We start from the raw sequence: 57,671 nt of genomic DNA on the forward strand, positions 1-57,671 counted from the left end.
GACCGCGGCGGGTCGTCGGGCGGGGGCCACCACCTCGACGGTGCTGCAGGCGGTGTGGGCGGTCCTGGTCGCCCGGATGACCGGTCGCGACACCGTCGTGTTCGGCGAGACCGTCTCGGGTCGCCCTCCGGAGATCGACGGTGTCGAGTCGATGATCGGGCTCTTCATCAACACACTGCCCGTCCCGGTGACCGTGCGTCCCGACGACACCGTCGCCGATCTGCTCGGTGCGGTGCAGCAGTCGAAGGCGCGACTGCTCGACCACCAGCATGTCGGACTGGCCGAGATCGCCTCGGCGACCGGGGATGCCGCGGTGTTCGACACCCTCGTCGTCTACGAGTCGTTCCCGGTGGACCGCGCCGCGGTCGGTGCGGCCGGGGTGACCGACGCGGGCGGAACCGATGCACCCACAGCGGGACTCGACATCCGCGGCGTGACGTCGGCCGACGCGACGCACTATCCGCTGACCCTCGTGGCCGTCCCCGACGGCGACGAGATGCTCGTGCGGGTGAAGTACCTGCCCTCGGTGTTCGACGACGCCCGCATCGCGCAGATCGTCGACGCGGTGGGGACGCTCGTCGACGCGGTCGCGCACCGCCCCACCGCGATGATCGCCGACCTCGACCTCATGACCCCCGACACCGCCGCCCGCGTCGACGCCTGGTCGACCGGGCCGGTCACCCCGGCGCCGTCGATGCCGACCGACTCGGTGATCGCCGGTGTGCGCAGGCAGACGCTCGCCATCCCGCACGCCGTCGCGTTGCGTGCCGGTGCGCGTGCAGTGACCTACGCCGAGTTCGGTGAGCGTGTCGCCGTGCTCGCCGCCACCCTGCGTTCCCGCGGTGTCGGGCCGGGAGATGCGGTGGCCGTGGCGATCCCGCGGTCGGTCGAGATGGTGGTCGCCATCCATGCGGTGGTCGCCGCCGGCGGTCAGTACGTCCCCCTCGACACCGAGGCGCCGCAGGATCGCGTCACCTTCGTGCTCGACACCGCCGGCGCCACGATCGTCCTGGTCGGCCCCGACGGCGCCCCGGCCGCGATGCCGGCGATCGCCGGTGATGTGCTCGCCGTCGACACGACGACACCGGTCGCGACATCCACCGACACCGACCCGTGGGACGAGGTCGACCCCGATGGCGATGCGGCCGCGTACACCCTGTTCACCTCCGGATCGACCGGTCGACCCAAGGGCGTCACGGTGTCGCACGCCGCCATCGCCCACCGGCTGGCGTGGATGCAGGATCGCTTCCCGATCGACGGCGACGACGCAGTCCTCCTCAAGACCCCGGTCACCTTCGACGTGTCGGTATGGGAACTGTTCTGGCCGCTCATCAGCGGGGCGACGATGGTGATCGCCGAACCCGACGGTCACCGCGACCCGCGGTATCTCGCCGAGCTCATCGACCGGACACACGTCACCACCGCGCATTTCGTGCCGTCGATGATGGCGGCCTTCGTCGACGCCCACCGTCACACGAGCTCGCTGCGATCGGTGCGGCAGGTGTTCGCCTCCGGCGAGGCGTTGACCCCGGCCACCGCCCACGCGATGCGGGTCGTCACGCCGACCGCTCGTCTGCACAACCTCTACGGCCCGACCGAGGCCGCGGTCGACGTCACCCACCACGAGGTGTCGGCGCACGACACCACCGTCCCGATCGGGCGGCCGGTCGACAACACCGTCACCCGGGTGCTCGACACCCGGCTGCGACCGGTCGCGCCGGGCATCGTCGGCGAGCTCTACCTCGGCGGCCCCCAGCTGGCACGCGGGTACTCCTCGCGACCCGACCTCACCGCCGACCGCTTCGTCGCCGACCCGATCGGCCCACCCGGCGAACGGCTCTATCGCACCGGTGATCTCGTGCGCTGGACCCCGGACGGTGAGCTCGAGTACCTCGGACGCAGCGATTTCCAGGTGAAGATCCGGGGACAGCGTGTGGAACTCGGCGAGGTCGACGCCGTACTGACCGCGGCGCCGGGTGTGGTGGTCGCCGCCGCAGCGGTCGTCGGGACCGGTGGCGACGCCCGGCTCGTCGGATACGTCTCCGGCGACATCGATCTCGATGCGGTCGAACGACACGCGCGCGAGCACCTCCCGGCGTACATGTGCCCGGACACCTACGTCGTGGTCATCGACATGCCCCGCACCGCGGCGGGCAAGGTCGACCGGCGGGCGCTCCCGGCACCCGATCTCGCACCCGGTCCGGACGGCTCGACCGACGTCGCGCCCGCCACACCCACCGAGACGGTGGTCGCCGGGATCGTGGCCGACGTCCTCGGACTCGACGGTGTGTCGGTGACCGCGAGTTTCTTCGACGTCGGCGGCAACTCGCTGTCGGCGACCCGGGTGGCGGCACGGGTGTCCGACGCCGTCGCGGTGCGCGTCGGCGTCCGGGATGTCTTCGACCATCCGTCGGTCCGTGCGCTCGCCGCGCGCATCGACGACAACGGCCCGGCCGGAACGGATCCCGCTGCGCTGCCGCTGGTCGCGCGGGTCCGTCCGGATCGGATCCCGCTGTCGCCCGCGCAGCAGCGGATGTGGTTCATCAACGTCTTCGACCCGACGTCGCCGGCCTACAACATCCCGTTCGCGCTGCGCCTGCGCGGCGACCTCGACGTCGACGCCCTGCACAAAGCGTTGTTCGATGTGATCGCCCGCCACGAGACGCTGCGCACCGTCTTCCCGGCCGACGCCGACGGCGTCGCGTATCAGCGGATCATCGACCCCGACGACGTCGGCGCCGACGTCGTCTGGCGCACCGACGGTGTGGGGGACCTGCCGTCGGAGCCGTTCGACGTCACACGCGAGACACCGATCCGGGCCGGCGTCGTCGAGGCGGGGCCGGGCGAGCACCTGCTGGTGGTGGTGGCCCACCACATCGCCTCCGACGGCGAGTCGATCACCCCGCTCGTCACCGACCTCCTCGCCGCCTACGCCGCGCGCGTCACGGGCACGGCCCCGGCCCGGGATCCGCTCCCCGTGCAGTACGCCGACGTCACGCTCTGGCAGCAGGAGGTGCTCGGCGCGGCCGACGACCCGACGTCGACGCTCGGTGCGCAGACCGAACACTGGCGCGAACGGCTCGCGGGCCTGCCCGACGTGCTCGACCTGCCGACCGACCGCCGCCGACCCGCGGTCGCGTCACTGCGGGGTGCCGGCGTCGCGATCACCGTCGACGGCGATCTCGCCGCCGCGCTCGACCGTCTCGCCCGCGCCCACGATGCGACGCTGTTCATGGTCGCCCATGCCGCACTCGCGGCGGTGCTGGCGACGTTGAGTGGATCCGACGACATCGCCGTCGCGACACCGGTCGCCGGGCGCGGTCGCGCCGAGCTCGACGGGCTCATCGGCATGTTCGTCAACACGCTGATCCTGCGTACCGCGGTCGCGCCCACCGACGATCTCGGCAGCCTGATCGTGCGCGCCCGCGAGGTCGATCTCGACGCGTTCGCCGCGGCCGACGTCCCGTTCGAGCACCTCGTCGACGTCCTGTCGCCGGTGCGCTCGGAGTCGTTCGCACCGCTCGCGCAGGTGATGCTGACCCTCGCCCAGCGTGGTGACGACACCATCGAGGTCCCCGGTCTCACCGTGACGCCGGACGACCCGGGTGTGCTGCCCGCACGGTTCGACCTCACCGCCGCGTTGTCGACCACCCGCGCCGCCGACGGGACCCTCACCGCCCTCGACGGTCGGCTGGTCTACGCCACCGACCTCTTCGACGCCGACACCGCGACCTCGATCGCCGGTGCCTACGTCGAGGTGCTGCGGGCGATGGTCACCGACCCCGGGATCGCGGTCGGTGACATCGATCTGGTGTCGCCGACACAGCGCGCCGCGGTGGACGTCTGGTCGCGGGGCACACGGGTGCCGATGCCGCCCGAGACGCTCGCCGACATCGTCGCCCGACCCGTGGCCACTCCCGACCGCAGGGCGCTCGTCGTCGGCGATCGACACCTCACCCGTCGCGAACTCGCCGCGCACGTCGCCACGACCGCCCGCAGGTTGATCGCCCATGGTGTGGGACCCGATGTGGGCGTGGCGATCTGCATCGACCGGTCGGTGGAGTCGATCGTCGCCGTGCACGCGGTCGTCGCGGCCGGTGGGCGTTTCGTCCCCGTCGACACCGACGCCCCGCCGCAGCGGGTCGCCGACATGACCGACACCGCGGCGGTCTCGCTGGTGCTCGTCGGACCCGCCGCCGAGCCGGCGGCGTTGCGCGCCATCGCCGTCCCTCGGCTGATCGTCGACTGCACCGAACCGGCCGCCGACACCGAACCGCTCGCACCCTCGGAACGTCCCGGCGTCGTCACCCCCGACTCGGGCGCGTACACCTTGTTCACCTCCGGCTCCACCGGACGGCCGAAGGGGGTGACGGTGTCGCAGGCGGCCATCGTCAACCGGCTGGCGTGGATGCAGGCGATGTTCGTGCTGACCGGATCCGACGTGGTGCTGCACAAGACGCCCACCACGTTCGACGTGTCAGTGTGGGAACTGTTCTGGCCCCTCATGTCCGGCGCGACACTGGTCGTCGCCGAGCCCGGCGGCCACCGCGACCCGCGGTACCTCGCCGATCTCATGGCCCGCGAACGGGTGTCGGTCACGCACTTCGTCCCGTCGATGCTCGCCGCCTTCTGCGAGTCGGTCGGTGGCACCGACGGAGTCGAGCTGTCCGGTGTGCGTGCGGTGTTCGCCTCGGGCATCCGCTTGATTTTCGCCTCCGGCGAGGCCCTGTCGCCGACGACCGCGGCGGCCGCGATCGCGTTGATGCCGCGAGCGCTGCTGCACAACCTCTACGGGCCGACCGAGGCCGCCGTCGACGTCACCTGGCACGAGGTCCGTGACGGCGCCGCGATCGTCCCGATCGGGCGCCCGGTGTGGAACACCGACACCCGTGTCCTCGACGCGAGGCTGCAGCCGGTCGGCCCCGGCGTCGTCGGCGAGCTCTATCTCGGCGGCGTACAGCTCGCCCGCGGATACGCCGGACGTCCCGATCTCACCGCCGAACGGTTCGTCGCCGACCCGTTCGGCGCCCCCGGCACGCGCCTCTACCGCACCGGCGACCGCGTGCGCTGGACCCGGGACGGTGACCTCGACTACCTCGGCCGCAACGACTCGCAGACCAAGATCCGCGGTCAGCGCATCGAGCTCGGTGAGGTGGAGGCCGTGCTCTCGGCGATGCCGGGGGTCACCGGTGCGGTCGCGTCGGTCCGCGACGACCGGCTCGTCGCCCATGTCGCCGGTGCCGGCGTCGACCTCGACGAGCTGCGGGCGGAGGTCGCCCGGCTGTTGCCCGCGGTGATGCGCCCCGTCGACTGGGTGCGCCTCGACGCGTTGCCGCTGACCGGCTCGGGCAAGGTCGACCGACGACGGCTGCCCGCTCCGGGCCCGGCGACGGCAGACGACGTCACCGCGCCGGCCGACGAGACCGAGGCCGTGGTGGCGCAGATCGTCGCCGACGTGCTCGGTATCGACGGGAAGGGGGTCGAGTCGGTGTCGGTGACGACGGGGTTCTTCGACCTCGGCGGCAACTCACTGTCGGCGACGCGCGTCGCGGCCCGTGTCGCCGACGCGCTACGCGCCGACATCGGGGTGCGCGACGTGTTCGAGGCACCCACGGTCCGCGAACTCGCACGCCGCGCGCGGGCGACGACGGGATCAAAGACCGTCGAACCGCTGGTGGCCGGCCCACGCCCCGAACACATCCCGCTGTCGGACGCCCAGCGCCGCATGTGGTTCATCAACACCTTCGATCCGTCGTCGCCGGTGTATCTGATCCCGTTCGCGCTGCGGCTGCGCGGAGCGCTCGACGTCGATTCGCTGCACGCCGCGGTCGGCGACCTCGTGTCGCGGCACGAGACCCTGCGCACCACCTACCCGCAGACCCCCGACGGTGCGGTGCGACAGGAGATCTGGCCGGTCGAACGCGCGGTGTCGGCGATCGACTGGGCCGTGGTCGCCGACGACGTCGACGCGCTCGCCATCACCGGTCAGGGTGTCGACACACGGACCGAGTTGCCGCTGCGCGCCCGTCTGGCGAGGACGCCGGACCCTGCGGGGGGAGCGGGGGAGGCGTTGCTCGTCGTCACCGTCCACCACATCGCCGCCGACGGTGAGTCGACCCCGATCCTCGCGCGAGATCTGTTCGCGGCGTATGCGTCCCGACGCAGGGGACTTCCACCGCGGTGGCCATCACTGCCGGTTCACTATGCCGATCACGCCATCTGGCAGAACCGCGCGCTCGGCCACGACGGCGGTCCTGCCGCGGAGTCGATCGCGGCACAGCTCGACTACTGGGATGCCCAGCTGGCCGGGATCCCGCCGCTGCTGGAATTGCCGACCGATCGTCCGCGCCCGGTGACGGCGTCGATGCGCGGTGGCGCCGTGGATGTCGTGATCCCGTCCGAGGTGGCGGGTGCCGCCCGTGTGGTCGCACGACGGTACGGACTCACCCCCTTCATGCTGCTGCACACCGCGCTGGCCGTGCTGCTCGCGAAGATGACCGGCACCGCCGACGTCGTCGTGGGCACCGCCGTCGCGGGCCGCGGACGCCGCGAACTCGACGACATCGTCGGCATGTTCGTCAACACGCTGGTGTTACGCACCCCGGTGAGCGGTACCGCACGGATCGAGGACCTCCTCGCCGACGTCCGCCGCACCGACCTCGACGCGATCGCCCACGCCGACATCCCCTTCGAGGATCTGCTCGACCGTCTCGACACCGACCGTGCCGGCGCGATGCGTTCGGGCGCGTTCGCCCCACTCGCGCAGGTGCTGCTCACCGTTGCCGCTGATGACCACACCGCCGCCCCCGCGCATCTCGCGGAGGCCACCGGTCTCGAGATCGAGGTCGTCACCACCGAGACCACCACCGCCAAGGTCGATCTCACCGTCGGCATCACCACCGGCGACACCGGTCCGTGGCGGGGGACCATCGCGTATGCGACCGACCTCTTCGACGAATCGAGCGTGGTCACCTTCGCCGAACGCCTCGTACGGGTGGTGGCGGGCATCGTCGCCGACCCCACGGCTCGGGTCGGTGACGTCGACATCCTCGGCCCCGCAGAGACGATGCGCCTCGTCGCGCCGCCCGTACCGGCCCTCCGGCCGCTGCTGCTGCCCGATCTGCTGGCGTCGGCCGCCGCGCAGTGCCCCGCGGCGGTCGCCGTCGTCGACGCACACAGGTCGATGACCTACGCCGACCTCGACGCCGTCAGCTCGGTCCTCGCCCGCGATCTCGTCGCGCGGGGGATCGGACCCGAGGACGTCGTGGCGAGCGTGCTGCCCCGCACCGCCCTCGTACAGGTGTCGCTGTGGGCCATCGCGAAAACCGGTGCGGTGTACTGCCCGATCGATCCGCGGTACCCGGCCGCGCGGATCCGACGCACCCTCGCCGACAGTGGCGCCACGCTCGCACTGTGTGCCGAGCCGATCGAGGCGGACTCGACCCCCGTCGAGTGGCTCACCCTCGACGACACCACAGTCGAGCGTCTGCGGGCGCGTGCCGCGCGGGACCGGTCGATCGCGGCGCCGGTGACCGACGCCGACCGCCGCGCCCCGGTGCGCGAGCACAGCGCCGCCTACCTCGTCTTCACCTCCGGATCGACCGGCGTACCGAAGGGTGTGAGCGTCACCCACACCGGCATCGCCGGGATGGCGGCGACGTTGCGCGATCGACACCACAGCGACGCCGACGCGCGGTGGCTCGGCATCAGCTCACCGAGCTTCGACGTCGCGATGCTGGAGGTGCTCGGCGCCTTCGGCGGTGCCGGCACGCTGGTGGTCACCCCGCCGGACATCATCGGCGGAACCGAGCTCGCACAGTGGATCACCGAGCACGACGTCACCCACACCGCGATCGTCACCAGTGTCCTCGCGTCGATGCCCGACCCCGCGCGGGTGTCGTTGCGGCACATCCTCGCCGGCGGTGAGGGCGTACCCGATGCAGAGATGCGGCGGTGGGCGTCGACCCGCGCGTTCTACGACTCCTACGGGCCGACCGAGACGACGATGGCGTGTCTCACCTCGTCCCCGATCGAGCCGGAAGACACCGTGCCCCTCGGTCATCCGATGCCGGGATCGGCGGTCGTGGTGCTCGACGAGTTCCTGCGCCCGGTCCCCGTCGGCGTCGTCGGCGAACTGTACGTCCGCGGGGCGGCGTTGGCCCGCGGCTACGCCGGACGCCCGGATCTCACCGCCGAACGTTTCGTACCCGACCCGTTCGATGCCGACCGGTCGGGGTCGCGCATGTACCGCACGGGCGACCTGGTGCGCCGCACACGGGCGGGTGAGCTGATCTACGCGGGCCGCTCGGACTCCCAGATCGCGATGCGCGGTCTACGGATCGAACTCGGCGAGATCGAGGAGGCACTGCGGACACATCCCGACGTGCGGTCCGCGGGTGTCGTCGGGGTGGGGGACCCGGTGACCGCGCTGGCCGGGTTCGTCGAGACGACCGATGCCGGCGTGACCGCGCAGACGCTACGCGCGCACCTCGCCGAGCGGCTCCCGAGCCACCTCGTGCCGGCGTCGCTGACGGTCCTCGACGCGCTGCCCCGCACCCCGGTCGGCAAACTCGACCGATCGGCGCTGTCAGATCTCGGCGTCGGCCCCTCGGCCGACCTCCCCGTCGAGCCCGCCGCCGACGACGACGAGCGCCTGCTCGCCGGCATCGTCGCCGACGTGCTCGGTCGACCGGTCGCCGATATCGGTGTCACCACCGGGTTCTTCGACCTCGGCGGCAACTCGCTGTCGGCCACCCGTGTCACCGCGCGCGCCGCCGACGCGTTCGGGACCGATGTCGGCGTCCGCGACCTGTTCGACCACCCCGACGTCCGGGGGCTGCTCGGTGCCATCCGGGCCCGGCACCACGACGGTGCGACCGCGGTGCCGTTGGTCGCCGGGCCGCGACCCGACCACATCCCGCTGTCGAATGCGCAGCAGAGGATCTGGTTCCTCAACCGGTTCGATCCCGAGTCGACCGCCTACACGATCCCGGTGGTGCTGCGGCTGCGCGGCGCACTCGACACCGACGGCCTGCACGCCGCACTGCTCGACGTCATCGACCGCCACGAGGTGCTACGCACGATCCACCCGGCGAGCGGAGGGTCACCCCGCCAACTGATCCTCGACATCGACACCGCCGCAGACCGTCTCGACTGGCAGGTCACCGACGACGAGACCGCCGTCGCCGCACTCGTCGCGCGCGGGTTCGACGTCACGACCGACCTGCCCCTGCGCGCCCGCGTGGTGGCCACGCCGGTGGCCGGCGAGCACCTCGTCGCGCTGTCGATGCACCACATCGCGGTCGACGGCGAATCGGTCCGCCCGTTGGTGGCCGACCTCGTGACCGCCTATACCGCGCGCTCCGCGGGCGTCGCGCCGGTGTGGGAACAACTGCCGATCCAGTTCGCCGACCACGCGGTGTGGCAGCAGCGGGTCCTCGGCGCGGTTGACGACGCGCACTCGACCCTGGCACGCCAGATCGACTGGTGGACCGCGCGGCTCGCGGGGATCGCCGACAGCATCGACCTCCCGACCGACCGGTCGCGGCCGTCGATCGCGTCGCTGCGCGGACGCCGGGCTGCCTTCACCGTGCCGGCCTCGCTGGTCGACGCGATCCGGCGCACCGCTCGCGCGCATCGGGCCACGGAGTTCATGGTCGTGCATGCCGCTCTGTCGGTCCTGCTCGCCCGCCTCGCCGCCACCGACGACGTCGTGATCGCCACCCCCGTCGCGGGTCGCGGGCGCGCCGAACTCGATGCTCTGGTCGGCATGTTCGTCAACACCCTGGTGCTGCGTGCCCACGTCGACCCGGCGGCCACCCCGACCGAGATCCTGGAGTCACTGCGCGACCGCGACGTCGATGCGTTCGCCCACGCCGATGTCCCGTTCGAGCTCCTCGTCGACCGACTCGCCCCCACCCGGTCGGAGGCGTTCGCCCCGCTGGCGCAGGTGATGCTGTCGGTCGACCACCGCGACGCCGCAGTGGACCCCCACTCGGGCGAGATCCCCGGGGCGGGTGCGCTCACGATCGAGGAGATCGACCCTGGCGACCCCGCCGCGCGCCTCGACTTGACCGTGTCGGTGGCCACATCACCCGCCGGCGGAGCGTGGACCGGCGAGATCCTCTACGCCACCGATCTGTTCGACCACGAGACGGTGTCGGCGATGACCGACCGTCTCCTCGCCGTCCTCGCGGTGATGACCGCGCCGTCGCACACGCACACCCCGGTCGGGGACATCGACCTGCTCGACGCCGACGAGCAGGCCCGCATCGCGGAGTTCTCCACCGGCTCCGCGGCCCCGGACGCGGCTTCCCACGACACGTTGATCGACCTGCTCGCCGCGCAGCGGAGGGCCACCCCGGATGCCCCCGCCGTCACCATGGGTGACCGGACCCTCACCTACGCCGAGTTCGCCACACATGTCGACGCACTGCGTGCGCGACTGTGGTCGCACGGTGTGCGCGCAGGCGACGCGGTCGCGGTGTGCATCGACCGGTCGGTGGAGATGATGGTCGCGATCCACGCTGTGGTGACCGCGGGCGGCCACTACGTGCCGGTCGACGTGGCGGCCCCCGCGCAGCGTGTCCGGTCGATGTTCGAGACGGCGGCGGTGACCACCCTGCTGGTCGCCGAGGGCACCACCCCGGTCGCCGCCGCGACCACCGGCGCGGTGACGACGCTCGAGATCGACTGCGGCGCGACGATTCCGGTTGCGCCCGCGCACACCCCGCACGGTCGCGTCGCCGCCGACAGCAGCGCGTACACGCTGTTCACCTCCGGCTCGACCGGTCGCCCCAAGGGCGTGACGGTGTCGCACCGGGCGATCGTGAACCGGCTGCGGTGGATGCAGTCCGATCATCCGATCGACGGTGCCGATGTGGTGTTGCAGAAGACGCCGATCACGTTCGACGTGTCGGTGTGGGAGCTGTTCTGGCCGTTGACCACCGGCGCACATCTCGTGCTCGCCGAGCCGGGCCGGCACGGCGACCCGGCGTACATCGCCGAGCTGGTGGCACGACACCGCGTGACCACGCTGCATTTCGTGCCGTCGATGATGGCGGTGTTCGTCGATGTGCTGCCCGCTGCGCGCGACGACCGGAACACCCCGGCGCAGCTGGCCTCGCTGCGCCGGGTGTTCGTCTCGGGCGAGGCACTGCCGTCGGCGACTGCGCACGCGATGGCCGCGGCGGCCCCGCAGGCGCATGTCCACAACCTGTACGGCCCCACCGAGGCCGCCGTCGACGTCACCCGCCACACCGTGCTCGCCGGCGAGACCACCACGCCCATCGGCACCCCTGTCGCCGGGACGACCACCTGGGTACTCGACCCGGGGCTGCGTCCGGTTCCGATCGGTGTCACCGGCGAGCTCTACCTCGGTGGCGTGCAGCTCGCCCGCGGATACGCCGGCCGTCCCGATCTCACCGCCGATCGGTTCGTCGCGAACCCTCTCGGCGCACCCGGTGAACGGCTCTACCGCACGGGTGATCTCGTCCGATGGAACCGCGGCGGTGAGCTGGAATATTTGGGCCGCAGTGATTTCCAGGTCAAACTGCGTGGACAACGGCTCGAGCTGGGAGAGATCGACTCTGTGCTCGCGGGGGTCGCCGGCGTCACCCACGCCGCCGCCGCGGTGACCGCCACCGCGGCGGGGGACATGCTGGTGGGCTACATCTCCGGATCCGCCGACCTCGCCACGATCACCGACGAGGTGGCCCGGTTGCTGCCCGGGTACATGCGTCCCACGCGGTGGGTCCGCCTCGACGAGTTCCCCCTGACCGCGTCGGGCAAGGTCGATCGCCGCGCGCTACCGCCACCGGGTGCCGTCGACACCGCACCCGTACCGCCCGCCGACGCCGTCGAGCACGCCGTCGCCACGATCATCGGTGACGTCCTCGGTCTGACCTCGGTGTCGGTGACCGCCGGCTTCTTCGACCTCGGCGGGAACTCTCTGGCCGCCATGCGGGTGATCGCCCGCCTCGACGAGATGTTCGGCACCGACCTCGGTGTGCGTGAGATCTTCGACCACCCCTCGGTGCGTGAGCTGGCGCCGCGCCTGCAGACCTCGCGTCCCGCGGCCGCCGACCTCCGCCGCCGCCCCCGCCCCGCCGACATCCCGCTCTCGTTCGCCCAGCGACGCATCTGGTTCATCAACCAGTTCGACGTCACCTCCGACGTCTACACCATGCCGATCGTCCTCGACATCCACGGCGCACTCGATCCTGAGACACTGCACCGCGCGGTCATCGACGTCCTCGATCGACACGAGGCCCTCCGCACCACCCACCCGCTCACCGACGACGGGCGACCGGTCCAACGGATCGCGTCCATCGAGCAGACGCGGCGGGAATTCGAGTGGATCGCGCTCGATCCCGCACCGGGAGAAACCGATCTCGCCTTCGCCCGCGCGATGGCGCTGTGCCACCGCGGTTTCGACGTGACCACCGACCTCCCGATCCGCGCGGCGGTGGTCCGCACCGACACCGACACACATCGACTGGTCGTGGTGATCCACCACATCGCGGGTGACGAGGTGTCGCTGCGGATCCTTGCCCGCGACGTCCTCGACGCCTACCGTCGTCGGGTCGCAGGTGTCCCGCCGGCGGAACCGACCTCGATCGGGTACGCCGATCACACACTGTGGCAACACGAGACGCTCGGTGACCTCGACGACCCGACCTCGGTGCTCGCCGCGCAGGCGCACTACTGGTCGCGGCGGTTGGACGGTGTCGCCGACCGCATCGACCTGCCCGCCGACCGTCCCCGCCCGCCGGTGATGGACACCACCGGCGGCCGGATACCGCTGCGGATCGGTGCAGATCGCAGCGCGCGCATGGCCGATCTCGCGCGGCGGACCGGGACGACGACGTTCATGGTGGCGCACGCGGCGTTGTCGGCGACCGTCGCCGCGCGAGCAGGCGTCTCCGACGTCGTCATCGGCACACCGGTCGCCGGCCGTGGCCACGTCGCGACGGCGGATGTCATCGGCATGTTCGTCAACACCCTCGCCCTGCGGGTCGAACATCGCCGCGACGACACCGCGTCGACCCTGCTCGCCCGGGTGCGCCGCGACGACGTCGACGCCTTCGCCCACGCGGATCTGCCGTTCGAGGTGCTCGTCGACCTGGTGACACCGTCACGCTCCACCGCGCACGCCCCGATCTATCAGATCGCACTGAACTACCTGATGCACGGCGACAACGATTCTCACGGCGCCGACCTGAGCGGCGACGACCTCTCAGGGGTCGGTCTGCGCGTGAAGCCTGTCGACCCGGGATCCGAGCCCGCGAAGGTCGATCTCGCGGTGGGATTCGCGGAGCGCACCATCGACGGCGCCACGGAGATCGACGGCTCGATCACCTACGCCACCGCATTGTTCGACGAGGCGACGGTGCGCGATGTCGCTGCGGAGCTCATGGCGATGATCGACACGATGACGACCGATGTCGACGCCGTGCTGACCCCCGATGTACCTGGCGACGCCGGTGCCGAGGTGGCCGCGACGGCCGCTGTCGAGAGCCGTCGGACCGTCGAGTTCGTCGCTCCCTCCGGTCATCTGGAGAATCTGATCGCCGATGTGATGGCCGAAGTCACCGGGGCGCCGCGGTTCGGCGCGACCGACAGTTTCTTCGATCTCGGCGGCAACTCGCTGGCCGCGGCCCGGGCGGCCGCCCTGATCCGCCGGCGCACCGGCCTCGAGGTCGAGTTGCCGTGGATGTTCGCCGACCCCACCTCCCGCGGCCTGGCCGCGCGGATGGCCGACACCTCGGGTCCACGACTGACCGACGAGGTGCTCATCGCCCTGCGCGCCAACGGTTCCCGCGCGCCGCTGTTCTGCGTGCACCCGGCGGGCGGTCTCGCCTGGTTCTACGGTGGACTCGCGCCGTACCTGATCGACCGCCCGATCTTCGGACTCCAGGACCCGCATGTGGTCGCCGGTGACGAGGCGGCGGGGTCGGTCGACGATCTCGCGGCGCGCTACATCGCCGAGATCCGGCGGGTCCAGCCCAGCGGTCCCTACCACCTGTTGGGCTGGTCGGTCGGCGGGTACATCGCCCAGGCCATGGCGACCCGGCTGCGTTCGGCGGGCGACGAAGTCGCGTTCCTAGGAGTGATGGACGCAGCTCTCGACGATCCCGACGCGGTCGCTCTCGACGTCCCGGAGGGTGGCGCCTCCGCGGGTGTCGCGGACCTCCTGGGCGGATGGCGCACGCTGTTCGACATCGACGAGTCGATCTCCGCGGCCGACACCGATCAGGTCGCCACCGTGGTCCGTGACCAGATCACCGGGTTGGGGCTGCTCTCGGGCGAACAGGTCGACCGCATCATGACGAGCTTCGACACCTCGGCGCGGATCGTCGCCGCGCACCGGCCCGTGGTCTTCGACGGGTCGATGCTGGTGTTCGTCGCCACTGCCGACAAGGACGATCCTGCCGCGGTGGGCGCGAGTTGGCGGCCCTATGTGACCGGTGAGGTCACGATGGTTGACGTCGACACCCACCACCTCGGCATGGCCGACACCGCCTCACTGCGCGTCATCGGACCCGAGATCGCGCGCCGACTCGACGACCACTGACTCCCCCGGAGAGCGTTGAACAGTGTTCAGCTGCTGCCGAACTGCGGCGCCGGGGCCGGTGTCGTGGTGACCGGTGTGGTCGGTGCAGTGGATGTGCTCGGCGGTGTCGACGTGCTGGGTGGGGTCGACGTGCCGGGTGGGGTCGAGGTGGACGGGGGAGTGCTCGCGGAGGTGAAGTCCTTGACCGTCTGATACGCCTTCTTGGGCGTGAAGTTGTTCCGGAGCAGGCCGAAGTTCTGTTCAATGTCGTTGGTGTTGGTACCGGTGTCGCGGATGTTGTAGATGAACGCCGGGCCCACCCAGGCCGTGTCCCGTGCGGAGGCGAGCAGGATCTGGACCGTCTGGGCCTGCACGTCTTCACTCACCGCGACCGAGTTGGTGCCGGTGGGCGCGCCCGACTCGGTCATCCACAGGAGCTTGCCGCCGTCACCATTGGCGGTCATGAAGTCATGCATGTCCCACATCCGCTGAAAGGTGCTGTAGGAGCGGGTCGATGGATCGTTGGGCAGCGCGGGAAAGGTGTACGGATGCACCGCGACGGCATCGAACGTGTTCTTCAGATTTGCGGTGTACAGCGACTTGAGGAAGGTCAGAGGTGCGATGTCGCGGCCGTTGTCGACCGCCGGCGCGAGGCCACCGCTGAGGATCGTGGGCGCCGGTGACAGTGTCCGCAGGGCCGCAGAGGTGGCGGCGAGTAGTCGTCCGTAGCCGCCCGCGTCGGGTGCGGGCTTGTAGAAGATGTTGAGATTCGGCTCATTCCAGATCTCCCAGATGCCGATGGAGTTCTGGTATCGGATGGCAGCGCTCTTCGCGAACGCGGCGAACGTTGCCGGGTCGGCGGGACGGAAGTGGCTGTCGGTGGGGTTGTCGGCGGAGTTCTGGGCCCACCGCGGGGTGTAGGCGACAACGCCCGTCGGGCACATGCCGAGGCCGGTGATCGCGTTGACGACCCGGTCGAGGGACGCCCAGTTCTGGTTTCCGCGTTGGGGTTCGATCACCGACCAGTCCACGTCGACCCGGACGAGTTTCACACCGGCGTCGCGGACCGCGGTGAGTTCACGGTTGAGGTCGGAGTCGTTGAGTCCGAGGATGCCCGCGCCGGGCGACACCCCGACCCGCCCCTTGGCGGCCGAGCCCTGGCAGGCCGCGGGAGCGGCGGTGTGTGCGGTGGGGACGAGAACGGTTGCGGCGCCCACGGTCAACGCCACGACAAGGGCGGCACGGGCGACGAGGGAACGGCGAGAACGAACGGATCGTGCAGTGGACATTGGGGGGACCTCTCCGGTGCGGCTGCGTGGGCGTCTACTGCAAAGCCGTGACCAGTCCCCCCGAACACACAGGCCACAACCTTCTCGAACGTGAGCAATAGTCACATCCGTCACGCCGTTGGTCGGAGTGGGTGACCAAACGTGAGCCGATCCGAGAGCGTTTCGTTACCGGGTCCTGGACAGAATCCGTGATAGTGAAGACTCTTTGTGGAACTGCATTGACGTCAGTTCCGGTTCGGCGTTGCCTGCCTACCCGCGGTGGGGGCGGTGGGGAAGGATCACCTGCTGGTCGTCGATGAGCGACACCGTCATCGGCAGACCGTATGTCGTGGTGAGGAGTTCGGCGGTGAGGGTCGACCGCGGCGGCCCGCTCGCGACGACACGACCGTGGGCGATCACCACGACGGTGTCGCTGTAGGCCGCGGCCATCGTGAGGTCGTGCACGACCGCGACGACGGCGTCACCGCGGGCGGCACGCGCGGTCACCAGGGCCATGACGGTCTCCTGGAAGTGGGGGTCGAGCGCCGCGGTCGGCTCGTCGAGCAGCAGTACCGATGTCTGCTGGGCGAGCACCCGCGCCAGCGCCACCCGCGCACGCTCGCCACCGGACAGCGTCGCGAACGGACGGTCGGCGAAGTCGACGACGTCGCACTCCGCCATCGCGTCGGCGACCGCGGTCTCGTCGTCGGCGTTGGCGGGGGTGCGATTCCACGGATACCGCGCCATCTGCACCACCTCGCGGCAGCTGAACGCGCCACCCACCACGTGGTCCTGGGGTAACACCGCGCGGCGCCGTGCCTGCTCGAGGGTCGACAGTGTGGCGGTCGGATCGCCGTGCAGCGTGACCTGACCCGCGTCGAGGGCGACCGTGCCCGCCAACGCCGACAGCAGTGTCGACTTGCCCGCACCGTTGGGTCCGACGATGCACACCACCTCACCGGCGCCGACCGCGAGGTCGACGTCGTGCAGGACCGGCCGTCCCGATCGGCTCGCCGACACCGACGTCGCGGCGAGGAGAGGTGCTCCGGTCATGCCCATCCGCCCTGGCGGGAGCGGGTGCGGCGCAACAGCAGAAGGAACACCGGGCCGCCGACGAGGGCGGTCAGCATGCCGATCGGGAGGTCGGCGTAGTCGACGAGGGTGCGCGCGGCGAGGTCGGCGAGCACCAGCAGGATCGCACCGGCGAGGGCGCTGGCCGGGATCAGTGCGCGATGCGCGGGGCCGACGACGATGCGCATGAGGTGCGGGATCACGAGACCGACGAACAGGATGATGCCGCAGAACGACACCGCCGCCGCGGTCAGCACCGCCACGATCACGACGGCGACCCTGCGCAGTCCTTCGACGTCGACACCGAGGTGGCGGGCGGAGTACTCACCCAGGGCCAGCAGGTCCATCCGGCGGGCGATCGTCATCGACGCCGCGATGCCGACCACGACGAGTCCGACCACGAGGTACACCTGATCCCAGGTCGCCCGGTTGAGACTGCCCAACTGCCAGAACACGATCTGGTCGCGCGCGGTGGGACTGGCGCGAAAGGTGAAGAACGCGATCAGCCCGCCGGCGAAGGCGTTCACCGCGATCCCCGTCAACACCAGGGTGACGACCTCGGTGCGACCCGCCGACCGCGACAGCAGGTAGACGATCCCGGTGGTGAGGAGCCCGGCGGCGAACGCGCCACCGGCGACCGCGTACCCGGCGACACCGAGACCGCCCACCGCGATCACCCCCGACGCACCGGCGGCGGCGCCCGACGACACCCCGATCACCCCGGGTTCGGCGAGCGGGTTGGCGAACACGCCCTGGAGCACCGCACCCGCACATCCGAGGGCGGCACCGACCAACAACGCCAACACCACTCGCGGTAGTCGGACGTTCCACAGCGTGTTCTCGCCGACCTGATCGGGCAGCGGTCCCAGCGCGATGTGCAGGTGGTGCAGCAGCGATCCGAGCACCTGCAGCGGTGGGATGTGGTTCTGCCCGACCCCCGCGGCGACGATCACCGCGATCAGCAGTGCCACCACACCGACCGGTGCGACGACGGCGAGCGACACCCGCCGCGACCTCGGGGAGCGATCGCCGCCGCGGAGCGTCCGGAGTCGCTCGGCGAGAGCGGGACTCACGGCCGTCCGTAGAGGGTGCGCGCCAGCGCCACCGCCACGTCGCCGGTGCGGGCCCCGAACGACAGCAGTTCACCGTCGTCCATGTCGACGACACGTCGATCGCGGCCGGCCGGCGTCTCGCTGACGCCGGGGATCTTCTCGAGCCCGTCGACGCCGCCGACCGAGGCCAGCCCGTCGGTCATCATCAGCAGCACATCGGGTCTCGCCTTGATGAGGCCTTCGGAGGTGAGTGAGGTGAACGCATCGGAGAGCCCGGCCGCGGTGCCCGCGTCCTGTCCGCCGATGGTGTCGATGAGGGAGTCCGCGCCCGAGCCGGGGCCGCCGAGGATGAGCAGACCGGTGCCGCGGGCGTAGACGAACGCGACGCGCGGTCGGTCGGCGTCGCGGGGGACCAGGGCCCGGGCCGCGGCGATCTGGGTGTCGGTGCGTGCGACGAGGGCGTCGCCGGCCGCGGGGATGCCGAGCGCGGTCGCGATCGACCGCAGCTGCGCGTCGGTCCCCGCGACGGTGCGATCGGGGGAGCCGGTGACCACCGGGATCCCGGCGGCGGCGAGCTGACCGGTCAGCACGTTCGCCGACGGCAGTGACGCGTCGGTCAGCACCACCGTCGGCCGCAGGGCGATGATCGCCTCCGCGTTCGCGTCGGTACCGCCGGTCGTCACCACCGGGATGGACGCGGCGGCCGGGAACTTCGTCGCGATGTCGCGGCCCACGAGGTTGCGGCCGAGCCCGAGCGCGAACACCGCCGTGCCGTACGTCCCGTAGCGGTCGAGGGCCACGATCCTGCTCACGTCGGTGACCGTCACGCGCCGGTTGTCGGCGGTGGTCACCGTCACGGGCAGCTGCGGTTCGGGCGTGGTCGACACCTCGACGGGATCCGAGGAGGGCAGTCGCGCGGTGCGCGGACCGTCGGGGAGCGACACCGACGTCGACGTCCCGACCGATCCGACGTCGAGCGGTGCGGTGGAGCACGCCGCGACGGCCGTCGCGACGACGACGGCGAGTGCCAGGACGGGTGCGACGGCGCGCGCGGACAACGGTGTCAGCGTGGCCCGCTCGCCATGCCCAGCAGCGCGGTCACCGCACTCGACGACAGCTTCCACGTGCCACCGCTCTTGGTGTAGCCGTAGTCGATGCTGACCGGTGCGGGGGTGTGGGGGCTGGCCACGGCGACCTTCGCGGTCGCGGTGTCGTCACCGTCGGCGGCCACCGATGTCACGGTGAACACGCTCGGGGTGTAGCCGCCGGCGCTCGCGCCCCTGGCGAACCCGTTGAGCTGCTGCCCGATCGCGGGATCGGTGGAATCGACCAGTCCGGCAACCTGTTCGGGGGAGCTGGCGGGGTCGACCACGGTGCGCAGGATCTGCTGCGCGGCGGCGGCATCGAGATCGGCGGGCGCCTGCGCGGTCGAACTCGACGCCGCACCCGGCGACGATGCGCTCGCGGCCACGCTGCTCGCCGGCGTGGTCGACGAGTCGTCGCCACCGCATGCTGTCGCACCGGTCACGACCGCTGCGGCGATGACGGTACCGATCGCGAGTCTGCGGATCTGCATGTGTTCGGCCTCCCTGTCCTGTCGAGTAAGGCAATACTAACCACTCGGCCGTCTCGCCTGATCAGGGCTGCGCGGAGGTGAGGACCTGTCGCAGGAGGTGCAAGGCCACGCTCGTGGAACGGTCGCGGACGTCGGCCCGTGACCCGGGGAGGACGACGGTGCGGGTCACCACGGTGCCGTCGCCCAGAGCGATCCCGAAACAGACCGTGCCGACCGGCTTCTCGGGTGTGCCGCCCCCGGGACCGGCGATACCGGTGGTGGAGATCGCGGTGTCGGCGCCGAAGCGTTGCAGCGCGCCGGTCGCCATGGCCGCGGCGACCTCCTCGGAGACCGCGCCGTGTGCGGCGATGAGTTCGGCATCGACGCCGAGGACCTCGGACTTGATCTCGTTGGAGTAGGCGACGGCGCCGCCGACGACGTACGCCGACGACCCGGCGCGATCGGTGAGCCGCGCGGCGACCAGTCCCGCGGTGCACGACTCGGCGGTGGCGATCAGTCGACCCGAGAGCAGGTCGGCGACCTGGTCGTCGACGGTCGACCCGTCGACGGAGAAGATCTGTTCGCCGTGTTCGGCCCGGAGTAGATCGAGCAGTGCGGCGTAGGCGGCATCGGCGCCGGAATCGATGCGTGTGACGATCTCGAGTTCCGCGCGGCGCAGGCAGGTGGTGATCTCGAGACGGTCGAACTCCTCGATCGTCGACTCCGCGGTCCGCAGCGTGACCGCGAGTTCGGATTCGGGGACGCCGATCATGCGGACGGTCTCCTGGCGCTGCTGTGGGGCCGACGCCAGGATCGCGGCCACGGCGGGCACCTCGATGATCGCCGGCCACATCGCCTGCAGCTCCGGCGGTGGACCGGGCAGCACGATCACGGTGGGGGTGTGCTCGGTGCCGTCCACGACGACGCCGGGTGCGGTGCCGGTCGGGGTGACCCATCGGGCGCCGGCCGGGATCATGGCCTGCTTGCGGGTCGCCGCGGCGACCGAGTCGAGCCCGGTCGAGTCGCCGCGTGCCGCCATCCAGCGGTCGACGATGGCGGCGATGGTCTCCTCGAGCGCGGTGTCGAGCACCAGTTCGCGGCCGGTGAACCGGGCCACGATCTCGACGGTGAGGTCGTCGGCGGTGGGTCCGAGTCCGCCGCTGGTGAGGATCAGGTCGACGCCGTCGTCGGCGAGGAACCGCAGCTGGGCTTCCATGTCGGCGGGCCGATCACCGCAGACGGTGATGTGGGCCAGTTCGATTCCGGCGTCACCCAGCCGCCCGGCCAGCCACGGACCGTTCGCGTCGGCCACCCGCCCGGTCAGCACCTCGGTCCCGGTCACCACGATTCCTGCGCGCACACTCACGGTTCCCGAGCCTACGGGGGCGCGACGAGACCGCCGGACGCCGTCGGTGTGCGGCCCGGTCCCGTCGGGCGACCTCACTCCGCGCGGTGCAGGAAGGTCAGGACGGTGAGGGCGAGGATCTTGAGGTCGAGCAGCACCGACCAGTTCTCGATGTAGTAGTTGTCCCACTCGGCGCGGTCGGCGATGGAGGTCTGGCCACGCAGACCGTGCACCTGCGCCCACCCGGTCACGCCGGCCTTCACGCGGTGACGCTCGCCGTAGCGTCGGATCTGCATCTCGAACAGTTCGACGAACTCGGGCCGTTCGGGGCGGGGGCCGACGAGGCTCATGTCCCCGCGCACGACGTTGATGAGCTGGGGCAGTTCGTCCATCGACGTCGAACGCATGATCTTGCCGACCTTCGTCCGTCGGTCCACGCCCTCCACGCCACCCGGTGCGGCACCCGCCGTGAGCTCGAAGGCCTCGTCGGCCTCGGTCGGTGGGCGCATCGACCGGAACTTGAGGCAGCCGAACACCTTGCCGTTACGCCCCACACGCTCCTGCGAGAAGAAGATCGGGCCGGGGGAGCTCAGTCGGACCAGCAGCATCAGGGTGAGGAAGAGCGGGGAGATGAGGAGCAGTCCGAGGGTCCCGGCCACCCGATCGATGAGGTGCTTCATCGCGAACTGCCAACCGCGGGGGTTGACGCGGGGAAGGATCAGCAGTGGCACGCCGCCGAGATGATCGACGCGGGCCCGGGCTCCGACCGCGTCGTGCGCGCGGGGCAGCACCCACGCTCGGAGGCCGCGCCGGTGGGCGGCGCGGACGATGCGTGCGAGCTGGTCGTCGTCGATGTCCTGCGCCGCGACGATGACCTCTTCGGCGTGTGTCGACGCGATCGCGTCGGCGATCGCGAGCGGCGGACCGAGGCGGGGTATGTCCGAGGAGACCGGGTCGCTCGCGGTGGGCTCGGCGGCGACCCGCAGCGGGGTCGCGGCGAGGATCCCCACCGGCCGCAACCCGTATTCGGGCATCTCGCGCATGCGCTGGATGAGCTGGTGTGCGATCGGTCCGTCGCCGACGACGAGTGTCGGCGCGAGGGACCCGTGTCGGGTGCGCAGGGTGCGCTGGATCACGACGCGCGCGAACCGGCCGCCGGTGACGAGCACGACCGCGCAGATCCAGATCTTGGTCGTCGTGATGCCGGTCTGCGACGACTGCGTGAGGAACGTGACGATGAAGCCGAGCGTGAGAACGGCGGCGACGGCCAGGGTGGTCTGCACGCGGGGGAGTTCGTCGAGAAAGTTGCGGCGCAACTGTTTGCGGTACATCTGCTGCAGCGCGAACGTCATGACGACCGTCGGGACGAACAGCCACACCGACCAGAGCGGCGGATGCTCGGACTGTGTGGCGTCGGCCCAGAGCGAGCCGACGGCGACGGCCGCGGAGGCCGCGACGATGTCGACGACGACCGTGACGATCGAATGCCCCGGATCCCTGCGGATCTGGCGGAGAAAACCGGAGCCGGCTTCTGGCGCGGGCATGGGCGCCGAGGTCACCGACGGTCCGGGGGCGGTCTGTAGAGCCATGTCGAACGGCTCAGATCAGGGTTCCGGTCATGCAATGCAGTTTAGTAAATTATGAGATTCGCGTTCGTGAATTGGGATGTATCAGGCGAGAACGTCTCCACCGAAGATCCGCTCACGGACGATCGTCGCGAGATCCTCGAGGACCTGTACGTGTCCGGTGGTCCACTGCTTTGGCTTGTCGTCCCAGGCGCACAGCGTCCCGATCGCGAGTCCGGTGGCGTCGGTGAGCGGGATGCCGGCGTAGGCGACGACGGTGCCGTCGGCGACGATCGGGTGGTCGGAGAGGGTGGGGTGGACGCGGGCGTCCTCGATGATGAGCGGTGCGCCCGTCGAGACCGCGACCCGGCACAGCGAGCGATCCAGCGAGACGGTCCTGGTCTGCGCGAGTTCGCCGGTGAGACCGGCTGCGCTGCAGAACCATTGCTTCTCGTCGGAGACGAGTGAGACACCCGCGCACGGGACGTCGAGCGCATCCACGGCCATCGCCGCGATGCGGTCGTAGGCGGCGCCCGGCAGGGAGTCCATGAGTCCGGTGTCGAACAGCACCCGGAGTCGGTCGGGATCGTCGATGACCGCGTCGGAGCGGCCGGTCGTGGCGAGCCCGTGCAGACCGGCGCGACGCAACGAGCTGATGGCGGCGGTCAGGTCGGGATCGTCGGAGCCGAGGAGGTCGGCGGCGAGACGAGTCGCGACCGCACGTCCGATGTAGACGTCGAGGTCCTCGCCGGTGGACTGGGCAGCGCGCGTGAGTACCGCGGTGACCACGGGATCAGCAGCGGGTGGTGTGCCGGACATGGAGTTCACGATAGCGAAGAGTCGATGGCGTGAGGGCGGATGTCCACGGGTCTGTGCACGTCGGCAGCGGACCATTCCCATGCCTGCCGGGTCGCCATGTCATGACCCCGACGCCTCCAGAACGGCGATCGGGTCGCGGCAGATGGCGACCAGAGCGGCATGGACGGCGGCGGGCGCGAGGACGTCGGCGTGGAAGGTGGCCGAGAGGGTGCGCGCCCCACCGACCTCGCTGACGAGCAGCGTCAGGGCCTCGGGCCCGTCGGGATCGATCCCGGCGCCGAGTTGCGGGAGCGCCCCCGAAAGGCCGGGCAGGACACCGTCGAAGAGGGGGAGTCGCCCGATGTCGCTGACCGACAGACGTATCCGCGACGACGTGCGAACGGTGGCCGTGAGCCCCGCGCCGGAGTCCGGCGTCCCGCGCTGCAGCCGTGCGCGTGTGGCGTTGATGCCGAGAACGGCCAGCGGCCAGGCGGATTCGGTGGCCGCCCGGACGCGCTGTCGGACCGACGCCGCCGTCACCGGCGCGGGCATCCGGATGGGAAGCGCGATGGCGAGGTTGCCCATGCCGGCGTCGGCGCGCCGCAGGTAGCGCCGACAGTCGACCAGCACCTGCACCACGTCGTCGCTGGCGACGCCCGCGCGCCGCAGCGCCGAGACCCACATGGCGACCGTCGCGGATGCGTCCGAGGCACCGTCCAACGCCGCGACCCGCTCGCGGAGGGCCGCGACACGGTCGGGTGCCATGGTCGCCGAGATCGTCCGGACCTGCCGGGGGTCGACGGCGGCCGGCTCGGTCACGGTGTCGGTGCGGGCGTTGTCGGCGCGCAGCTTGCGGACCTCCGCGAGGCGGCGGGGGTGGCGCAGGACCTGGTCGGCGAGCGCGCGGCGGACGGATCCGGCGGGCGCGTCGTGGGCGAGCGCGGCGTGCACGGCCGGTGGCGCGGAGTCGAGCAGGACGGCCTGCAGCGTGGGCGCCAGGCGCCCGTCACCGAGGCCGTGGGAGTGGTCGACGACGAGGTGGTCGTCGCAGACGGCGACCCGCAACGGCGCCGGATCCTGCTGTCGCACAGAGGTGGCGATCACGCCGAGGCGTCCTCCGGGGGTGTCGGGCAGATCGCGCGGGTCCGTGGGGGTGGCGAGGTCCTCGACGACGAGCGCGTCGGTCCGTCGCGTCCACACCCCGTCGGGGGCGAAGGGGTCGAGCCGCAGCCGCGGCACCTGCGCGGCCACCGACCGCAGGCGGACGGTCAGCAGGTCCCGGTCGAGTCCGGGAACCGGACCGAAGACCGCGATGTTGCGGGAGTTCGCGAGGGCGCGATCGAGCGCACTCGGGCGGTGTTCGCCGATCTCGGTGTCGGGGCGGACGGCCCGACGATCAGAACGCCTCATCGACGACCCCTCGCATGCGGCGTCGGAACTCGGCGCGCGAGAACCCCTGCGCCCACCGTCGGATGGCCTCGCGGTCGAACGCCGAGGGGTCGAACGCGCGCATCGCCTCGGCGAACCGGTCGACAATCTCGTCGTCGGTGCCGGGTTGCACCAGCAGTCCCGTCTCGCCCGGACGCACCGAGTCGAGCGCCCCACCCTCGCCGAGGGCGATGACCGGGGTGCCGGTGGCCATCGACTCCACCGGCACGATGCCGAAGTCCTCGATACCGGGCATGAGCAACGCGCGCGTGCGGCGATGAAGGTCGAGGAGTTCCTCGTGCGGGACCCGGCCGAGGAACGTGGTGCGTGGTCCTGCGATCGCCCGACAGGCCTCCATCGCGCGCCCGTCGCCGGCGACGACGAGCGGGACGTCGGCCACCGCCGCCGCGCGGATCGCGATGTCGGGGCGTTTGTAGGGCACGAGGCGTCCGGCGAGCAGGAAGAAGTCCTCGCGCTCGACCGACGGGTCGGGGGTGAAGCCCTCGGTGTCGACCGGTGGGTGCACCACGACGGCGTCGCGGCCCCACCAGGTGTGGATGCGCTCGGCCACCGCAGACGAGTTCGCGACGATCGTGTGCAGGCGGGGCGCCGCGGCGACCTCACAGCGCCGCGCCACCACCGAGAGCGCGGTGAGGATGCCCGCCCCGACCGCGCCGCCCCCCTCGCCGGCGCGCAGGCTCGCGTCCCACGCCCAGCGTGCGGGACTGTGCACGTACGCGATCACCGGTGCGTCGGTGGCGAACACGACCTGGGTGGCGAACGCGTGGTGGCTGGTCACGACGACCTCGGGCTCGCCGCCCGGACCGCGGAGGTCCATGTGCCGGAACGCGATCGGCATGAACGGCAGGGTCGGGGCGTACGAGCGATGGCCGAGGGCGCGATAGAGACCGTTGAGCCATGTCGTGTGCGGCGGGCCGGGGAGGTCGCGGGGGATGCCCTGCTCGCGGGCGATGGGGGTGTACACACCGCCACGCGGCCACTCGAGGGCGAGTTGTTCGACGACGTGTTCCGATCCCGCGATCTCGGTGAGACGTTCGTGGACGACGGCGACCCGTTCAGTCGGCATCGGAGACCTCCCCTGACCGGCCGCCACGGCGGCCTCGAGCGCGCTTGTGCAGGATCACGTACCGGGTCACCCCGAGGTCGGCGAGCTGGTCGAGGGCGGCGACGGTGGCGGCCCGGTCGCGCCCGCGCGTCGACAACACGATCACCGCGACCACCAGATCGCCGAGATCGGCGGTGCGCCACCACTCGTCCCGCAGGTCGCGGCGCGCCACCTCCTGGGCGTCCTGCTCCGCAGGGCCCGCCGGTACCGCGACCGCCGCGACGTCGGTCTGTTCGCCGAGGAGGACGATCGCCGACCGTCCGCGTCGGTGGCGGTGGGCGAGTTCGCCGTAGAGCACCTTCGACGGATCGACGCGTTCGCCGCCCACCACCTGCAGCCGCGCTCCGCGTCGGTGCGCGATCCGTCGAGCCCAGATGCGGTTGTTCCGATGACCGAGTCGACCCCGGGCGAGGACGAGGAGTTCCGCGGCCACGATGACCGCGACGACCGCCGCGACCAGGCCCTCCGACAGCGGCTTGGGAGAGATGGGTGATGACGACGCGCTGGGCACCGACAGGATCGTCAGCTGGTTGCCGCCCGCGGCCGCGACCTGGTCGCGCTGCGCTCGCAGTTCGGCCAGTCGGACGTCGGATGCGTTGCGGGCGGTGCTGTTGGCGGGCAGGCGCGTGTTGCGGGCCTGTTCGGTGTCGATGGAGGTGTCGATCGCATCGACCCGACGTGAGACGTCGCGTTGGGCGTTGGTCTGATTCGCCTGTGCGACGGCGTCGACCACGGCCCGCGCCACCTGCTGCGCGCCGCCGGGGTTCCCGGCGGTGACGGTGAAGGTGAGCAACGCCGGCGACGTACCGGGGGTCAGCGTGAGGTGGCCGCGCAGAGTGCTGGTGTCCCAGCCGGTGTCGACCTCGGTGAGTGCCTGGGTCAGGACACCGTCGTCGCTCGCGAGCTCCTCGAAGGGCGCCCGCAACTGCTCCACGAACGCATCACCGGCGACGACCTCACCCGAGGTGGTGATCTGTGTGACGACCGACGCCGAGTACTCCTTGTCGACCAGGGTCGAGCGTGCGACGAACACCCCAGCGCCGACGAGGGCGCCGATCACCAGGGCCGGGAGCAGTACCCGGGCCAGATCGCGGAAGTGACCGGCGAGGTCGATGGGCGGTGGTGCGTCGCGATGTGTCGTCGCGGACTCGACGGTCACCGGTGGACTCCTTCGCGTCGTCGCGCGGTGCAGTATTGCGAATCGAAAGTTTGCCAATCATATCGACGGTCGCGACGTCATCTGAGCAATTCCGCGAGCATGGCCGGCAGCGTCACCGACATGTCGTGGTGTTCGGCGACGCGTCGACGGGCGCGGGCCACCATCTGCGCCCGCAGGTCGGCGTCGGACAGGACCCGATCGATGGCATCGCCCAGCGCGACGGGGTCGCCGGGAGGGACGAGCACGCCGGCACCGCCGGACAGGAACTCGGTGGTGCCACCGTGATCGGTGCCGATCACCGGGCGGCCGTACGCCATCGCCTCCAGCACCGACAGCGGCCCGGCCTCGGGTTCGACACTCGCCGAGACGATCACGTCGAACCGGCGGAGCGCGTCGCGCAGGTCGAGATGGCCGAGGAACTCCACGCGGCCGTCGAGATCGGGCTCGGAGGCACGGGCCCGCAGCGCGGCGACGTGGTCGACGTCGCCGGGGAAGTGCCCGCCGGCGAACGCGACGCGCACCCCGGGCAGGTCGGCGACGGCGTCGAGCAGCACGCGGTGTCCCTTCCACGGGGTCAGCAGCGCCAGCATCCCCACCACCGGCGGGGTGTGCAGGGTGTCGGGCAGGGGGTCCACCGGCCAGGCGACGCCGTTGTGTCGGACCACGACCGGTAGGTGCAGTGCCCTCAGCGGAGCGGCGGTCGCGTCGGACACCGCCACCGCGCGCCGGATCCCGCGACGGGCGAGGCGGATCACGGCCCGCTGGCGGCCGGTGACGACGGTGTCGTGGACCAGCCACGACACCCCGCGCGCCCCCGCCGCCGGCCGCGCGGCCGGCAGCGCGTTGAGGGAGTTGACGACCACGGCGACGTCCGGACCGGCGGCCGCCGCACGCAGTCGCCGACCGGTACGCAACCAGCGCGCGACCAGCTGCACGCCGCCGACGAGGCGGGCCGCGCCGCTCTCACCGGTCAGCCCGAGGTGGTCGATCACCAGGTGCTCGACCGTCGGCGGCAGTCGGCCGACGAGCGGGCCCGCCGGACACGCCACCGTGACGCGGTGGCCGTCGCACAGGGCCGCCTGCACGAGGTCGAGCATCACCTTCTCGGCTCCCGACATCTGACCGGAGTGTGCGACGAAGACGATGTGCGGCATCGAGGCCAGTTCGGTCATGGCGTGATCGCCTGCACCTTCGTGTGTCGACCGGGGGCTCGCGCCGCGGCGCGGACCAGGGGCAGGGCGACGAGGCCGACGACGAGCGCCGCCGACACCGACACCACCGGCCAGGGGATGACGCGGGACGCCGGCGTCCCGACCACGCACGCCACGGCGGTCACCGCGGCGAGGGTGACCACCGCACCCAGCGGGAACAGCCCGACGATCGGCAGCGTCCGCACGATGACGATCCACAGCACGACGAGGATCGAGCCCAGCGTCGCGACGGTGGCGATCGCGGCGCCGTCGTAGGACATGCGCGGGATGAGGATCAGGTTCATCACGACGTTGGCCACCAATCCGCCGAGGGCGACGAGGGGGTAGGAGCGGGCGTGGCCCGCCGACGCCAGCAGGTAGATGCCCAGCACGATGAGAGCGGTGAAGGTGGCCCCGAGGACGAGCATCCGTGCGGCGAACGCGCCGACCACGAAGCGGTCACCGTAGAGCAGGCCGATCACCTGTGGCGCCGACGGCCAGAACGCCGCCACCGCGATCGCACCACCGGCGCCGAACGCCGCCGCCGCGCCACGACACCGCCGTCGGAACACCCCCGGCTCCTGCGGCCACGCCGCCACCAGCAACGTCGCGATCGGACCTGCCGCGGCCAGCACGAAGGTGTCGAGGATGTCGGAGAACTTGTAACCGATGCCGTAGATGCCGACCGCGTCGAAGGTGTCGAGGATGCTCAGCAGCAGCATGTCGACCTTCTGCAGGGCGACGGTGAGGGCGAAACCGATGGCCAGCGGGGCGGCGTCGAGGAGCATCGGTCGCCACCGCGCGATCTCGATGTGCCGCGACGGTCGGAGTCCGCCGTCGCGTCGACTGATCCCGACGGCCTTGATGCCCAGCGCGAGGACCTCGTTGACGACCGGTGCCAGCACGAAGATCAGCAGGTAGGGCGCGAACAGGGCGGCGGCGATGGTGAGCGCGAGTTGCACCGTCTGCCCGAGACTCTCGGCCATGGCCGAGAGCACGAGTCGGTGTCGGCTCTGGAACACGACGGTCAGGGCATGGCCGGGGGTCGCGACCACCACGACGAGGCCGGCGATCGCCGTCGCCCGGATGACCTCGCCCGGGTAACCCAGCGCCACCACGTAGATCAGTGCGATGACGTACCCGCCGAGGCCCAGCAACAGTCGGAGCGCGATGAACGCCGAGGAGGTGCGCGCCACCTCCTCGGGATCGTCGACGATGAGGCGCGCCATCACCGCGCGTCCGACGCCGAGGTCGGTGAAGATCGCCATGAGCCCGAGCAGTGCGAAGACGAACGTGTAGTGACCCCACGCCTCCGGCGAGAGGATGCGGGCGATGATGACGCTGCCGGTCCACCCGAGCCCGGCGATCACGACACGGCTGGCCAGCATCGCGCCCGTCGCCCTCGCCGCGGCCCGACCGTCCGACGCCGCGTCCTGCGCCGATCCGAGGTCGGTCGGCTCCGGTGCGACGGCGCGTGGATCGGGCGGCGGGGTCGCCACCCGACCGGCCGATTCCATGCTCACGGCGATCCCGCCCTCATGGGGAGATCCCCTCTCGCCGATACACGTCGACGGTCGCCCGCGCGGTGCGCTCCCATGTCACCGTCTCCATCACCGAGACCGCGGCGCGGCTCAACTCCGCGCGGGCCGACGGATCACCGACGAGCGGTGCCATGGCGGCCACCCAGTCGTCGACGTCGTCGGACGCCACGAGGCGTGCGCCGTCGCCGACCACCTCGGGCAGTGCACCGACCGCGCTCGCGACGACCGCGCCACCGCATGCCATCGCCTCCACCGGCGGTAGGCCGTACCCCTCGTAGTACGAGGCGTAGGCGGTCACCGTCGCCGCCGCGTACAGCGCGGGCAGGTCGGCGACGTCGACGTACCCGAGCCCGACCGCCGAGGCGGGGGCGTCGGGCCCGGTCGACCCGGCGCCCGCGAGGACGCAGGGGATTCCCAGCTCGGCGGCCGCCGCGGCGACCAGCGCGACGTTCTTGCGTGGCTCGACCGTGCCCACCTGCAGGACGAAGCGTTCGGGCAGTCGGTGTGCCTCTCGGACGCGGTCGATGTCGGACTGCGAGGGCGGCCGGGCCCACCCCGCGGGGGCGAGTTCGACGACGTGCGCGTCCCGGCCGGTGACGGCGTGGATGCGCTCGGCGGTGAACGCCGACACCGCGATCAGGACGTCGGCGCGCCGCAGCGAGCGGCGGACGAGGACGTTCTCCCCCGCGGCGCGGAACCGGCTCGACGCCGACGGCATGTCGATCACCGACAGGTCGTGCACCGTCGCGACGGTCGTCGACGGCCCGGCCAGCGGGAGGTCGACGTCGAGACCGTGGAAGACCGACGCCCGCAGCGGGGCCGCGCCGTACACCGCACGGCGGGCGCCGTCGGACACCGGACGCGTGACCGCGGCCATCCCACGCGGCAGCTCCGACACCGCGTCGGATTGGACGAGAGCGGTGGTCGGTGTCGGTGCGAGGAGGTCGGGCATGTGCCTCAGGAGTTCGCGGATGTAGGTCTGGACACCGCTTCCGCCGGGTCGGAGTGCGAGCGCACCGAACGTGAATCCTGCTGTGCTGTTGCGCATCCCACCACTCCCAGGAGAAGCCAAAAATGAAGGTCGAGCGGAAAGATCTCGAAGTAGGTCGCGACGAGGCTCGCGGCCATGGCCGCCACGATCGACGCGCTGACCCCGAGCGCCAACGCCCCGTCGCGCCCGGGCAGGCGGCGCGCGGACTGCACGCACCACACCAGGGCGGTGAGGATCACCGCACCGAACGCCCACAGCCCAATTGGTCCGAGTTCGAGCAGCGTCTTGATGTAGTAGTTGTCGGGTTGGTAGTTCGCCGACGTGGACTGCGTCAGTCCGCCGGCCGACGCCGTGACCGTCTGCGGTGACTGGCCCTGTGCGGTCGAGATGCGGTCGGCGGCAGCGCCGCTGGAGCCCAGGCCGCGGCCCAGGGGGTGCACCAGGATGCTGGAGATGATGTCGCTCCATCCGGCCCCGCGCTGACCGAGGCTGCTGGAGGAGAAGAACACCGACGTCGCCGACGACGGCAGGAACGGGAACGCCGCCACCGCCACCACCAGCAGCGCCCCGAGGGGTGCGAACAGGTGGCGGAACCGGATCACCGCGAGCCAGACGATCCCGACGAGAAGGCCGAGGATCGCCGCGCGGACGACCGAGGTGGCCATGACGACCGCCATGACCGGCGCGAGCCACAGGAAGACACGGTTGCGGCGTCGGCGGGGCTCGGCCAGCGCCACCGCGCCACCGACGAGCAGCCCGACCATCACGTAGAGGCCGAACCCGAACGGCTGGTTGAAGGTGCTGAACGTGCGGAACAGGGGGCCGCTGGTGCGCACCTGGGTGCCGAAGTCGTAGCCGAACGCCACGAGTCGGGCCGGGCCGGCGATCTGCTGCGCGATGCCGACCGCGCAGGCGACGATGCACATGATCATGAGCACGGTGACGAGGTGATCGCGGTCGCGGGCGTCGAACGGTGCCCACCACAGCACCACCAGGATCAGCAGATAGAAGAACGTGACCTTGGCGCCGACCAGTCCGATCGGCCCGTAGACCGCCAGCGCCGACACCACACCGAAGGCGAGGAACACGACGATCGCGGGCCAGTAGGGGATGTGCACCGGCGGTGACGGGCGGCGCACGCCGCGACGCGCGAAGGCGCACACCAGGGTCAGCGCGAGGAGCGCCTCCTTCCACGCGGCCGCGACGCCGGGTACGGGCGCGATCACGAGGAGTCCACTCAACGGGCTGAGCGCGGCGAGCAGCAGGAGGCCGCGCTGAGGGCGCTGCCAGATGAATCGGACCACGACCGCGAGCAGTGCGAAGGCGACGACCGCAGCTGCTCCGTAGGCCACGAGACGCACCACTCACCACCCTTCCTGCGGACCGATTTGCATTCGCTGTTCATCATTGCGAATTATTGGACGGTTCGAGGGAATTCGGCGGGTCGAGACCCAGGTGCCTGTGCGGCCCCCCGCGTACAGGCGATCAGCAGGTCGCGCGGCAGGGAACTCCCAGCGTCGGTTCCTAGCGTCGTGGGTGTCGTCCGGCGAGACCGCCGGGCGACGTGACACGACAACGAAGGTGGGAAGCGATGCGTATCAAGAAGATCCTGATCGGCACGGTGGCCGCGGGCGGTATCGGACTGGCGTCGTTGGGTGCCGGAGCGGGGGTCGCGTCGGCGGCTCCGACCGCCGTCGCGGGCCATCAGCAGACACAGAACCACGAGCAGATCGGCTACTCGGCGCCGTCACGGCCGACCGCGGCACCGGGGCCGGTGCGTCGACCCGACACCCGGCCGTTCGATTTCCGCGGCCAGCGGGTGACCCCGCAGTTCAGCGCCGACCACCACGGGTGGGGCTTCTGGTTCTTCGGCTTCTGGGTGCCGCTGGCCCTGTAGGGCCACGCACCCTGCCTGCGCGGGGCCGGGTACCCACGGGTGCCCGGCCTCGTTGCGGTGCGGGTCGGGTCAGCGGCCGAGGAGTCCGCCGAGCGCCCCGCCCACACCGGACTGCTCGCCCGCGCCCGTGCCGCCGATAATGCCGCCCGGCGGGAGCTCCGACGGCTGCACGATGACGAAACCCTGACCGGAGAACGACAGCGTGAACCGCTCGCCGGTGCTGCGTCCGATGAGCGTTCCGAGGTTGAACGAGTCGTTCTGCTTCACCCCGGTGCGCAGGCTCGACGACCACGCCACGGCTGCCTGCGGGTCGGCGTAGGTGGGCTGGTCGACGTTGAGCACCACCGGCGTGCCGTCGGTGGTGATCGCGATACGGCCGCGCCCGGTGAACACGCAGTTGAACAGTCCGGCGTTGCTGGCCATGGCCGCGCCCTGCACCCGCGCGATGTTGTAGGTGAGCGTCGATTCGAACGCGAGCACGTTCGCGCCGTTGATGGTGAGGCCGTCGGTGCCGTCGAGATCGATGAGGTGGACATCGGTGGATGCGTTGGCGAGGAACAGATCTCCGCGCCCGACCACCTTCATCAGCGGCACCCCCTCTCCGGAGAGCCGCTGACGGATCATGTTGCCGATGCCGCCCGAACCCTGCGCCTCGAACTTGAGATCGCCCTGGTAGGCGACCATCGACCCGGTCCGCGCCATCACGTCGCCGTTGAGCGCGACCTTGCACATCTTGCTGCCCTGCTTCTGGATGCCCGGCGCGCCGGCCTCGGCGTACTGGGGGGCGAACAGTTCGCTCTGCATGGGAGGTCCTCCGGGGGTCGAGACCATGGATGGGGCGGGTGAATAGGTCGATTGCGGCGTGGGTGCGGTGGGCGGTGGCGTGGGGGCGACGGGCGTCGGCGGGGCCTGCGCGGGTGCGGGCGGTGCAGCGGCAGGAGGTGGCGCCGGTTCGTCGTCGATGTCGATGCCGAAGGCGGTCGCGATGCCGGCGAGACCGTCGTCGTAGCCCTGACCGACGGCCCGCACCTTCCAGGCATCGTTGCGGCGATAGATCTCGACGCACACGAGCGCAGCCTCGGTGGTCAGCCCCGACATCGCGAAGGTGAGCGGTTCTCCGCTCGAGTTCACCGTCGCGGTGATCTCGCCGGCGCCGGCGAAAGTGGCCGGTCCCGAACCGTCGAGGCTCGCCGTCACGACCACGGTGCTCACATCGGACGGCAGGGCGGCGGTGTCGACCGCGACGACGTCACCTGCGCCGCGACCGTGGCGGTATTCGACGCCCGGCCCGACGGGGTTGTTGAAGAACACGAGGTCGGCGTCGGAGCGGACTTTCCCGTCGTCGCCGAGCAGCAGGGCGGAGACGTCGACGGAGTTCGCCGACGTGACGGTCACGGCCACCGCCGATGCGGGCAGTGGACGGTTCTCACCGCGGGCGAGCGCGGTCACGATCGGTTCCCCATCACGGGCGCCAGTCTTCCAGAGTCGTGGCCCGGTCGGTCGGGTGAATCGGGGGCCGGTGTCGGGCTACTTCTTCTCGCAGGCGATGCCGTCGTTGTCGCGGTCGAGACGCTTGTTGAGCTGATACGTCGCGCGGTCGGTGGTGAAGTTCGTGACCGGGCGCTTGCTGCCGGAGACCTTGTCGCGCGCCCCGGGCAGTCCGACGCCGTGGGAGTAGCTCTGGTTCAGCTGTGCGCAGTTGCTGAATCTGGCGGCGGCCGATGCAGGTGCCGCGGTGACGACCGTGCCGATTCCCACCGCGAGCGCCATGCCCGAGACGAGGATCAGGTGGTGTGGTGCGGTCCGGTTCATCGGGGGTCTCGCTTTCGTCGTGGATGCGACCCGAAACGTAGCCTCTCCGCGCTCGTGTGCCGGCCGATCGATCGCGCTGTCGTGTGATCGGCTGATAGGTGCAGCGGGTCAGGCGCTGGTCGACACCGGGGCCGTCGCCGTGACCGCGGCGAGGATCTCCGGGCCGCGCTCGGCGACGAGGGTGACCGCGCGGCGATGCGCGAATGTCAGCAGCGGAATCGCGATGACCAACTCGACCACCACCGAGAGATAGGACAGTGGACTGTCGAGGAGCAGCCCGATCGCGATGCCGGGGGAGCACGTCAGGGCCATCGCGGGGATAGCTGCCAGCGACCATCGCACGCTGTTCCCCGACATCGATCCACGCGAGTTCATCGACGAGACGGACGACCCCGGAGGCACCCGATAGGGAGCGAGGGCGGGGAGCAGGGCGGCGACCGCCGCCGCGATCGCCGCGCCGCCGACGATGACCGACACCGCGACCGGCCATGTGGCCGGGTCGGTGTGTCGCACGGTGCGCGCGACCACGGTGCCGACGACGCCGACCGCCAGGGCCAGCGTCGCCGCCAGCGTCATGCGGGCGCGAATGACCAGCGCGGCCGCCGCCGGAGCCGTGATCAACACCGCGAACGCCCACCGGTCCAGACCGTAGGTGTTCGCCAGCATCGACCCGCACATGAACACCACGAGCGGTGCGCCGAACTGCATCCCGTAGATGTCGGAGCCCGAGAGCATCAACACGATCCCGATCACGATGAAGGCCAGCGGCAGGATGGCGAGTCCGAGCCGCTGCGGATCGGTGACGAGCATGCGGGCCTCGGTGCGCAGCACCAGCAGCGTCGGCGATGCGGTGACCCGCCGCGACCTCTCATCACGTCGCGAGGCCGAGGCCGCCGAGACCGCGTCGGAGTACATCGCCTGATCGATGCGTCGCGACCACGACGCGTAGAGGCCGGCGGCGGCGAGGACGAGGCCCACGATCACCAGCACCGCGAGCCACCACCGACCCGCGGCGATCGACTCGCCGGCCACGACCGGCCAGCCGGTCGGCACCACGCGTGCGGCCACCTGCAGTGGGTGGTTGCGCGGATCGATGATGCCCTGCGACAGCAGCAGGTACACCACATAGATCGCCGCCACCGCCAGCACGCTGGTCACCGTGGCGACGATGCGCCCGGTCTGCGAGCGCATGGCCTGCGCGAAGGCCAGCCCCACCACGCGTGAGCCGATCACCCCGAGCGCCGCGGTGGGCGGTATCGCGACCACGGCGACGACGATCGCGGCCACGTCGAGGTCGGGCTCGGTGGCGATCGCGAGCGGCACGAGCAGCAGCGCGACGATGGCGAACCACAGCCCGGGGCCGCGCACCATGGCGCGTCCCGACGCGGTGCGCAGCGCGGCCGCCGACACCGGTAGGTGCCGGACATCCTGCGGCGCGACCCCCGCGGGTCGGGTGGCGACGAGCGGAGCTATCGCGAGTGCCCCGATCACCACGAGCGAACACAGGGCCGCGGTCGTGCGTCGGGACGCCCCGACGTCGGTGGCCATCGTGAGGCCCACCATCGCGACCAGGAGGAGGAAGGCGAACGCGCCCACCAGTATCCGTAGGCCGTTGGGCGTCGGGGAGGACCGTCGGATGGCGCGGTCGAGATCGAGGAGCGCCGCGACGGTGTCGCGGGTCGGCGGAGACGAGGGTGCGGCGCTCATCGTCCGCCGGTCCCGCCGTCGAGCCAGTCGAGTCCGGGTGCGGCGGTGTCGGGGCCGCCCGTCGCGGATCTGCCCACCGTGTCGACGAGGATGGACTCGAGGCTGGTGCCCGCGCGCACGGCGGCGGTTTCGCCCGCGGTGACGAGCCGTCCTTTGTCGAGGATCGCGACGTGCGTGCAGATCTGCTCGATCAGTGACATCGAATGGCTCGAGAGCACCACCGTGCCGCCGGTCGCGGTGTACCGCTGCAGGATCTCGCGGATGGTGACCGCGGAGACCGGGTCGACCGCCTCGAGCGGCTCGTCGAGGACCAGGAGTCGGGGGGAGTGGATGAGCGCGGCGGCCAGGCCGATCTTCTTCTTCATGCCCGCCGAGTAGGAACTGACGGGTTTGTCGGCGCTGCCGTCGATGTCGAACACGGCCATCAGGTCGCGGGCGCGGGTGTCGGCGACGTCGGTCGCGAGTCCCTGCAGCACCCCGATGTGACGCAGGGCCACGTGGCCGGGAAGCGCCTCGGACATCGTGGGCCCGTCGGGGAGCAGTCCGACGCGTCCACGCGCGGCGACCGGATCGGCCCACACGTTGTGCCCGTCGAGGAACGCCGAACCGTGCGACGGCCGCAGCAACCCGGTCGCCATCGACAACCACGTCGTCTTGCCCGCACCGTTCGCGCCGACCAGCCCGTACAGCGAGCCGCGCGGGATGGCCAGACTCACCCCCGTGACCGCGGGGACTCCGTCGTAGATCGCCGTCTTCTCGCCGTAGACCTTCGTGAGGTCGCGGGTCTCCAGTGCTGGGGTCATGGTCCTTCCTCGGTAATGCGACGCGAACGTGTGTTTACTGTGCAAAAGTACTGGATGTCCATCGGGTGCGCTGATTTGATTCTGACCTGCGGTTTCGCCTACCCTTGACCGGTTGCCCGCGGCACAGTTGTGTCGCACACCCGAGCGCGAACCCTTCGCGGCCCTCATCGGCCGTGGTCAGGCGTGCGACGGCGGCAACGGACCGCGTGCGTCGGGTCGGAATCCGGCGTACACACCCACCAGGTCTGAGGAGATCAAACAGTGATCCAGCAGGAGTCACGCCTGCGGGTCGCCGACAACACCGGTGCCAAGGAAATCTTGTGCATCCGTGTGCTCGGAGGCTCGTCTCGCCGGTACGCCGGCATCGGCGACGTCATCGTCGCCACCGTCAAGGACGCGATCCCCGGCGGCAACGTCAAGCGCGGCGAGGTCGTCAAGGCCGTCATCGTGCGCACCACCAAGGAGCGCCGTCGCGCGGATGGTTCCTACATCCGCTTCGACGAGAACGCCGCCGTCATCTTGAAGAACGAGAGCGATCCGCGCGGAACCCGCATCTTCGGCCCCGTGGGCCGCGAGCTGCGCGACAAGCGCTTCATGAAGATTGTCTCGCTGGCCCCGGAGGTGCTCTGACATGAAGGTCCACAAGGGCGACACCGTGATCGTCATCTCGGGCAAGGACAAGGGCGCCAAGGGCAAGGTCATCGAGTCCTACCCCACGCGTAGCAAGGTCCTCGTCGAGGGCGTCAACCGCATCAAGAAGCACACCTCCGCAGCGCAGTCCGAGCGCGGCGCCTCCTCCGGCGGCATCGTCGTCACCGAGGCCCCGATCGACGTCTCGAACGTGATGGTCGTCGACTCCGACGGCAACCCGACCCGCATCGGTTACCGCACCGATGACGAGACCGGCAAGCGCGTGCGCATTTCCCGCAAGAACGGGAAGGACATCTGACATGACCACCACCGAGAACAAGGTGCAGCCCCGGCTCAAGGCGCGCTACCGCGCCGAGATCAAGGACGCGCTGAACGAAGAGTTCAAGTACGACAACGTCATGCAGATCCCCGGCGTGGTCAAGGTCGTCGTGAACATGGGTGTCGGTGACGCCGCCCGCGACGCCAAGCTGATCAACGGTGCGGTCAAGGATCTCGAGCTGATCACCGGCCAGAAGCCGGAGATCCGCAAGGCCCGCAAGTCGATCGCACAGTTCAAGCTGCGCGAGGGCATGCCGATCGGCGCGCGCGTCACCCTCCGTGGCGACCGCATGTGGGAGTTCCTCGACCGGCTCGTGTCGATCGCGCTTCCCCGTATCCGCGACTTCCGCGGCCTGAGCGACCGTCAGTTCGACGGCAACGGCAACTACACGTTCGGTCTCAACGAGCAGTCGATGTTCCACGAGATCAACATCGACAACATCGACCGGCCCCGCGGTATGGACATCACGGTGGTCACCACGGCAACCCTCGACGACGAAGGCCGCGCGCTGCTCCGTCATCTCGGGTTCCCGTTCAAAGACAACAGCGTGAAGGACAACTGACATGGCAAAGAAGGCTCTGGTCAACAAGGCCAACGCGAAGCCGAAGTTCAAGGTCCGCGGTTACACCCGTTGCAACCGCTGCGGTCGCCCGCACTCGGTGTACCGCAAGTTCGGCCTGTGCCGCATCTGCCTGCGCGAGATGGCGCACGCCGGCGAGCTGCCCGGTGTGCAGAAGTCGAGCTGGTGACACCGCAGTACTGACCCAGAGAGGCCCGAGTCCACACGGACTCGGGCCTTTCTGCTGTGATCGTCCGTCTGGCGGCCCACCGCGGTCATGGTGACCACGGTGGGTCCGTGGGCGGACGATCTCGGTGGATCCGATCGGCGCCTCGTGACGTCCAACCCCCTATGGACCACGGGGTGTTCTCGACCGCACAGCTGAAGCAGCGGGGCGCGACTGATTCGCAGATACGCCGGGCGGTGGCCGCAGGTGACCTGGTCCGACTGCGACCGGGTTGGTACGCGCGGCGCACCGCTGATCCGACAGTGGCCGCGGCGGTCCGCTCCGGCGGGGTACTCGGTTGTGTCACGGCCCTGCAGCACCACGGCGTGTGGATTGCGCCCGGTCACGACCAGATCCATGTTCGCCGCAGCAAAGGTCTCCGTGCCGCGACCACCACGGGCTGTCGCGGCATCGGAGCGCCGCCGCCTACCGCCACGGCGCTGGACCCGCCGGCGTATGCACTGGGTTGTGCGGTGCGCTGCATGTCGGCGGAGAACTGGATCGCAGCGTGCGATTCCGTGCTCCAACTCGGGATCGCCGGCCGCGCCGACATCGTGGCCGTACTGGGACCGGGCGGTCGTCACCTGGAGTCCAGATCTGACGGACGATCGCAGTCGGGCACGGAGACCCTGGTCCGACTTCGCCTCCGCGCTCTGGGCTTCGAGGTCGTCGTGCAGCCCGAGATAGACGGGGTCGGAAGGGTGGATCTCAGGGTGGGCAAGCTGCTCATCGAATGCGACAGCAAGGCGCACCACACCAGCCTGGAGAACTACCGCAACGACCGTCGTCGAGACAGGGCGGCGTTGATACGTGGGTGGCTGAAGATGCGTTTCACCTACGACGATGTCGTCTACGGCTGGGACGATACTCTCGACTCCATCCGAGCGATCACGCGCCCGCGCCGGCACCGGATGCGCGACTGACATCGTCCGTCTGGATGTCCACCGTGGTCGTGTTGCCCACAACGGCCCGCAGATCGGACGATCTCCGTAGGTTCGGACGATGACCAAGCTGATCTACGCGGTGTGGGGCCGCGACCTCGCGATGTCGGACACGGTGGCCGATCTCCGTGCCGCGGGGGCGTCGCAGGTGCAGATCAATCTCGGCGGGACACCGGAACTCGAGGGTGCGATGACACTGTCGACGTTCACGCCGCCGATCGACGTCGTGGTGAGTGTGTGGACCGACGGCGACCCGGCTGCGGTGACGGCCGTCCTCGCCGACCGGACCGGACGCGTCGTCGGGTGGGAGGTCACCGAGCGCCGACCGATCGACCCGCCACCGACACCCGACGGTGAGGCGGCCGAGGCGATGGCCAACGTCGCCTTCCTGCGCCGACCGGCGTCGATCGACCGCGACGAGTGGCTCCGGCGCTGGCTCGACGACCACACGCCCGTCGCGATCGCGACCCAGGCCACCTCCGGCTACATCCAGAACATCGTGGAGCGACCGGTAACGGAGACCTCGGAGCACGTCGATGCGATCGTCGAGGAGTTGTTCCCGCCCGCGGCGGCGCACGATCCGCACGCCTTCTACGGGAGCGGGGGAGACGACGCGGAGCTCACCCGTCGCATGACGGCCATGCTCGACAGCGTCGTCCGCATCGGCGCCCACGAGAACATCGACGTCGTGCCGACCCGGCGGACCGTGTTCGGCTCCTGACGTGCGATTTGGCGTGGTCGCCGCTCTTCCCTACACTTGAACGGTTGCCCGGGCTCGGGTGCGCTCTCGCGCGCCCGTCATCATCCGAGGTGACCACACAATTTTCGAACTCTGTCAGCTCGAAATTGCCGGTGGTGCTCACGCACCACCGGAGCACCACCCCTCACCGGCGATCGTCGGTGAGGACATGCACAACACGCTTCGTAGCAGGCCCACGACGTGACGTGAGAGGCCGCCGGACGCCCACAGGGTCGACGACGGAACCGACACGCGCGTGCTGCATGGGAACCGCCACGAGAAAGGTTGACGGTCACTCATGACCATGACTGATCCGATCGCAGACTTCTTGACGCGTCTGCGTAACGCCAACTCGGCGTTCCATGACGAGGTGACCCTGCCGTCGTCGAAGATCAAGGTGAACATCGCCGAGATCCTCAAGCGCGAGGGCTACATCACCGAGTTCCGTACCGAGGACGCGGCGGTGGGCAAGAGCCTCGTCGTCACCCTCAAGTACGGCCCCAGCCGTGAGCGGAGCATCGCCGGCCTGCGCCGCGTCTCCAAGCCCGGTCTGCGGGTCTACGCAAAGTCCACCAACATGCCGAAGGTGCTCGGCGGCCTCGGCGTGGCCATCATCTCCACGTCCTCGGGCCTGCTGACCGATCGCCAGGCAGCCAACCAGGGCGTCGGCGGCGAAGTCCTCGCCTACGTCTGGTAAGGGGCCAACACAATGTCGCGTATTGGAAAGAACCCGGTCGCCATCCCGGCCGGAGTCGACGTGAAGATCGACGGGCAGGCCGTCTCGGTCAAGGGCCCCAAGGGTGAGCTCTCGCTGACCGTGGCCGAGCCCATCTCGATCGCCAACGAGGACGGCACCATCGTGGTGACCCGCCCCAACGACGAGCGCCGCAACCGCTCGCTGCACGGCCTGAGCCGCACCCTGGTGGCCAACCTGGTCACCGGTGTGACCCAGGGGTACACCACGAAGATGGAGATCTTCGGCGTCGGTTACCGCGTGCAGCTCAAGGGCAAGGACCTCGAGTTCGCCCTCGGTTACAGCCATCCGGTGCCGATCGAGGCCCCCGAGGGCATCACCTTCGCGGTGGAGTCCCCGACCAAGTTCTCGGTCTCGGGCATCGACAAGCAGCAGGTCGGGCAGATCTCGGCCAACATTCGCCGCCTGCGGCGTCCGGACCCCTACAAGGGCAAGGGCATCCGCTACGAGGGTGAGCAGATCCGCCGCAAGGTCGGAAAGACGGGTAAGTGACATGACTGAAACCACTGTGAAGACAGCATCGGGCACCAAGCGCGTGCCGGTCGGCAAGGACGTGTCGACCCGTCGTCGTCGTTCCACCGGCCGTCGCCACTTCCGGCTCCGCAAGAAGATCAGCGGCACCCCGCAGCGACCGCGTCTCGTGGTCAAGCGGTCGTCGCGGCACATCCACGTCCAGCTGATCGACGACCTGGCCGGCAACACCCTTGCCGCCGCGTCGACGATCGAGGCCGACGTGCGCAGTGCCGGCGGCGACAAGTCGGCGCAGAGCCGCAAGGTCGGCGAGCTGATCGCCGCCCGCGCCAAGGCCGCCGGTGTCGACACGGTCGTCTTCGACCGTGGCGGGCACGACTACCACGGACGGATCGCGGCACTCGCCGACGCCGCCCGCGAGGGAGGCCTGCAGTTCTGATGACCACCACATACACCAGCACTCTCAGTGCACACGGAAGGACCATCTGATGCCGGGACGTCAACGGCGTGACGGCGGAACCGGACCCGCCACCAGCACCGACCCCAACGCACCCGCGACCGCGGGCGCAGCCGACAACCGCGGCGGTGGCGACCGTCGCGGAGGCGGCGGCGACCGTCGTGGCGGTGGCCGCGACGGCCAGCGCGGCGGGCGCGAGCAGGACAAGAACCGGCTCGAGCGCGTCGTCGCCATCAACCGCGTGTCCAAGGTGGTCAAGGGTGGACGTCGGTTCTCCTTCACCGCCCTCGTGGTCGTCGGTGACGGCCAGGGCATGGTCGGTGTCGGCTACGGCAAGGCCAAAGAGGTCCCCGCCGCCATCCAGAAGGGCGTCGAAGAGGCTCAGAAGAACTTCTTCCGCGTCCCGCTGATCGGCTCCACCGTCACCCACCCCGTCCAGGGTGAGGCGGCGGCCGGTGTCGTCATGCTGCGTCCGGCCTCGCCCGGTACCGGTGTGATCGCCGGCGGCGCGGTGCGTGCCGTGCTCGAGTGCGCGGGCGTCCACGACGTCCTCGCCAAGAGCCTCGGCAGTGACAACGCCATCAACGTCGTCCACGCCACCGTGGCCGCACTGAAGATGCTGCAGCGTCCCGAAGAGGTCGCGGCCCGCCGCGGCCTGCCCATCGAAGACGTCGCACCCGCGGGCATGCTGCGGGCGCGCGCCGGACAGGGAGTGTGACCGACATGGCAGAGCTGAAGATCACCCAGATCAAGGGCACGGTCGGAACCAAGAGCAACCAGCGTGACAGCCTGCGGACCCTCGGACTGAGGAAGATCCGTCAGACCGTCACCCGCGAGGACACCCCGGCCAACCGCGGCCTCATCAACGTGGTGCGCCACCTCGTGACAGTCGAAGAGGTTTAAGTCATGACCATCAAGCTCCACCACCTCCGCCCCGCACCGGGTGCGAAGACCGAGAAGACACGCGTCGGTCGCGGTGAGGGATCCAAGGGTAAGACCGCCGGTCGCGGCACCAAGGGCACCAAAGCGCGCAAGAACGTCCCGGCCGCCTTCGAGGGCGGGCAGATGCCGATCCACATGCGGCTGCCCAAGCTCAAGGGCTTCACCAACCGCAACCGCGTCGAGTACCAGGTCGTGAACCTCGGCGACATCGCGCGGCTGTTCCCCGAGGGGGGCACCATCGGCGTCGACGATCTCGTCGCCAAGGGTGCGGTCCGCAAGAACGAGTTGGTCAAGGTCCTCGGCGACGGCGACCTGTCGGTGGCCGTGCAGGTCACCGCCAACAAGTTCTCGTCCTCGGCAACCGAGAAGATCAGTGCAGCAGGAGGCAGCACCACGGTGCTGTGACACCTCCGGTCTCCCGCGGTGCCCGATGTTCGGCCGGGCACCGCGGGGACCACTGTTAGAGTTCAAGAGTTGTCCGGTCGCCGTCCGACACCCGAGTCGATCGGGTCCGGAACGGAGACCACCGTGATCACCGCCGATCCTCCTCGCGCCCCGCGCAGGGAGTTCGGCCGACCATAACGACTGATCACCCCTGTGCGACAGCGTCGACCACGTTCCACCCGGTCCGACGTGATGCCGCAGGCAGGCGCGTGCTCGTTCGGCAGGAGGAATTAGTGCGTTCCGCCTTTGTCTCGGCCATCCGGACACAGGACCTGAGACGGAAGATCCTCTTCGTCATCGGGATCATCATCCTGTACCGCCTGGGCGCGACCATCCCCTCACCCGGCGTCGACTACCGCCAGGTGCGTTCCTGCCTCGACGAGGTCTCGCGCGGCGATTCGGCCGGCATCTACTCGCTGATCAACATGTTCTCCGGCGGCGCGCTCCTGCAGCTGTCGGTGTTCGCGATCGGCATCATGCCGTACATCACCGCGAGCATCATCGTGCAGCTCCTCACCGTGGTGATCCCCCGGTTCGAGCAGCTGCGCAAGGAAGGCCAGTCCGGCCAGGCCAAGATGACGCAGTACACCCGCTACCTCACGGTGGCGCTGGCCCTGCTGCAGTCGACCGGCATCGTGGCCCTGGCCGATCGCGGCGATCTGCTCCGTGACTGCTCCACCGGCAGCGAGATCCTCCGCGACAAGTCGATCTTCGGTCTCATCATCATCGTGCTCGTCATGACCGCTGGCGCCTGTGTCGTCATGTGGTTCGGCGAGCTCATCACCGAGCGCGGAATCGGCAACGGCATGTCGCTGATGATCTTCGCCGGTATCGCCGCCCGTATCCCCGCCGAGGGCAAGCAGATCCTCGACACCCGCGGTGGCCTCGTGTTCGCCCTGGTGCTCGTCGCCGCGCTGTTGATCATCGCCGGCGTGGTCTTCATCGAACAGGGTCAGCGCCGAATACCCGTGCAGTACGCCAAACGCATGGTCGGCCGGAAGATGTACGGCGGGTCCTCGACCTACCTGCCGTTGAAGGTGAACCAGGCCGGCGTCATCCCCGTCATCTTCGCGTCGTCGCTGCTGTACCTGCCCAACCTCGTCGTGCAGCTCACGCAGAGCAGCACCGGTGAGCAGCCCACCTGGCAGCGCCTCATCCAGACGTACCTGGTGAACCCCAGCAACGGCGTCTACATCGCCGTGTACTTCTTGATGATCATCTTCTTCACGTACTTCTACGTGGCGGTGACGTTCAATCCGCAGGAACGAGCCGACGAGATGAAGAAGTACGGCGGCTTCATCCCGGGTATCCGTCCGGGTCAGCCCACGGCCGACTACCTCGGTTACGTGCTCAGCCGCATCACGCTGCCCGGCTCCATCTACCTCGGCGTGATCGCGGTCCTGCCCAACCTGTTCCTCGAGATCGGCAACAGCGGCGGTGTGCAGAACCTCCCGTTCGGTGGCACCGCGGTGTTGATCATGGTCGGTGTCGGACTCGACACCGTGAAGCAGATCAACAGTCAGCTGATGCAGCGCAAGTACGAAGGGTTCCTCAAGTGAGACTCGTGATCCTGGGCCCGCCCGGGGCCGGCAAGGGGACGCAGGCCGAGATGCTCTCGGAGAGCCTCGGAATCCCGCACATCTCCACCGGTGATCTGTTCCGCGCGAACATCACCGAGGGCACACCGGTCGGCATCGAGGCCAAGAAGTACCTCGACGCCGGCAACCTCGTGCCGTCGGAGATCACCATCGACATGGTGCGCGCCAGGGTCGCCGAGCCAGACGCCACAGGCGGATTCATCCTCGACGGGTTCCCCCGCTCCACCGAGCAGGCCGACGCCCTCGGGCAGATCCTGTCCGACGCCGACACGAAGCTCGACGCCGTGCTGTCGTTCGAGGTCGACGAGGACGTCGTGGTCGACCGCATGCTCGCGCGTGGTCGCGCCGACGACACCGAGGACGTCATCCGCAACCGCATGCAGGTCTACCTCAAGGAGACCTCCCCGCTGCTCGACTACTACGGCGAGCAGGTCACCGTCATCGACGCGATCGGTGACGTGGGCGAGGTCCACCAGCGCGTGCTGCGCGCACTCAACCCCTGAGTCACGGCTGTCATGGGTCTGCGCAAACAGAAGGTCGTGCCGTTCAAGTCCGCCGGTGAGCTCGACGCCATGGAGGCGGCGGGCCGCATCGTCGGGCAGGCGCTCGTCGCGGTCCGCGAGGCAGCCAAGGTGGGGGTCAGCACCCTCGAGCTCGACGAGATCGCGGAGACCGTGATCCGTGAGGCGAACGCCGTCCCGTCGTTCAAGGGCTACCACGGGTTCCCGGGCTCGATCTGCAGCTCGGTGAACGACGTCGTCGTGCACGGCATCCCGTCGAAGGACGTCGTGCTGGCCGAGGGTGACCTCGTGTCGATCGACTGCGGCGCCATCCTCGACGGCTGGCACGGCGACTCGGCGTGGACCTTCGGGGTCGGCGACCTGACCGAGGCCGACGAGGCGCTCAGCGAGGCGACGCGCACGTCCATGCTCGCCGGAGTCGCCGCGATGATCGCGGGCAACAAGCTCACCGACGTCTCCCACGCGATCGAGGTCGCCACCCGCGAGGCCGAGAAGACCCACGGCCGTCCGTTCGGCATCGTGGCCGGCTATGGCGGTCACGGCATCGGCACGCAGATGCACATGGAGCCGTTCCTCGCCAACGAGGGCAAGCCCAACCGCGGACCGGGACTGGTCGTCGGCAGCACGCTGGCCATCGAGCCGATGCTGACCCTCGGCACCGTGGAGACCTCGGTGCTCGACGACGACTGGACCATCGTCACCGACGACGGCTCACGCGCCGCGCACTGGGAGCACACCGTCGCGGTGACCGAGGACGGTCCGCGCATCCTCACCCCGCGGCCCGACACCGCCTCGTAGTCCGGCTGGGCGCTTCACGCCCGCAGCCACCGCGCCCCGACGAAGTCGCGGTTGCGACCCGTGCCCGCGAGCGTCCACTCCGAGCGGGTCGGCAACACCGGGCGTCCGGAGCCCAACGTGCACGGCGCGAAGTGCACCCACATCTCGTCGATGAGACCCGCTGCGACGTACTGCGCGGCGAGGTCTCCTCCGCCGACCACCCACACGTCTCGTGGACCGGCGGCGTCGCGCAGTCGGTGGTGGAGATCGGTGACATCGCCGGAGAACGTCTGCACACCATCGTGATCGGGGCGGATGATCTCGGGTCGGTGCGTCACGACCCATGTGGGCATCTCGTACGGCCAGACGCCGTTCTCGTGCTCGACGACCCATTCGTAGGTCGTCGCACCCATCACGATCGCCCCGACGCCTGCGATGAAAGGTGTGTAGCCGCCGAACCCGTCGGTGTCGATGTCACGGGACGTCAGCCACCCCAGGCTGCCGGCGTCGTCGACGATGAAGCCGTCGAGGCTCGATGCGGTGTAGTAGATCGTCGACACGGCGGGGTCCTCACATCTCGATCAGGATGGTCACCGGTCCGTCGTTGACGCTGTGGACACGCATGTGGGCGCCGAACCGGCCGGTCGCCACCGTAGCGCCGAGATCGGACAAAGCGGCCGCGAAACGGTCGACGAGCGGCTCGGCGACCGCGCCCGGGGCGGCGGCGTTCCACGACGGCCGGCGTCCCTTCGTCACGTTCGCGTACAGCGTGAACTGACTGATCACGAGTATCGGGGCGTCGAGGTCGGCCGCGGAGCGTTCGCCGTCGAGGATCCTCAGCCGCCAGACCTTGTCGGCCAGCGCGCTCGCGGTGTCGTCGGTGTCGTCGTGGGTCACGCCCGCGAGCACGACGAGTCCCTGCGTACCGCCGTCGAGATCGAGCCGACCGACCGTCTCGCCGTCGACCTCGACGTGTGCCTCGGTCACCCGTGTCACCACTGCGCGCATGGGAACCGACGCTAGCGCGCCGAGCATCTTCGGCACGCTCGACGTGCGTTTTCGGCACGGTCGGCGGATGGTTTCGGCACGGTCGGAGTGAGGTTTTGGCACGCTCGGCGGGGGAGACCCCCGCCCCCGCCGACTGTGCCGTGATCACCGCCGAGTGTGCCCACAAGTGTCGTCGACCGTGCCGACATCACCGATGGCGTCAAGATCGGGTGTCCGGGCGTCGAGATCGCGTTCAGATCCTCGTGACCACCGCAGGCGCGGACGATCGTGGACCGGTGACCACCGCGCACCGCATCCGTCCGACCTGTACCTCCGACATCGCGTTGTCGGCGCGCGGGGTGGTGGTGGTCCCCGTCGACGACGTCGCGGCACCCTGCCACGAGGCCATCGTGCGGGCGCGGTGCTTCGGTCGGATGGTGCGTGCGGTGCACGTGTGTCCCTCGGGAGCCGATCACCACGAGCTACGACGGTGCTGGCAGACCGAACACCCGCTGGTCGACCTCGTGATCATCGACGCCGGCCCCCTCGAACGGGCGGCGACCCTCATCGCCGACTGGGTGCACGTGATGAGTTCGGTCGACGACCTGCTGGTGGTGCTCGCCGACGGTACCGAGGCCGGCGACGCCCGAGCGCTGTCGACCGAACTCGCCGACGCGCTCGACGCGGCGCTGGTCACGTCCCCGAAGGTGCTCGTCGCGCATCTGCACGCAGGCTGATGAGGTGGTCGCCGGAAGCAATCGACCCGCGGCGGGGTTGACTGGTGGCATGAGCACCGCGACCGGCAAGCACGCGTTCGGCACACACGGCATCTGGGCCCCCTTCTCCGGCGTGACCGGTGAGCAGGCCGGCCGGATCGAGCAGCTCGGCTACGGCACCATCTGGCTGGGTGGTTCGCCGACATCGCTGACGCCCGCCCGCCGACTGTTGGAGGCGACGTCGCAGATCCGACTCGCGACGGGCATCACCAACATCTGGAACACCGACGCAGCGACGATCGCCGGCGAGTTCGCCGACCTGGAGAGGGACTTCCCGGGACGTTTCCTCCTCGGGGTGGGGGTCGGTCATCGCGAGGCGACCCAGGAGTACGCCTCGCCGTATCAGTCGATGGTCGACTACCTCGACGCGCTCGACGCGAACGGTCTGCCCGCCGAGCGTCGGGTGCTGGCGGCGCTGGGGCCGAAGATGCTGCGCCTCGCCGCCGACCGGTCGCTCGGAGCCCACCCGTACCTGACCACCCCGGAGCACACGCGGTACGCCCGCGAGCAGATGGGCGACGCCGCGTTCCTCGCACCGGAACAGAAGATCGTGCTCGAGACCGACGCGGTCACCGCCCGCGAGATAGGACGGCCGCCGGTGGAGAACCCCTACCTGCACCTGAGCAACTACGTGGCCAACCTCAAGCGACTGGGCTACACCGACGCCGACATCGCCGACGGCGGCAGTGACGCCCTGATCGACGATCTCGTCGCCCACGGCGACGCCGACACGGTGCGGGCGAAGGTCGACGCGCACCTGGCGGCGGGCGCCGACCATGTGGCGATCCAGGTGCTCGGGGCGAGCGACATCACCGACGTGCTGGAGATGCTGCCCGCAGGCTGACCTGCGATTTGGATGGGCACGCGCAGGAAGCGTAAAGTGGACCGCTGGTGCGCTTCGCGCCGGTACTGCCGTGTCCACAGGTTGTCGTACGTGGCCTCGGTTCCGGCGAATCGGCCCGGTGATCAGCAGTCTTGCCGACATCACCGGCCGACGTGCGTACCGACACGGTAAACGAGATGTCGTCGCCTCGTGCGATGACGAAGATTGTGGAGGACATGGCCAAGAAAGACGGCGCCATCGAGGTCGAAGGCCGCGTGGTCGAGCCCCTGCCCAATGCGATGTTCCGCATCGAGCTGGAGAACGGTCACAAGGTGCTCGCGCACATCAGTGGCAAGATGCGGCAGCACTACATCCGCATCCTGCCCGAGGACCGCGTGGTCGTGGAGCTCTCGCCCTACGATCTCGCCCGCGGTCGGATCGTTTACCGCTACAAGTAGCGACTTCCCGGGTATCCACCCGGGTGGCACCACCCTCCGACGGCGCGCTTGCCGCGTGCCCGAGGAACCCCACCACCGAGAGGCACACCGACGTGAAGGTCAACCCGAGCGTCAAGCCGATCTGTGAGAAGTGCAAGGTGATCCGCCGCAACGGCCGGGTCATGGTGATCTGCGACAACCTGCGCCACAAGCAGCGTCAGGGCTGATCTGCACTCGATACGACCACCGCGTCGCATCACAGATCGCTTGAGTACGAACAACTGAACATCGAGCACCACCATGAAACTCTCAGCACCAGCGGCGACACACGCGTCACCGCCCACCTCCGGAACGAAGGCCGGAGCCCCGAATCGAGATCGGCGGGGACGGACTGGGAGCAGACCTTCGAAACGAAAAGGAATGCCAGATGGCACGTGTTTCTGGTGTCGATCTCCCGCGCGAGAAGCGCTTGGAGATCGCACTGACCTACATCTACGGGGTGGGTCGTACCACCTCCAAGGAGATCTTGGCCGGCACCGGGCTCAGCCCCGACCTGCGCGCCAAGGACCTGACCGACGCCGATGTCGCGAAGCTTCGTGAGTACATCGAAGCCTCGGTGAAGGTCGAGGGTGACCTGCGTCGCGAGGTGCAGGGCGATATCCGTCGCAAGATCGAGATCGGCTGCTACCAGGGGATCCGGCATCGCCGCGGTCTGCCCGTCCGTGGACAGCGCACCAAGACCAACGCCCGCACCCGTAAGGGACCCAAGAAGACCATCGCCGGGAAGAAGAAGTAATGCCCCCCAAGTCACGTAGCGCCGGCCCCAAGAAGGGCACGTCGCGTCGCCGCGAGAAGAAGAACGTCCCGCTCGGCCAGGCGCACATCAAGTCCACGTTCAACAACACGATCGTGTCGATCACCGACCCGGCCGGAAACGTCATCTCATGGGCGTCCTCGGGTCACGTCGGCTTCAAGGGTTCGCGCAAGAGCACCCCGTTCGCCGCGCAGCTCGCTGCCGAGAACGCTGCCCGCAAGGCCCAGGAGAACGGCGTCAAGAAGGTCGACGTGTTCGTGAAGGGCCCGGGCTCGGGCCGAGAGACCGCGATCCGTTCGCTTCAGGCCGCCGGCCTCGAGGTGGGCACGATCTCCGACGTCACCCCCGCACCGCACAACGGCTGCCGCCCGCCCAAGCGGCGCCGGGTCTAGCGGGAAAGGTAAGGAAAAACCATGGCTCGCTATACCGGACCCGCAACCAAGAAGTCGCGCCGCTTGCGCGTCGACCTCATCGGCGGAGACCAGGCATTCGAACGTCGCCCCTACCCGCCGGGCCAGCACGGCCGCGCGCGCATCAAGGAGAGCGAATACCTGATGCAGCTGCAGGAGAAGCAGAAGGCCCGCTTCACCTACGGCGTGATGGAGAAGCAGTTCCGTCGCTACTACGAAGAGGCCAACCGTCGCAACGGCAAGACCGGTGACGAGTTGCTCGCCATCCTCGAGACCCGTCTCGACAACGTCGTGTATCGCGCGGGCCTCGCGCGGACCCGTCGTCAGGCGCGGCAGATGGTCACCCACGGCCACCTCACCGTCAACGGTGTGAAGGTCGACGTGCCCAGCTACCGCGTGTCGCAGTACGACATCATCGACGTCCGCCCGAAGTCGCTGCAGACGGTGCCGTTCCAGATCGCCCGCGAGATCCAGGGTGATCGGGTGGTGCCGGGCTGGCTGCAGGTGGTCCCGTCGACACTGCGCATCCTGGTGCACTCGGTTCCGTCGCGTGCGCAGATCGACGTGCCGCTCACCGAGCAGCTCATCGTCGAGTACTACTCGAAGTGATCGGTCGATCCGCGTCGGGCAGCAGCCCGGCGCGGATCGTCCACAACCCCGGCGGCGCAAGCCGTTCGGTCTGTCCGCGGCGACGTCGCGGATGTTTGTCGAGGACGTCATATAGCGGTCGTCCACACAGGAGGAACACCTTTACATGCTCATCTCACAGCGACCCACACTCTCCGAGGAGATCGTCGCCGAGGATCGCTCGAAGTTCGTCATCGAGCCCCTCGAGCCCGGTTTCGGTTACACCCTCGGCAACTCGCTGCGGCGCACGCTGCTGTCGTCGATCCCCGGCGCAGCGGTCACCAGCATCCGCATCGACGGTGTGCTCCACGAGTTCACCACCGTCCCCGGGGTCAAGGAGGATGTCACCGACATCATCCTGAACCTCAAGGGCCTCGTGGTGAGCTCCGAGGAGGACGAGCCGGTCACCATGTACGTGCGCAAGCAGGGACCGGGTGCTGTCACCGGTGCCGACATCGTGCCCCCGGCCGGTGTCACCGTGCACAACCCCGATCTGCACATCGCGACCCTGAACGACAAGGGCAAGCTCGAGGTCGAGCTCGTCGTCGAGCGTGGTCGTGGATACGTCCCCGCCGTGCAGAACAAGGCGTCCGGCGCCGAGATCGGCCGCATCCCGGTCGACTCGATCTACTCGCCGGTCCTCAAGGTGACCTACAAGGTCGAGGCCACCCGCGTCGAGCAGCGCACCGACTTCGACCGTCTGGTGCTCGACGTGGAGACCAAGAACTCCATCACCGCACGGGATGCGCTGGCCTCGGCCGGCAAGACCCTGGTGGAGCTGTTCGGTCTGGCCCGTGAGCTCAACGTCGAGGCCGAGGGCATCGAGATCGGCCCGTCGCCGGCCGAGGCCGACCACATCGCGTCGTTCAGCCTCCCGATCGAGGATCTGGAGCTGACCGTCCGGTCGTACAACTGCCTCAAGCGCGAGGGTGTGCACACCGTGGGCGAGCTGGTCGCCCGCACCGAGTCCGACCTCCTGGACATCCGCAACTTCGGTCAGAAGTCGATCGACGAGGTGAAGGTCAAGCTGCACGCGCTCGGCCTCGCACTCAAGGACAGCCCGGCCAGCTTCGATCCGTCGCAGGTCGCCGGATACGACGCCGCCACCGGCACCTGGTCGGATCCCGCCGCCTTCGGCGACGCGGACTCCGGCGAAGACTACGCAGAGACCGAGCAGCTCTAACCCACTTTTCTCGGTCGCGGCGTGACGCGCGGTGACCGGACCAACAGGAGATATCAATGCCCAAGCCCACGAAGGGGCGCCGCCTCGGCGGTTCGGCCTCGCACCAGAAGGCGATGCTGGCCAACCTGGCCACGTCGCTCTTCGAGCACGAGCGGATCACCACGACGGAGTCGAAGGCCAAGCGTCTGCGCCCGTACGCGGAGAAGCTGATCACCCATGCGAAGGCGGGCAACCTCGCCCACCGTCGCGAGGTGCTCAAGGACATCCGCGACAAGGACGTCGTCCACAAGCTGTTCGCCGAGATCGGTCCGTCGTTCGCCGAGCGTGAGGGTGGCTACACCCGCATCATCAAGACGCTGCCGCGCAAGGGCGACAACGCCCCCATGGCCGTGATCGAGCTCGTCACCGGCGCCACCGCGTCGAGTGAGGCCAGCCGCGCGACCCGTGTGGCCGCGTCGCAGAAGGCCGCCACCCCGGCCGCCGAGGCTGCCGAGGCCGCGCAGGACGAGAACAACGTCGTCGCGCAGGTCGAGGCCGACGCCGACGACGCGGCGGTCGAGAACGCCGACGCCGTCGCCGAGGGCACCACCGAGGAGTCGTGGGCCGAGAGCGCCGCGGAGATCCAAGATGAGAAGGCTGCTGACGACAAGGCCGCTGACGAGAAGTCCGCCGGCGAGCCGGATAAGTCTGTGACCGACGACAAGTGAGCTGACCGCTCGCAGATGATGTATCCCGACGAACCCGCCGTTGACACCGTCAGCGGCGGGTTCGTCGTCTCCGCCGACCGCATCCGGCTGCGACTCGACATCGGCTACGACGGCACCGATTTCGCGGGGTGGGCGCGCCAGCCGGGTCAGCGCACGGTGTGTGGCGAGATCGAGGCGGTGCTGACCACGATCCTGCGCGAACCCGTCGTGCTGACCGTCGCCGGTCGCACCGACGCCGGCGTCCACGCCACAGGGCAGGTCGCGCACTGTGATGTCGCGGCGTCCGCGCTCGGCACCCGCTCGCTGCACAACGACCCGTCGCAGCTCATCCGGCGCACGGCCCGCATGCTGCCCGCCGATGTCCGCATCAAGGGCGCGGCGGTGGTGTCGACCGACTTCGACGCCCGCTTCGCCGCGCTGCGCCGTCACTACCGGTACCGACTCACCGACGCCGCGTGGGGTGCCGAGCCGGTGGCCGCACGGGACACCGCGACGTGGTCACGTCGTCTGGACGTGTCGGCGATGAACGCCGCGAGTGCGACACTGATCGGCCTCCACGATTTCGCGGCGTTCTGCAAACGCCGCGAAGGCGCCACCACCGTTCGTGACCTGCAACGGTTCTCGTGGACCCGCGACGACGCGGGGATCGCCGTGGCCGAGGTCAGCGCCGATGCGTTCTGCTGGTCGATGGTGCGTTCGCTGGTGGGTGCGGTCGCCACCGTCGGGGAGGGCAGGCGTTCGGCGTCGTGGTGCGCGGGTCTACTCGCCGAGACCTCGCGCGCGAGCGCGGTACCGGTGGCCCCGGCGTGCGGTCTGACGCTCGTCGGTGTCGACTATCCGCCGCCGGAGCAGTGGGCGGCGCGCGGCGCGGTCACCCGCGATGTCCGCGGTTCCGTCGGCTGCTGCGGTGGCGCGCCCGCATCAGGGACGTAGCACCAGTCCGCTTCCGTCGCGGGTGCCGCCGGAGAGCATCGTGATGGAGTCGACCAGAGTCCAGGTGGCGAGACCCAGCAGGGCGTAGACGCCCAGCGGATGGGTCAGCGCGAGGTACCAGGCCAGGATGAGGGTGAGCAGCTGTGCGAGCCCGATCACCATGTGCCCCAGGTAGAACCGGCCCGCCCCGAAGCCGCCGAGGGTGAGCTGCAGGAGTCCCGCGGTGCGCTTCGACCGCGACGACAGCGGGGTGCCGGTCGCCGGGTCGCGCCCCCACGGGGCCCACGGGTCGTCGACGCCGGCGAGACCGGGCAGCGAGTAACCACTCGAACCGCGGGAGCCGCGTGGGGTGAACTCAGGGCTGTCCCACCACGGATCCCAGTCGATCTCGTCCCTGTCGGCGTCCCTGTCGCTCATGTGGCGCTCCGCTCGTCGGCCATCGCGTCGAGCACCGCCATCGCGACCGCGGCACCGCCGGTGAGGTCGTCGTCGACCGGGCCCTGCGCCAGCAGTCGGCTCCACTCGTTGGAGTCGTGCACCATCGGCGTCGTGCCTGCGATGAACGACTCCACCGCGGAGACGAACCGACCGGGGTCGTCGTGGTACGGGAAATGGCCTGCGCCGGTGAAGGTCTCGAGCATCGAGTGCGGCATCGCCGAGTGGGCGAGGATTGCGTGCTCGTACGGGATCACGGTGTCGGCGGTTCCCCACACCAGCAGGACCGGCAACCGCTCGGTGAGGTAGCACCGATCGAGCATGGTGACGACCTGGCCGCGCCAGTCGACCACCGCGCGCAGCGTCCGCATGAACGCGGCATGCGCGGTCGGGTCGATCAGACCGTTGACGATCCGCATCACCTCGGTCGCGTCGTGCAGTTGTGACCGCAGTGCGGTGGGCGCGGGAAGCGACTGCATGCGGGCGACGACGGTTCCGAGCACCGCAAGGCGTCCGACCGCGTGGGCGGCCGGTAGCAGTCCGGGCAGCCGCAGCCCGGCGATCACCTGGTGCACGCCGGGCAGGGCCAGCACCCGGAGCAGCGGACTCACGTCGCGGGTGACACCGCCCGCGGCCACGAGGACGAGTCGTTCCACGAGTTCCGGGAACTGGTAGCAGAACTGCATCGCGACACCGCCGCCGAGCGAGTGCCCGATCACCGTCACCCGACGCACCCCGAGCACCGACATCAGGTCGCGCATGCCGTTGGCGTAGGCGGCGACGGAGTAGTCGGCACGCGGCTTGTCCGACAGGCCGTGCCCGAGCAGGTCGGGGGCGATGACGGTGAAGTGCGGCGCGAGCAGGTCGATCACCTCGGTCCAGGCCGAGGAGTTGTCGCCGATGCCGTGGATGAGCAGCAACGCCGGTCCGCTGCCCGCGGTGCGGTAGGCGCGGCGGTAGCCATGGATGGTGCGGTATTCGACCCGCTGTGTCTGCGCCCGCGTCGGGACCGGACGCAGCGGCGACCGCCGTTTACGCGTCACGATTCGGTTCCTGGGCTGCATCGACGACCTCTTCTGTGCGGAGCACACTGTGTGTCCTGCTGTTTCGAGTAAACCGCAGGTTGGGTCACTTCGCCGACCCATGGGGCGTTTCGGCGTCGATGACCACCCGGTGAACACCCGATGGTCGGGTGGTTAAACCGCTCTCGCGGCCCGGGGTGGGGGCATGTGCGTGCGTATCGTCGGTGGGCGTGAACCCGTTCGACGTGGACTCTTTCCTGGCGACGGGCGGCCTCATCGGGCTCTGCGTCCTCGTGTTCTTCGAGACCGGGTTGCTCATCGGATTCGTTTTCCCCGGCGATTCCCTGCTGTTCACCGCGGGCATCCTCGCCGCCGCCCCCGATCCCTACGCCCCGCTGTGGCTGCCGTGCGTGGTGGTGCCGATCTCGGCGGCGCTGGGCGATCAGTGCGGCTTCTTCATCGGCCGCCGCCTCGGCGAAGGCGTGATGCAGGGTCGGGTGATGCGGTTCATCGGGCCCGAACCCGTCGACCGCACGCGCCGCTTCTTCGATCGGTACGGCGCGCTGACGGTGTTCTTCGGTCGCTTCATCGGCATCGTGCGGACCCTCGTCCCCGTCCTGGCCGGGTTCACCGGCATGCGCTGGGCGGCGTTCACCGTCTTCAGCGTGCTCGGCAGCGCGTTCTGGGGTGCGGGCATCATCGTGCTCGGCTATCTGCTCGGCAACGTGTCGTTCATCGCCGACAACATCGACTGGATGATCCTGGCGTCGGCCTGCACGGTGGTCATCCCGCTGTCGGTCCATCTCGTGCGCCGCGGCATCGTGCGCCGCCGCGAACGCCACGCCGACGCGCCCACGATGCAGGAGTCGCCCGGGGAAGCGGCCGACGCCTCCGTCGACGCCGGCCGCTGACCTCCCGGTCGAGGCGCTACTGCAGATACGGCTCCGCGCGGCGGAGATTGGTCGCCGAGAAGTCGTCGGCGACGGTGGCCGCCAACTCGACGAACGCCCGGTGCGCGCCCTTGCCCAGCAGGTCCAGATCGACCTCGGCACCCTCGGCCAGATGGTCGTCGAACGGGATCGACTGCACCGCCCGGCAACGCGTGAGGAAGTGCTGGCTCAGCTGGTTGGTGTCGATCGTCGACGCACCCGAACGCGACGAGCTGAGCACCACGACCGCGCGGCTCACGAGATGGCCGTAGCCGTGGGCCTGCAACCAGTCGAGGGTCGCCCCGGCGCTGCGGGCACCGTCGATGGCCGGCGAACTCACCAGGATCAGTGCGTTGGCGAGGTCGAGGACGCCGTTCATCGCCGAATGGCTCAGTCCCGTACCGCAATCGGTGATGATGATGTTGTAGAAGCGCTGCAACACCTTCATGACGCCGCGGTAGTCGTCCTCGCTGAACGCCTCGGCGACCGCGGGGTCGCGCTCGGAGGCGAGAACCTCAAGACGGCTCGGCGCCTGCGAGGTGTGTGCACGCACATCGCTGTAGCGGTAGATCGAGTTGTCTGCGAGCAGATCGCGCACCGTCGACCGGGTCTGCTGCGGGATGCGCTGCGCGAGCGTCCCCAGATCGGGGTTGGCATCGACGGCGATCACGCGATCGCCGCGCAGCGACGCGAACACCGAGCCGAGACCCACGGTGGTCGTCGTCTTGCCGACACCGCCCTTGAGAGAGAGCACCGCGATCCGGTAGTCGCCACGCACCGGACGGTTGACCCGCTCGATGAGCTGGTTGTGGATGAGATCGTCGGGGGAGTCGCCCGGGTTGATCGCACCCGCCGACATCCTGTGCACCGCCCGACGCCACCCGCTGTTCGGGGCCCGTCGTGCCTTGCGGAGCAGCGCGACCTGATCGAGTGACGCGGTCCCGTTCGTGGGCGGGTACGGGCCGTCGCCACCGCCCGGGGTGGTGTGTGTGAAGCCGGGCTGGGGATGTCCGGACGGGGCGGGCGCCCCGTATCCGTTGGGTGCGTAGCCCGCGGGGGCGTACCCCGGCGGTGGTCCGGCGGGTGCGAATCCCCCCTGTGCGACAAAGGGATCCGACGCCGGACTGATCGGCGGCGGCCCGGCCGGGGTGACCGGCGGAGCGGGCCACGAGTTCGCGGGCTGCTCGGGCGCGGGGCGCTGCTCGTAGCCGGTGGGCGGCCCGGCCTGCCCCTGCCGAGGGTTCTCGAACTGCCGGGGCGCGGCAAAGCCCTGGGGCTGCCCGAACTGCTGTGGCGCTTCGAACTGCTGGGGCGGCTCGAACTGCTG

General features: G+C 69.9%; 52 protein-coding genes (2 of these 52 cut by a window edge). 28 read left to right on the forward strand and 24 right to left on the reverse strand.

Features of this window, described 5'->3' with window-relative positions:
• Positions 1-14,575, forward strand: partial view of a non-ribosomal peptide synthase/polyketide synthase gene (locus tag ACLBW1_RS13805; RefSeq protein WP_447812404.1) — the final stretch only. It extends 25,418 nt beyond the left edge of the window; the window shows 14,575 of its 39,993 coding nt (coding positions 25,419-39,993); the start codon falls outside the window, past its left edge; its stop codon occupies positions 14,573-14,575.
• 26 nt (positions 14,576-14,601) lie between these two features.
• On the opposite strand, the gene ACLBW1_RS13810 is transcribed toward ACLBW1_RS13805, so the two are convergent.
• The 15 genes from ACLBW1_RS13810 to ACLBW1_RS13880 form a co-directional block, all read right to left on the reverse strand.
• Positions 14,602-15,843 (reverse strand): cellulase family glycosylhydrolase, encoded by a 1,242-nt coding sequence (locus ACLBW1_RS13810; RefSeq protein WP_447812405.1) that lies wholly within the window; start codon positions 15,841-15,843, stop codon positions 14,602-14,604.
• Between the two features lie 249 nt (positions 15,844-16,092).
• A complete protein-coding gene (locus tag ACLBW1_RS13815) occupies positions 16,093-16,875 on the reverse strand; it encodes a heme ABC transporter ATP-binding protein (protein WP_447812406.1) in 783 nt (260 codons plus the stop codon).
• Entirely contained in the window at positions 16,872-17,966 is a 1,095-nt protein-coding gene (locus tag ACLBW1_RS13820) for a FecCD family ABC transporter permease (RefSeq protein ID WP_447812407.1), read from the reverse strand. Before ACLBW1_RS13820 ends, ACLBW1_RS13815 begins: the two co-directional genes overlap by 4 nt.
• Positions 17,963-19,003, reverse strand: a complete 1,041-nt coding sequence (locus ACLBW1_RS13825; RefSeq protein WP_447812408.1) for a heme/hemin ABC transporter substrate-binding protein — start codon at positions 19,001-19,003, stop codon at positions 17,963-17,965. The genes ACLBW1_RS13820 and ACLBW1_RS13825 overlap by 4 nt, the downstream gene beginning before the upstream one ends.
• Before the next feature lie 5 nt (positions 19,004-19,008).
• Positions 19,009-19,521 (reverse strand): DUF4878 domain-containing protein, encoded by a 513-nt coding sequence (locus ACLBW1_RS13830; protein ID WP_447812409.1) that lies wholly within the window; start codon positions 19,519-19,521, stop codon positions 19,009-19,011.
• A gap of 61 nt (positions 19,522-19,582) precedes the next feature.
• Positions 19,583-20,866: a competence/damage-inducible protein A gene (locus ACLBW1_RS13835; protein WP_447812410.1), complete on the reverse strand. Its 1,284-nt coding sequence runs from the start codon at positions 20,864-20,866 to the stop codon at positions 19,583-19,585.
• A 74-nt stretch (positions 20,867-20,940) separates the two neighbouring features.
• A complete protein-coding gene (locus ACLBW1_RS13840) occupies positions 20,941-22,434 on the reverse strand; it encodes a sugar transferase (RefSeq protein ID WP_447812411.1) in 1,494 nt (497 codons plus the stop codon).
• Positions 22,435-22,515: 81 nt separating this feature from the next.
• A complete protein-coding gene (locus ACLBW1_RS13845; protein WP_447812412.1) occupies positions 22,516-23,229 on the reverse strand; it encodes a GAF domain-containing protein in 714 nt (237 codons plus the stop codon).
• A gap of 99 nt (positions 23,230-23,328) precedes the next feature.
• Complete coding sequence (locus tag ACLBW1_RS13850) at positions 23,329-24,618, reverse strand: hypothetical protein (protein ID WP_447812413.1); 1,290 nt, start codon at positions 24,616-24,618, stop codon at positions 23,329-23,331.
• Positions 24,605-25,723, reverse strand: a complete 1,119-nt coding sequence (locus tag ACLBW1_RS13855; RefSeq protein WP_447812414.1) for a glycosyltransferase — start codon at positions 25,721-25,723, stop codon at positions 24,605-24,607. The genes ACLBW1_RS13850 and ACLBW1_RS13855 overlap by 14 nt, the downstream gene beginning before the upstream one ends.
• Positions 25,713-26,921 (reverse strand): hypothetical protein, encoded by a 1,209-nt coding sequence (locus ACLBW1_RS13860; RefSeq protein ID WP_447812415.1) that lies wholly within the window; start codon positions 26,919-26,921, stop codon positions 25,713-25,715. Before ACLBW1_RS13860 ends, ACLBW1_RS13855 begins: the two co-directional genes overlap by 11 nt.
• 77 nt (positions 26,922-26,998) lie before the next feature.
• A complete protein-coding gene (locus tag ACLBW1_RS13865; RefSeq protein WP_447812416.1) occupies positions 26,999-28,093 on the reverse strand; it encodes a glycosyltransferase family 4 protein in 1,095 nt (364 codons plus the stop codon).
• Positions 28,090-29,628 carry an oligosaccharide flippase family protein gene (locus ACLBW1_RS13870; protein WP_447812968.1) on the reverse strand — a complete coding sequence of 513 codons (1,539 nt, stop codon included), beginning with the start codon at positions 29,626-29,628 and terminating at the stop codon, positions 28,090-28,092. Before ACLBW1_RS13870 ends, ACLBW1_RS13865 begins: the two co-directional genes overlap by 4 nt.
• A 19-nt stretch (positions 29,629-29,647) precedes the next feature.
• On the reverse strand, positions 29,648-30,700 hold the full coding sequence (locus ACLBW1_RS13875; protein WP_447812417.1) for a glycosyltransferase family 4 protein: 1,053 nt from the start codon (positions 30,698-30,700) through the stop codon (positions 29,648-29,650).
• The gene (locus ACLBW1_RS13880; RefSeq protein ID WP_447812418.1) at positions 30,610-31,995 is read right to left on the reverse strand and encodes an O-antigen ligase family protein; all 1,386 of its coding nucleotides are present in this window, start codon (positions 31,993-31,995) and stop codon (positions 30,610-30,612) included. The genes ACLBW1_RS13875 and ACLBW1_RS13880 overlap by 91 nt, the downstream gene beginning before the upstream one ends.
• A gap of 239 nt (positions 31,996-32,234) precedes the next feature.
• On the opposite strand from ACLBW1_RS13880, the gene ACLBW1_RS13885 reads away from it, so the two are divergent.
• Positions 32,235-32,540 (forward strand): hypothetical protein, encoded by a 306-nt coding sequence (locus ACLBW1_RS13885; protein WP_447812419.1) that lies wholly within the window; start codon positions 32,235-32,237, stop codon positions 32,538-32,540.
• A 69-nt stretch (positions 32,541-32,609) separates the two neighbouring features.
• Here the strand turns inward: ACLBW1_RS13885 and ACLBW1_RS13890 are convergent, their stop codons facing one another.
• The 4 genes from ACLBW1_RS13890 to ACLBW1_RS13905 all read right to left on the reverse strand — a co-directional run bounded on the left by ACLBW1_RS13890 (position 32,610) and on the right by ACLBW1_RS13905 (position 36,862).
• Positions 32,610-33,989: an AIM24 family protein gene (locus ACLBW1_RS13890; RefSeq protein WP_447812420.1), complete on the reverse strand. Its 1,380-nt coding sequence runs from the start codon at positions 33,987-33,989 to the stop codon at positions 32,610-32,612.
• Positions 33,990-34,067: 78 nt separating this feature from the next.
• Entirely contained in the window at positions 34,068-34,352 is a 285-nt protein-coding gene (locus ACLBW1_RS13895; protein ID WP_447812421.1) for an excalibur calcium-binding domain-containing protein, read from the reverse strand.
• A 108-nt stretch (positions 34,353-34,460) separates the two neighbouring features.
• Positions 34,461-36,059: a hypothetical protein gene (locus tag ACLBW1_RS13900; protein WP_447812422.1), complete on the reverse strand. Its 1,599-nt coding sequence runs from the start codon at positions 36,057-36,059 to the stop codon at positions 34,461-34,463.
• Positions 36,056-36,862, reverse strand: a complete 807-nt coding sequence (locus ACLBW1_RS13905) for an ABC transporter ATP-binding protein (RefSeq protein ID WP_447812423.1) — start codon at positions 36,860-36,862, stop codon at positions 36,056-36,058. The genes ACLBW1_RS13900 and ACLBW1_RS13905 overlap by 4 nt, the downstream gene beginning before the upstream one ends.
• 261 nt (positions 36,863-37,123) lie before the next feature.
• Between ACLBW1_RS13905 and rplN the strand changes: the two genes are divergently transcribed.
• The 15 genes from rplN (at position 37,124) to map (ending at position 46,282) form a co-directional block, all read left to right on the forward strand.
• Complete coding sequence (gene rplN, locus ACLBW1_RS13910) at positions 37,124-37,492, forward strand: 50S ribosomal protein L14 (RefSeq protein ID WP_045823676.1); 369 nt, start codon at positions 37,124-37,126, stop codon at positions 37,490-37,492.
• Between the two features lies 1 nt (position 37,493).
• Positions 37,494-37,811 (forward strand): 50S ribosomal protein L24, encoded by a 318-nt coding sequence (gene rplX / locus ACLBW1_RS13915; RefSeq protein WP_447812424.1) that lies wholly within the window; start codon positions 37,494-37,496, stop codon positions 37,809-37,811.
• A gap of 1 nt (position 37,812) precedes the next feature.
• Positions 37,813-38,394, forward strand: coding sequence for a 50S ribosomal protein L5 (gene rplE, locus ACLBW1_RS13920; protein ID WP_055792507.1), 582 nt, complete (start codon positions 37,813-37,815; stop codon positions 38,392-38,394).
• Between the two features lies 1 nt (position 38,395).
• Complete coding sequence (locus ACLBW1_RS13925) at positions 38,396-38,581, forward strand: type Z 30S ribosomal protein S14 (RefSeq protein ID WP_045823673.1); 186 nt, start codon at positions 38,396-38,398, stop codon at positions 38,579-38,581.
• A gap of 173 nt (positions 38,582-38,754) precedes the next feature.
• Positions 38,755-39,540 carry a type IV toxin-antitoxin system AbiEi family antitoxin domain-containing protein gene (locus ACLBW1_RS13930; RefSeq protein ID WP_447812425.1) on the forward strand — a complete coding sequence of 262 codons (786 nt, stop codon included), beginning with the start codon at positions 38,755-38,757 and terminating at the stop codon, positions 39,538-39,540.
• 79 nt (positions 39,541-39,619) lie between these two features.
• Positions 39,620-40,279: a hypothetical protein gene (locus ACLBW1_RS13935; protein ID WP_447812426.1), complete on the forward strand. Its 660-nt coding sequence runs from the start codon at positions 39,620-39,622 to the stop codon at positions 40,277-40,279.
• Between the two features lie 316 nt (positions 40,280-40,595).
• Positions 40,596-40,994: a 30S ribosomal protein S8 gene (gene rpsH / locus ACLBW1_RS13940; RefSeq protein ID WP_045823670.1), complete on the forward strand. Its 399-nt coding sequence runs from the start codon at positions 40,596-40,598 to the stop codon at positions 40,992-40,994.
• A 12-nt stretch (positions 40,995-41,006) separates the two neighbouring features.
• Positions 41,007-41,543 (forward strand): 50S ribosomal protein L6, encoded by a 537-nt coding sequence (rplF, locus tag ACLBW1_RS13945; RefSeq protein ID WP_045823669.1) that lies wholly within the window; start codon positions 41,007-41,009, stop codon positions 41,541-41,543.
• A 1-nt stretch (position 41,544) separates the two neighbouring features.
• Positions 41,545-41,961, forward strand: a complete 417-nt coding sequence (gene rplR, locus ACLBW1_RS13950; protein WP_434214313.1) for a 50S ribosomal protein L18 — start codon at positions 41,545-41,547, stop codon at positions 41,959-41,961.
• A gap of 49 nt (positions 41,962-42,010) precedes the next feature.
• The gene (gene rpsE, locus ACLBW1_RS13955) at positions 42,011-42,697 is read left to right on the forward strand and encodes a 30S ribosomal protein S5 (protein ID WP_045823667.1); all 687 of its coding nucleotides are present in this window, start codon (positions 42,011-42,013) and stop codon (positions 42,695-42,697) included.
• Positions 42,698-42,702: 5 nt separating this feature from the next.
• Positions 42,703-42,882: a 50S ribosomal protein L30 gene (gene rpmD / locus ACLBW1_RS13960; protein WP_045823666.1), complete on the forward strand. Its 180-nt coding sequence runs from the start codon at positions 42,703-42,705 to the stop codon at positions 42,880-42,882.
• A gap of 3 nt (positions 42,883-42,885) precedes the next feature.
• Positions 42,886-43,326, forward strand: coding sequence for a 50S ribosomal protein L15 (gene rplO / locus ACLBW1_RS13965; protein ID WP_045823665.1), 441 nt, complete (start codon positions 42,886-42,888; stop codon positions 43,324-43,326).
• 272 nt (positions 43,327-43,598) lie between these two features.
• Positions 43,599-44,924, forward strand: a complete 1,326-nt coding sequence (gene secY, locus ACLBW1_RS13970; protein WP_447812427.1) for a preprotein translocase subunit SecY — start codon at positions 43,599-43,601, stop codon at positions 44,922-44,924.
• Positions 44,921-45,466 (forward strand): adenylate kinase, encoded by a 546-nt coding sequence (locus tag ACLBW1_RS13975; protein ID WP_447812428.1) that lies wholly within the window; start codon positions 44,921-44,923, stop codon positions 45,464-45,466. The genes secY and ACLBW1_RS13975 overlap by 4 nt, the downstream gene beginning before the upstream one ends.
• A gap of 12 nt (positions 45,467-45,478) precedes the next feature.
• Positions 45,479-46,282, forward strand: a complete 804-nt coding sequence (gene map / locus ACLBW1_RS13980; RefSeq protein WP_447812429.1) for a type I methionyl aminopeptidase — start codon at positions 45,479-45,481, stop codon at positions 46,280-46,282.
• A gap of 14 nt (positions 46,283-46,296) precedes the next feature.
• On the opposite strand, the gene ACLBW1_RS13985 is transcribed toward map, so the two are convergent.
• Positions 46,297-46,821, reverse strand: coding sequence for a dihydrofolate reductase family protein (locus ACLBW1_RS13985; protein ID WP_447812430.1), 525 nt, complete (start codon positions 46,819-46,821; stop codon positions 46,297-46,299).
• Positions 46,822-46,831: 10 nt separating this feature from the next.
• Positions 46,832-47,269, reverse strand: a complete 438-nt coding sequence (gene dtd, locus ACLBW1_RS13990) for a D-aminoacyl-tRNA deacylase (RefSeq protein WP_447812431.1) — start codon at positions 47,267-47,269, stop codon at positions 46,832-46,834.
• 275 nt (positions 47,270-47,544) lie between these two features.
• On the opposite strand from dtd, the gene ACLBW1_RS13995 reads away from it, so the two are divergent.
• The 10 genes from ACLBW1_RS13995 (at position 47,545) to truA (ending at position 53,958) form a co-directional block, all read left to right on the forward strand.
• On the forward strand, positions 47,545-47,985 hold the full coding sequence (locus ACLBW1_RS13995) for a hypothetical protein (protein WP_447812432.1): 441 nt from the start codon (positions 47,545-47,547) through the stop codon (positions 47,983-47,985).
• A gap of 49 nt (positions 47,986-48,034) precedes the next feature.
• Positions 48,035-48,868: an LLM class F420-dependent oxidoreductase gene (locus ACLBW1_RS14000; protein WP_447812433.1), complete on the forward strand. Its 834-nt coding sequence runs from the start codon at positions 48,035-48,037 to the stop codon at positions 48,866-48,868.
• Between the two features lie 215 nt (positions 48,869-49,083).
• Positions 49,084-49,305, forward strand: coding sequence for a translation initiation factor IF-1 (gene infA / locus ACLBW1_RS14005; RefSeq protein WP_007616247.1), 222 nt, complete (start codon positions 49,084-49,086; stop codon positions 49,303-49,305).
• Between the two features lie 92 nt (positions 49,306-49,397).
• Positions 49,398-49,511 carry a 50S ribosomal protein L36 gene (gene rpmJ / locus ACLBW1_RS14010; RefSeq protein ID WP_013127970.1) on the forward strand — a complete coding sequence of 38 codons (114 nt, stop codon included), beginning with the start codon at positions 49,398-49,400 and terminating at the stop codon, positions 49,509-49,511.
• A 200-nt stretch (positions 49,512-49,711) separates the two neighbouring features.
• Positions 49,712-50,080 carry a 30S ribosomal protein S13 gene (gene rpsM / locus ACLBW1_RS14015; protein ID WP_045823657.1) on the forward strand — a complete coding sequence of 123 codons (369 nt, stop codon included), beginning with the start codon at positions 49,712-49,714 and terminating at the stop codon, positions 50,078-50,080.
• Positions 50,080-50,490, forward strand: a complete 411-nt coding sequence (gene rpsK, locus ACLBW1_RS14020) for a 30S ribosomal protein S11 (RefSeq protein WP_434214304.1) — start codon at positions 50,080-50,082, stop codon at positions 50,488-50,490. Before rpsM ends, rpsK begins: the two co-directional genes overlap by 1 nt.
• Before the next feature lie 21 nt (positions 50,491-50,511).
• Positions 50,512-51,117, forward strand: a complete 606-nt coding sequence (gene rpsD / locus ACLBW1_RS14025; protein ID WP_447812434.1) for a 30S ribosomal protein S4 — start codon at positions 50,512-50,514, stop codon at positions 51,115-51,117.
• A gap of 145 nt (positions 51,118-51,262) precedes the next feature.
• Positions 51,263-52,318 (forward strand): DNA-directed RNA polymerase subunit alpha, encoded by a 1,056-nt coding sequence (locus tag ACLBW1_RS14030; protein ID WP_045823654.1) that lies wholly within the window; start codon positions 51,263-51,265, stop codon positions 52,316-52,318.
• A gap of 56 nt (positions 52,319-52,374) precedes the next feature.
• Complete coding sequence (gene rplQ / locus ACLBW1_RS14035; RefSeq protein ID WP_447812435.1) at positions 52,375-53,025, forward strand: 50S ribosomal protein L17; 651 nt, start codon at positions 52,375-52,377, stop codon at positions 53,023-53,025.
• Positions 53,026-53,040: 15 nt separating this feature from the next.
• On the forward strand, positions 53,041-53,958 hold the full coding sequence (gene truA, locus ACLBW1_RS14040) for a tRNA pseudouridine(38-40) synthase TruA (protein WP_447812436.1): 918 nt from the start codon (positions 53,041-53,043) through the stop codon (positions 53,956-53,958).
• On the opposite strand, the gene ACLBW1_RS14045 is transcribed toward truA, so the two are convergent.
• Together ACLBW1_RS14045 and ACLBW1_RS14050 are read right to left on the reverse strand one after the other, a co-directional pair.
• Entirely contained in the window at positions 53,947-54,375 is a 429-nt protein-coding gene (locus ACLBW1_RS14045; RefSeq protein WP_447812437.1) for a TM2 domain-containing protein, read from the reverse strand. The two genes, truA and ACLBW1_RS14045, sit on opposite strands and share 12 nt — an antisense overlap.
• A complete protein-coding gene (locus ACLBW1_RS14050) occupies positions 54,372-55,436 on the reverse strand; it encodes an alpha/beta fold hydrolase (RefSeq protein WP_447812438.1) in 1,065 nt (354 codons plus the stop codon). The genes ACLBW1_RS14045 and ACLBW1_RS14050 overlap by 4 nt, the downstream gene beginning before the upstream one ends.
• Before the next feature lie 209 nt (positions 55,437-55,645).
• On the opposite strand from ACLBW1_RS14050, the gene ACLBW1_RS14055 reads away from it, so the two are divergent.
• A complete protein-coding gene (locus ACLBW1_RS14055; RefSeq protein ID WP_447812439.1) occupies positions 55,646-56,326 on the forward strand; it encodes a DedA family protein in 681 nt (226 codons plus the stop codon).
• A gap of 16 nt (positions 56,327-56,342) precedes the next feature.
• Here ACLBW1_RS14055 and ACLBW1_RS14060 read toward each other — a convergent pair whose 3' ends face one another.
• On the reverse strand, positions 56,343-57,671 hold the 3' portion of the coding sequence (locus ACLBW1_RS14060) for an AAA family ATPase (protein WP_447812440.1). It continues 912 nt past the right edge of the window; 1,329 of the gene's 2,241 nt are visible here — the last part of the coding sequence; the start codon falls outside the window, past its right edge — the gene reads right to left on this strand; it ends in the stop codon at positions 56,343-56,345.

This window comes from Williamsia sp. M5A3_1d, assembly GCF_053345315.1.

Excerpts from the sequence above, each read along its gene's own strand:
- ACLBW1_RS13895 (WP_447812421.1), bottom strand. The coding sequence starts at position 34,352 with ATGAACCGGACCGCACCACACCACCTGATCCTCGTCTCGGGCATGGCG.
- rplQ (WP_447812435.1), top strand. The coding sequence starts at position 52,375 with ATGCCCAAGCCCACGAAGGGGCGCCGCCTCGGCGGTTCGGCCTCGCAC.
- ACLBW1_RS13905 (WP_447812423.1), bottom strand. The coding sequence starts at position 36,862 with ATGACCCCAGCACTGGAGACCCGCGACCTCACGAAGGTCTACGGCGAG.
- ACLBW1_RS13875 (WP_447812417.1), bottom strand. The coding sequence starts at position 30,700 with ATGCGCAACAGCACAGCAGGATTCACGTTCGGTGCGCTCGCACTCCGA.
- rplF (WP_045823669.1), top strand. The coding sequence starts at position 41,007 with ATGTCGCGTATTGGAAAGAACCCGGTCGCCATCCCGGCCGGAGTCGAC.
- map (WP_447812429.1), top strand. The coding sequence starts at position 45,479 with ATGGGTCTGCGCAAACAGAAGGTCGTGCCGTTCAAGTCCGCCGGTGAG.
- ACLBW1_RS13885 (WP_447812419.1), top strand. The coding sequence starts at position 32,235 with ATGCGTATCAAGAAGATCCTGATCGGCACGGTGGCCGCGGGCGGTATC.
- truA (WP_447812436.1), top strand. The coding sequence starts at position 53,041 with ATGATGTATCCCGACGAACCCGCCGTTGACACCGTCAGCGGCGGGTTC.
- rpsD (WP_447812434.1), top strand. The coding sequence starts at position 50,512 with ATGGCTCGCTATACCGGACCCGCAACCAAGAAGTCGCGCCGCTTGCGC.
- ACLBW1_RS13845 (WP_447812412.1), bottom strand. The coding sequence starts at position 23,229 with ATGTCCGGCACACCACCCGCTGCTGATCCCGTGGTCACCGCGGTACTC.
- ACLBW1_RS13855 (WP_447812414.1), bottom strand. The coding sequence starts at position 25,723 with ATGCCGACTGAACGGGTCGCCGTCGTCCACGAACGTCTCACCGAGATC.
- ACLBW1_RS13870 (WP_447812968.1), bottom strand. The coding sequence starts at position 29,628 with ATGGAATCGGCCGGTCGGGTGGCGACCCCGCCGCCCGATCCACGCGCC.
- ACLBW1_RS14030 (WP_045823654.1), top strand. The coding sequence starts at position 51,263 with ATGCTCATCTCACAGCGACCCACACTCTCCGAGGAGATCGTCGCCGAG.
- ACLBW1_RS13900 (WP_447812422.1), bottom strand. The coding sequence starts at position 36,059 with ATGAGCGCCGCACCCTCGTCTCCGCCGACCCGCGACACCGTCGCGGCG.
- ACLBW1_RS13830 (WP_447812409.1), bottom strand. The coding sequence starts at position 19,521 with ATGCAGATCCGCAGACTCGCGATCGGTACCGTCATCGCCGCAGCGGTC.
- ACLBW1_RS13850 (WP_447812413.1), bottom strand. The coding sequence starts at position 24,618 with ATGAGGCGTTCTGATCGTCGGGCCGTCCGCCCCGACACCGAGATCGGC.
- rplX (WP_447812424.1), top strand. The coding sequence starts at position 37,494 with ATGAAGGTCCACAAGGGCGACACCGTGATCGTCATCTCGGGCAAGGAC.
- ACLBW1_RS13815 (WP_447812406.1), bottom strand. The coding sequence starts at position 16,875 with ATGACCGGAGCACCTCTCCTCGCCGCGACGTCGGTGTCGGCGAGCCGA.
- rpsM (WP_045823657.1), top strand. The coding sequence starts at position 49,712 with ATGGCACGTGTTTCTGGTGTCGATCTCCCGCGCGAGAAGCGCTTGGAG.
- ACLBW1_RS13840 (WP_447812411.1), bottom strand. The coding sequence starts at position 22,434 with ATGGCTCTACAGACCGCCCCCGGACCGTCGGTGACCTCGGCGCCCATG.
- rplE (WP_055792507.1), top strand. The coding sequence starts at position 37,813 with ATGACCACCACCGAGAACAAGGTGCAGCCCCGGCTCAAGGCGCGCTAC.
- ACLBW1_RS13865 (WP_447812416.1), bottom strand. The coding sequence starts at position 28,093 with ATGACCGAACTGGCCTCGATGCCGCACATCGTCTTCGTCGCACACTCC.
- ACLBW1_RS13935 (WP_447812426.1), top strand. The coding sequence starts at position 39,620 with ATGACCAAGCTGATCTACGCGGTGTGGGGCCGCGACCTCGCGATGTCG.
- rpsK (WP_434214304.1), top strand. The coding sequence starts at position 50,080 with ATGCCCCCCAAGTCACGTAGCGCCGGCCCCAAGAAGGGCACGTCGCGT.
- ACLBW1_RS14045 (WP_447812437.1), bottom strand. The coding sequence starts at position 54,375 with ATGAGCGACAGGGACGCCGACAGGGACGAGATCGACTGGGATCCGTGG.
- rplO (WP_045823665.1), top strand. The coding sequence starts at position 42,886 with ATGACCATCAAGCTCCACCACCTCCGCCCCGCACCGGGTGCGAAGACC.
- rpmD (WP_045823666.1), top strand. The coding sequence starts at position 42,703 with ATGGCAGAGCTGAAGATCACCCAGATCAAGGGCACGGTCGGAACCAAG.
- ACLBW1_RS14000 (WP_447812433.1), top strand. The coding sequence starts at position 48,035 with ATGAGCACCGCGACCGGCAAGCACGCGTTCGGCACACACGGCATCTGG.
- ACLBW1_RS13925 (WP_045823673.1), top strand. The coding sequence starts at position 38,396 with ATGGCAAAGAAGGCTCTGGTCAACAAGGCCAACGCGAAGCCGAAGTTC.
- rpsH (WP_045823670.1), top strand. The coding sequence starts at position 40,596 with ATGACCATGACTGATCCGATCGCAGACTTCTTGACGCGTCTGCGTAAC.
- dtd (WP_447812431.1), bottom strand. The coding sequence starts at position 47,269 with ATGCGCGCAGTGGTGACACGGGTGACCGAGGCACACGTCGAGGTCGAC.
- infA (WP_007616247.1), top strand. The coding sequence starts at position 49,084 with ATGGCCAAGAAAGACGGCGCCATCGAGGTCGAAGGCCGCGTGGTCGAG.
- ACLBW1_RS13810 (WP_447812405.1), bottom strand. The coding sequence starts at position 15,843 with ATGTCCACTGCACGATCCGTTCGTTCTCGCCGTTCCCTCGTCGCCCGT.
- rpsE (WP_045823667.1), top strand. The coding sequence starts at position 42,011 with ATGCCGGGACGTCAACGGCGTGACGGCGGAACCGGACCCGCCACCAGC.
- rplR (WP_434214313.1), top strand. The coding sequence starts at position 41,545 with ATGACTGAAACCACTGTGAAGACAGCATCGGGCACCAAGCGCGTGCCG.